This window comes from Paenibacillus jamilae (assembly GCF_050482105.1).
GTDB classification, from domain to species: domain Bacteria; phylum Bacillota; class Bacilli; order Paenibacillales; family Paenibacillaceae; genus Paenibacillus; species Paenibacillus jamilae_B.
The window spans coordinates 1-57,671 of the sequence record NZ_JBCNHI010000023.1 but is presented as its reverse complement, the minus strand read 5'-3'; the positions used below and the strand labels follow the sequence as shown (position 1 = coordinate 57,671).

Genomic DNA, 57,671 nt, shown 5'->3' with positions numbered 1-57,671 from the left:
AGTGGGAGCTTTAGGTAGGAAAAAAAGAACGATCAGGAAGGTAATTGCGTACACAATACCCAGCGCCTGAAATACCATATTCCATCCGATTTGTTCGCTGATGATAATACTAAATACCTGTCCGGCAATACCTGCCACTAGAAAACCAGTGCTGATAAAGCCGATAGCTGTTACCCGTTTTTCAGTCGGAAACATATCTACGGCATATGCAAGAGCAACGGGGGAAAAGGTGGCTGCCGCCAAACCCTGAAGCAAGCGCAGCACGACTAATACAGAATATTGATTGGTTAAGCCGAGGGATAACGACAGAATCGTCAATGCAAGGAGTCCGGCAACGATAACCTGCTTGCGCCCAAAGCGATCAGACAATCCCCCATAAATAAGACAGCCCGCCGCAAATCCTAAGGAAAAGATACTTCCCGGCAGAGCTGCTTCAGCTAGTGTTTTTCCAAATACTTTAGCAAAGAGAGGGACCAAAGGAACCGTCACATACAGGCTGGACATGACGACAACCGCCGACCAGCATAGGATTACAGTCATCCATGCATAAGGGAGAGCAACATTTTCCTTCTGTATAACGCTATCATGTGTTCGTAATTTATTCATCAATGGAACACTCCTTCATCATCAATTAAGTAGTTTGAAATGCAAACAATTAAATATATTAGATAACCTAATTATATGTTTAAAAAAAATTTATCTGCCCACCCCCAGTTTATCTTCCATATGATGATGGATTTTTTCTATAATTCGCAAAAAAACGATCTGCTCCTCGGGCTCCAAAATACTCGCTAGGGAAGCACAGGAAGTCCAAAATACAGGAAGTACTTGCTGTACTAGATGGGAACCAGCCTCTGTAATGCGTACATGGATTTTGCGTCGATCTGAAGAATTATGTTCTCTGATAATCCAGCCTCGTTGCTCTGTCCAATCGAGGAGAGATGTAACAGATGCACGACGAATTCCCAGACGGTCAGCAATCATAGAGGGACTCATCTGGACCTGGGATTGGTGCAGTGTCAACAGCAACAGTAGATCTAGCTTGCTCTCTGTCAGGCCGTAAGCAGCTAGATCCAAATCTATTGCGTCGAGCGTATTATCACCCGTCCATAGCAAGAAGAGACCGATACGGGCAAGTTGTCGATCCGTTTCTGCAAGGGCAGTTTGATCCATTAATTCCAGATAAGGTTCTTGTCCCAGACGAGGAAGAGACTGCTGGATGGAGTCCCGCTTACTTTGTTTTGACGACATAAGCTCACTCTTTTCATATAATTAGGTTATCTAACTATATATCAATATAACGTATTGTCATGAATAAGACAATATCTAGTAAGAAATACTGCTACATTCAATACAGAAGCAGGGTTAAAAATCAGCTGAATGAACCAAACTGTAAATAGGTTACCAAAATGCTCCAAAAGATAAGTGAAGGAGGCGTTCCTATGTTCCGCAAGCAGGAAAGAACGCTCATTATTGTATGTATAGTAATTGCGGCCATTATGTTATATGCCGTAATTAAAAGCATAGCTCGCTTGACTCCCTAGTTGGTAATCAAGAGTGATTTCGAAGTTTCCCTATTAAAATGTGGAATGAAGGAGTGAAACCCATTTGTCTTCACTGGACCCTGTATTGCTAAGCCGGATGCTGACCGGAATAACCCTATTTGTACATATCGTATTTGCATCCATCGGCGTTGGCGTACCCTTAATGATTGCACTAGCAGAATGGCGCGGGCTGCGAACTGGTGATCCGCATTATACACTACTGGCCCGGCGGTGGGCACGAGGGTTTGTCATCACTGTTGCCGTGGGTGTCGTGACAGGCACCTCCATTGGTCTGCAACTCAGCTTGCTTTGGCCTACTTTTATGCGGGTGGCTGGACAAGCGATTGCACTGCCCTTGTTTTTAGAGACGTTTGCTTTTTTCATCGAAGCAATATTCCTGGGCATCTATTTGTATACCTGGGATCGGTTTAAAAGTAAATATTTTCACTTGATGCTGCTCATCCCGGTAGCAATTGCCTCGTCTGCATCAGCGGTTTTTATTACGACTGTGAACTCGTTCATGAACCAACCTCAGGGCTTTACACTCAAAAATGGAGTCATGACCAATATTCATCCCATCGAGGCTATGCTAAACCCGGCCACGCCGACCAAAGTGTCTCATGTACTGGCTTCCTCGTATACATTGAGCGCTGGGGTGTTGATGGGGCTGGCAGCTTACAGCATGCTGCGGGGGCGTAACCACCCTTATTTCAAAAAGGCGCTGAAGCTGACGGCCTCCTGTACCATTGTGTTTGCCATCAGTACAGTGTTGATTGGAGACGCATCTGGTAAGTTTTTGGCTAAATATCAGCCGGAGAAGCTGGCTGCCGCCGAATGGCATTTTGATACGATGACGCATGCCCCCTTTGTATATGGCGGCTTTATGGATAAGAACGGTGACATCAAATATGCCTTAAAAGTGCCTTATGCACTTAGTATTCTGGCTGGTAATTTGCCCAGTACGGAGGTTAAGGGATTAAATGACTATCCGGTGGATGAGCGTCCGCCGCTGTCTATCCATTATATGTTTGACCTCAAGATCACCACAGGAGTGCTGATTCTCGTCATCCCACTGCTATATCTGATCCGCAAGCGTTTGCCAGGTCGCAAACCCTATCCCAAATGGCTGCTGTTAGCGCTCATTCTGGTCGGACCGATGGCGATGGTAGCTATTGAGCTGGGTTGGATGTTTGCGGAGGTTGGCAGACAGCCATGGATTTTACGCGGATATATGAAGGTGTCCGAAGCAGCAACCACTTCTACAAGTGTTGGGTGGATGCTGGTGTTGTTTGTTATTTTGTATCTGGTGTTGTGTTTCTCGGCCATCAAGGTACTCAGCAAACTATTCCGTAATAAGGATGCTGTGGAAGAGATAAGGCAGCTGGGCCTGGAAGGGGCTGAAGGCAAGTGAGCTATGAAATTGTAGGTATCGCCATTTTGTGGACCTTCCTGTTCGGGTATTTGCTTGTGGCATCCATTGATTTTGGCGCAGGCTTTTTCAGCTTTTACAGTGTGTTGACAGGTCACCAGAACAAAATCCACAATATCATTCAACGGTATCTGTCTCCGGTATGGGAGGTAACGAACGTATTTCTCATCTTTTTTGTGGTGGGATTAAACGGTTTTTTCCCGGATGCGGCTTATTATTATGGGACAGCGTTACTCATTCCCGGTAGTATTGCGATTGTGCTGCTTGCGATCCGGGGAGTCTATTATGCCTACAATACGTATGGGCATTCGGGTAAAAATAATATTGTCTACATGGCGTTGTACGGTGCGACCGGGTTGCTGATTCCCGCAGCACTGTCGACGGTCCTAGCTATTTCAGAAGGCGGTATTATTGTGGAGAACAGCACGGGTGTTCATCTGCAATGGGGCCAGCTACTAAGCAACCCTTACACATGGGCGGTTATTATTCTGGCGCTGGTGAGTGTATTGTATATATCGGCGATGTTTTTGTCCTTTTATGCCAAAAGGGCAGGGGACAAGGTCGCTTTTGAAATCGTACGGGGTTACGCGTTGCTCTGGAGTGCTCCTACGATTTTGGCGAGTTTGTTCGCATTTTTTCAGATTAACAAACAAAATCCGGACCATTTTTCCAATATGCTGAACATGGCCTGGATGTTTGTCGCATCCTTCATTTGCTTTGTGGGAGCGGTATATCTGGTCTGGCAGCGGCGGCATTTGGGTATCTCCTTCATCCTGGTGATGCTGCAATTTGCATTTGCCTGGTATGGCTATGGCCGCTCACATCTTCCGTATGTTCTGTATCCCTACATTAATGTATATAACAGCTTTACGAACTCTACGATGGCGTATGCATTGATTACGGCGTTTGTTGCGGGTCTGCTGGTGCTGATCCCTTCGCTGATCCTAATATTGAGATTGTTCCTGTTCGATGCGAAGTATGTACGAGGACAAGCGGGAAAGAAAGGGTGAATTAGAGTGGTTGCTTTCGAGCACTTTACGATCATGTATGAGTCGCCGATCATTATCGTGGTGGCGATTGTGTTTTTGTTTATTTATTCGGCACGCTTTAAAAATCCACAGGACTGACAATGACATGCAGGACAGGCCTTCCTGATTGCTTCGGGAGGTCTGTTTTTGCTGTATTATCGCAGAATTTCCTTTACAGATGTGATTGAATTATACTTTACATAGTTCAGGATGTTGGATCATTTCATGTTCACATTCGAGTGACAATATATAGTTAAATTGAACCGTTGTGCTTTTGGATAACGGGTCTGTCTGGGAGGGGGTTGCATCATGCCTAAAGTGCGTTTTAACAATATGGATCATGTAAATACCGATAAAACCATCAAGCAATTGAGACAATGGCGGCAGGAGCGACGCAGCAAAATAAAGGATTATACGTTCGTTGTGCCAAACCATTCCCCGGAGCTGGAGTTTCTGCATCATAATCGGGAAATGGCGACGGCGACCTGGGTGGGCCATTCCACCTTTTTCATTCAGTACCTAGGGCTGAATATGGTCACCGATCCGGTGTGGGCAGAGCGCATGGCTTTCGACAAAAGGTTGGCTCCGCCCGGCATTCGCATTCAGGATGTGCCACCGCTGGATATCATTCTGCTGTCACATTCGCATTATGATCATTTACATTTGGCATCGTTGCGGAAGTTATATCGTGCAGATACATTGATGCTCGTACCTAAGGGGTTAAAGTCGAAAATGGTCCGCAAAGGCTTTCGTAACTGCCATGAGCTGCAATGGTGGGAGCATTTTACGGTAGGAGGGGTACGGATTACATTTGTTCCGGCACAGCACTGGACACGGCGTACGCTGTTTGATACTAATACTTCCCATTGGGGTGGATACATTCTGCAATGTGAACAGGAGGTGACTGGCTCTGCCACGTCTGTTGCAGGCTCAGATGCTCACGCGGAATCCGATTTAGCGGAGGCACCTACGTTGTATTTTGTGGGAGATACCGGATATTTCCGTGGATTTAAGGAGATTGGCGAGCGCTTTGCCATTGATCTGACCTTTATGCCGATTGGCGCATATGAACCGGAATGGTTCATGACCTCACAGCATGTGACACCAGAGGAGGCATTGCAGGGCTTTGTGGATTGCGGAGCAGATCAGATGATCCCAATGCATTATGGGGCCTTTAAACTGGCGGATGATACGCCAAGAGAAGCGCTGGATCGTCTCGAAGCGGAGCGTAATCGTTTGGGGATCGCGGAGGAACGCATCCATGTACTGGGACACGGAGAGACGCTGAAAATTGGGCGCCGTGTTTCAACTAGAATCTGAGGGGTTCAATAACATGTATAAAAGAAGCGACTCGGCGGACAATGAATTTGCCTGCCGAGCCGCTTTTTATTTTTAGGCTATCGTTCTGAATTAAACGGCTTCGTTCTCACTCGCCAAAGAGGAATCATGGTTCGAGATGGGATGACGCACGATTTTAACTTCATAAAACGTGATTTTATTTTCGATAATATATTCGGGAGTTTGACGGTGGTTGTGGGATTCGCGGAACGCTTCACTTTTCGTCCAGCCTTGGAAGTTCTCTTTTTCCTTCCAGCGTGTGCTAATGGTTACTTCCTCATAATCTTTCGTGTTTTCTGTCAGCAGCACTTCCAGACCGAGGAAGCCTTCCATTTTTTCAACTTGTCCTTCTTTGTTAAATCTTTCGATGAGCAGGTGGGCATTGCCCGGTGTAATTTTAGATGTATTTGTCACGATAACCATATTAAATTCCTCCTAAATGATGTGGTATGGTCGGTATAATCACCGGATAGCCATCCTCAAATTTGATGGTAGCGTTCATTTCATAAATGTCGCGAAGAAAAGCAGACGTCAAAATCTGACGGGGTTCGCCGGCAACGGCGATTCGTCCCTTTTTTAGCGCAATCATATGATGACAATAGGCCGCAGCTTGCTGCAAATCATGCAGTACCATAACAATCGTCAAGCCGGACTCGTGATTGATACGCCGCAGCATATCCATAACTTCAAATTGGTGGGCGATATCCAGAAAAGTGGTCGGTTCATCGAGCAAAAGAATACCTGTTTGTTGGGCCAAGGCCATTGCAATTCGTGCTTTTTGTTGTTCACCTCCCGATAGAGTATGGAACATCCGATCTGCATAGGGTTTGATGCCTGTGATTTCCAGGACATGGTCGACAATTTGCTGGTCTTGTCTGGTAGGGCGTGTCCTTAAGCTCTTGGCATGAGGAGATCTTCCATAAGCGACCAGCTCACGAACCGTCAATAGCGGCAGCATATCCTTCATTTGTGGCAGCATGGTAATCGTCTGGGCAAAATCACGCCGTTTGTATTCCTCCACAGGCTTGCCCAGTACGGAAACCTTGCCTTGATCCTGCTTGAGCAGCCGGGTCAAAATCCGCAAAAGCGTAGACTTGCCTGAGCCGTTGGGACCGACAATGGCGGTAAGCTGTCCGGCGGGCAAGGTAATGTTCACATCGTCCAGCTGGAAATATCCGCGTTGTAAGGAGAGATGCTCACCTTGAATGGCTGTCATCCGAAATTCCCCCGTTTCTTGAGCAGGATTAAGAAAAACGGTGCTCCAATGACGGCCAGCAAAATACCGACAGGCAGCTCAATCGGATCAAACCAGGAGCGTGCCACTGTATCCGCCAGGACAACCAGCGTCCCACCGCCCACGATGGAAAGGGGCAAGAGGAAACGGTAATCTTCCCCAATCAGCAGCCTTATGACATGGGGGACGACCAGTCCTACAAACCCGATCAGCCCGGCAACACTGACCGCCGTGCCAGCGAGCAGGGCAGAGAGCAAGATAATGAGCATTCGTTGAAGCTCTACCCGCTGGCCCAGCAGCTGTGCTGAATCGTCGCCCAGCAGCAGCAAATTTGCAGGCTTAATCGCAAACAAAGAGGCGATTAAGCCAATGATAGCGTAAGGGGCCATGAACTCCAGATGATGCCAGCTTCGTCCGTTTAACCCGCCGGATAGCCATGGAAGTACAGCCTGTACGCGGTCACTGTACATAACCATCACACCGTTGGTGAGGGCGCCTAGCAACGCATTGATCGCGACGCCAGCCAGTACAATTTTGACAGGGGAAGCCCCCCGGTCCCAAGCCAGCAGGTAAATGATGCTCGCGCTCAGAAAGGCTCCCAAAAAGGAGGTTACCGGAAGAAGGTAACTAAGCTGTGGGAGCATCACCATCGTAATGACGGCAGCAAGTCCACCTCCAGCCGATACACCAATAATGCCTGGGTCAGCCAATGGATTTTTCATAACGCCTTGAAGAAGCGCTCCAGAAGCTGCCAGACAAGCTCCTACCAGTAAACCTATCAATACTCTGGGGAGTCGGAGATCCATTAGGATCGTGCGATATGTGGATTCAACATGATGTAGCAAAATCTGATTGATTTCTTGAAGTGGAATCGACACCGAACCATAGGCCAGACCATACACAGAAACAGCCACTAGCAAGACTGGAAGGGCAATGCAGGCGATAGTGCGTCTTCTGGCACGCTGTAATTTGTTCATCGCCATCGCTTATTTCGCCGGATACAGCTTTTGGTGCATCAGATCCAGCGCTTTAGTGACCCGTGTCCCTGGATTCGTCCCGAACAAATCTGAAGGCAAAACCTCAACCTGATTGTTTTGGACTGCCCGGATTCCGTTCCAAGCTGCATTTTCCTGCATTTCTTTTATAAATGCTGCTTTAACCTCTTCTGTATTACCATGAGTCATGATGAAGATATAATCAAGGTCAGCCTGTATGATGCGTTCTGTGTTCAGCTGCGCATATTGCGGGAAATTTTGCAGGCCCGGAAAATCAGCGGCGATGTTGGAGCCACCTGCGACTTCCAAAATGTTTCCGCCTAGAGAATTCGGGAGTGCTGCCATATACGTGGCTGGAGCTCCGTAGACCAGCAACACCTTCGGTTTAGAGGCAGAAGCGGTTTCCTTTTGCAGCTTGGCTACTTGTTGGTCAATTTGGTGGTCCAGCTTTACGGCTTCGGCCTGCTTTTGCAGTAATTGTCCGAACAGCGTAATTTGTGACTGGATATCCTGAACTGAGTTGGCACCAGTCAGCAACAGCTGTGAACCGACTCCTTCAATGGCTGGAATATCTTTTTCGTTCATAGGATAATTGCCTAGCACGACGTCCGGTTTGAGCATCGTAATTTTCTCCAGATCCACTTCATGAGTGGAGCCTATTTGCTGAACGTTTTCAGCAGCAGGTACGACGGCAGGCCCATTGGAGTTAGGTCTGCCTACGGCAGTTCCGCCTAATGCGTAAATAATATCCAGATCGCCATTGCTGAGCGCAACGATACGTTGAGGGACATTTTGAAAGGCCAACGTCCGTTTTGAAAAATCAGTAACTTGAATCGTCGCGCCGCTTGTTGTGCTTGAAGTGGCAGATACGGAGGCACTGGCTGGTTTGTGATCTGCGGTCGAGGTACCATTACTACATCCGGTAACTGCCAATAAAAGCGCTGCGGACGACCACAACACATAAGATTTCATGTTATTCCTCCTGCAATTTTCGAGTTAAACAATAATGATAATCATTTTCATTTATGTATAAGAGAATGATAATGAATATCAGTGAAGATTGTCAATTGAAAAAAGAAAATTTTTAAATAAATTTTGAACTAAAAACAGAAGAGAGTCATTTTAATTATAGAAGAAGGAACTACAAATTTTTCTTAAAAAATAGCATATATCAAGGGATTACGTACACGCAATTACATATTGACATTTTCGAAAAGTGTAAGATATATTGGTGATGGGTTTACTTGATTTTGCGAAATTATGGAATAGAGAGGTGGGGAGACAAGCTCGAAAAGAGCTATTTTTTTTAAGTTATCAATTGAGAATGATAATCAATTAGTTATATTCTCGTGGGGAGGGACTGCTGTCAAAATGAAGAAGGGGTATTCTGCAATTATTGCTGTGTTTCTGCTGGTGAGTGTGCTGAGCTTTTGGCCAACTTCGTCATCTGTAGGAGCCGCTGCGGCTTCTCCGAAATTGGCGGATGGTACATACACGCTCAAATACAATATTCTCAAGGCAGAAAATGATTCGGTGTCCATGGCTAATGATTATTTTGAAAAACCAGCTAAGTTGTATGTAAATAAAGGTCAAATGACCATGCAAATTAAGCTGAATCATAGCGAATGGACAACCGGGTTTAAAGTGGATTACAAAGGCAAAATCATCGATACCAAGGTCATCCAAAAGGATGCCAAAACTGATACTCGCACCGTGCAATTTCCAATTGCGAGTGTCAACAGCCCGTTGATCTCTAAAATCCATGTTACTGTCCCTGCTTACAATTACGATCATGACTATACGATCCGCTTCGCTTTTGATTCCAAAAGCATCAAAAAAGTTGCAGCCATCCAGTCAGCGAAATCAGCCAAATCTTCCAAAAAGTAAATTGAAGCTATCTTTATCGTTCATAAAATCAACATAAATTCAAGCATAAACAATTGAGGAGTGTGTGTAGATATGAATATGGTAATGAATCGCTTTGAGCAATTTTCTTTCAAGAAGGCGTTCGTAGCTTTGATCATGGCAGCACTTGTTTTTGCACTGATGGCTCCACTCTCTGCTAAAGCAGCAGCAGCCGACGGCACTTATAACGTAGATTATACCGTTCTGAAGGATCAAACCAATGAAACTTCTCGACTGGACAGCTATCTGACGAAGCCTGCTCAGGTTACAGTAGCTAATGGCAAAAACGTCGTTCGTCTGACTGTGAAAAGCAGCAATCTGATTACAGCGTTCAAGGTAGAGCAAAACGGCGTACTGCAAGATGCGACGGTGGTAAGCACAAATACGGCGAACAACACTCGTGTAGTGGAATTCGAAGTGACTGATCTGAATGCAAAAGTAAATGCTTACGCTGAAATTACCATCCCAGTGATTGGCTACACAGGCAAGTACGATGTACAACTGCAATTCGACGAAATCTAATCCAAAATAAAATGTAAAAGGAGATTAAAAACATGAACATGATTATGAATCGTATGGAGAAATTGTCTCTGAGAAAAGTAATGCTCACTGTATTGATGGCTGCGCTTGTTTTTGTGGTACTAGCCCCGTTCTCTGCTAATCAAGCGAGCGCGGCTTTGCCTAATGGAACGTATCAATTGCCTTATACCGTTTATAAAGATGGAACCACTGAGCCTTCTTACATGGATACCAATGGTTATGTAAAAAAACCAGCCACACTGATTGTTACGAATGGTCAATACAAAGTGCGGGTAGCTATTACCAAAAGTGCTTGGGTTACTGAATTCAAAACGCAACAAAACGGCCAGTATGTGAATGCGACTGTGGTCAGCACTTCCGGAGATACAAGAATTGTTGAATTCCCAGTAACTAGCTCCTCTCAAAAATTGAATGTAAAACTGCATGTAAGCGTACCTAAAGAATACACTGGCGGTATTCCTTACGATCACGACTATGTTGTTCAATTCCAATTCGACGACAGCGATATCTAAGGGTTTCTTTTTAAGATAATGATTTTGAATTGAATGCTCATTTGGAGCTTAGTTCCAGAGCTCCAAATGAGTATATTTTAAGTAGGGGGATACATCACCTTGAAGAGCCGATTTAATAAATATATTACGACATTCGCTGCTATTCTAATGTTGTTTTCTTTATTTTCACCATATGCAGGAGCAACACCCGAGGATGAATCCACTTCGTTGAATTTGCCTGATTCTAACACTACAGTGACTAGTGCTACGTATGCTACTTATGAGTATCCAGTAGAACTACCCGGCCCATATGTTGAGCCGACCAATGCTATAACTACTTCTGAAGCGACTTATGCAGATGGAGAATACCTGATTGATTACAAGCCTTTACGAAAGACAGTCAGCGGGAGCACGAGGGATTCGAGCTTCAAAACAAACTATACCTATCCTGGAGACCTGGTTATTAAGGATGGAAAATACCATTTTTCATTTAAATTTGCAGAGGCTCAAGGGCTTTCGAAATTTTTAGTAGAACAAAACGGGGAAACGGTTCCCGCCAAAATAGAAGTAGATTCCGGAAAAGCTTCGGGAACGGTAAGCTTCGATGTTTATGATTTTCATCAAAATGTAAATACGGAGTTTGGATTTAACAGCAGTTCTCCATGGTATGTAGATACCGATCCGGACCGTTCAGTGAAGGAATGGATTGAGTTTGATCCTTCCAGTTTGAGACTTAAAAACTCAACCGAGAATCCAACGGTTCCCCCTGTAACACCGCCGGTAACGCCTCCTAGCGCAGGAGAAAAACTAGCTGATCTGGACTTTACCCTCTTGAAGGATGGAACAGAGGAAAAGTCCATGATGGATGGGTATACGGAGAAGCCAGGCTCATTAATTGAGCGTGGAGGTAAACAATATGCTCAGTTTACGTTAAAGAATAGTAAGCAAATTGATGGCTTCAAGGTAGAGCAAAATGGAGTGTTAACTGACACCTCTATTGTAAGTGAAGACCAGAATGCGAATACACGAGTTATCGAGTTTGAAGTAAAAGAACTGCCAGCCAAGCTGAATGCATGGGTGAGCATCAACTGGCCTGAGCTGGGTTACGTGCATACTTATAATGTAGATCTCCAGCTGGCTTCTGTATCTGCACCAACAAATTTAGCGGATGGAACGTATGCTATTAACTTTAATACCTTGCATGCAACCAAAGATCAGCCATCAACCATGGCACAATATCTGTTGTCTCCAGCGACTTTAACGGTAGCAAAAGGACAAAAGGAAGTTTCCTTCACTATTAAAGACAGCACTACCGTAACAGAGTTCAAGACAGAGCAAAACGGGACATTAACGGATGCAGATATTGTAAGCGAGGACAAGACAGCCAATATGCGTGTCGTGAAATTCAAAGTAGCCGATTTGGACGCGATTTTGAATGCACAGGTCCATGTAAGCACGACCTACCCAGGTGGGGTTTATGAAATGGATCATAAACTTCGTCTTCAGTTCGATAAAAATAGTATTACAGAAAATGGAAGTTCTCCAGAAACAACATCCAATCTGGCCTTCACTCTTTTGAAGGATGGAACGAATGAAGTTTCTATGATGGATGGGTATACAGAGAAACCAGGCACTTTGATTGAACGTAGTGGCAAGAAGTATGTTCGTTTTACCCTGAAAAACAGTAAACAAATTGACGGTTTTAAGGTAGAACAAAACGGAGTATTAACTAATGTTGCTACAGTAAGTGAAGACAAAACTGCGAATACACGAGTTATTGAATTCGAGGTTAAAGAAATACCTGCTAAGTTAAGCGCATGGGTAAGTATCAACTGGCCTGAGCTGGGCTACGTGCATACTTATAATGTAGATCTTCAATTGGCTTCTGCACCTACACCACCGACCTTGGCAGATGGAACGTATGCTATCAACTTTAATACCTTGCATGCAACCAAAGATCAGCCATCAACCATGGCGCAATATCTGTTGTCTCCAGCGACTTTAACGGTAGCAAAAGGACAAAAGGAAGTTTCCTTCACTATTAAAGACAGCACTACCGTAACAGAGTTCAAAACGGAACAAAACGGGACATTAACAGATGCAGATATTGTAAGCGAGGACAAGACAGCCAATACACGTGTTGTGAAATTCAAAGTAGCCGATTTGGACGCAATTTTGAATGCACAGGTCCATGTAAGCACGACCTACCCAGGTGGGGTTTATGAGATGGATCATAAACTCCGTCTTCAATTTGACAAAAACAGCATTACGAATGCTCCAACCCCGGTTGATCCTGGGACGCCAGGCACACCAGGCACGCCCGGAAAAAATTTAGCAGATGGAACGTATTCAATCAATTTCGATGCGCTGCACGCAACCAAAGATCAAAAATCGTCCATGGCGCAATATTTATTGTCTCCAGCCACGCTAACGGTATCGAAAGGAAAGTATGAAGCCTCCTTTACCATCAAAGACAGCACTACCGTAACAGAGTTCAAGACAGAACAAAACGGAACGTTGACAGATGCAGATATCGTAAGTGAGGACAAGAATGCTAATACACGTGTCGTGAAATTCAAGGTAGCGGATCTGGACGCTATTCTGAATGCACAGGTACATGTGAGCACGACCTATCCAGGTGGAGTTTATGAGATGGATCATAAGCTTCGTCTTCAATTCGATCGCAGTAGCGTTACGGCTAAAGGTCCGGATAACGGAACAACGACTCCAGTTGAAAATGGCAGATACAGCATTGATTTCTCCGTACTCAAAAATGGAAGCAATGAAATATCTGTGATGGATGGATATATGCAAAAGCCAGCCACACTGTTAAAACAGTCTGGTAAAAATATCATTCAGATTAAAATGGACAAGAGCAGCTGGATTAAAACGTTTAAAGTAAATGGTTCTGAAGCTCAGGTGGTTGAACAGTCCACCTCTGCTGACACAAGAATAGTACAATTTGAAGTGCCTAATCTTTCGGATAAAGTTACAGTGAACACGCATGTCATCGTACCTGGATTGGATTTGGGTGGCATCCCTTATGACCACGTATATGATGTGCAGTTCCAATTCGAGCCTGCTACCATTCGCAGCTTTGTTGAGCCTACCTCTTCTGGGGCGACTGATCCTATCGTAAAATTGGATTTTGACAAGCTTGCCAATGGTAAATATGCATTGAAATTCAGCATTGTGCTGCCAGATGGTATCACAGGATCTGAATCTCCGGCTCAACGCTTCATCACCAATGAACCAGCGCAATTGGTCGTGGAAGGCGACAAACGGTTTGTAGGTCTGAAGCTGCAAAACAGCAATGAAGTTAAGGCGCTGCGCATTTGGGATAACGCAAGTGGAGGTTATCAGGATGCAGAAGTGACCCGGGAAGATGCAGCAAGCAATACGAAGGACGTTCGTTTCAGTGTAAGTGACTTTAAGAACAACGTAAAAGGTCAACTGGTTGTCTACGAAGCTCCTAAAGTGGCAAGTAGCGCTCCGATGGTTTTCAAGGCGGAAGATCGAGTAGAAAAGGTATATGATGTTGAATTTAAATTCGATACCAGTAATGTATCTTATTACAACGAAACCAAAGCAGACAAAGTAGAGTCGGTGAAAAATAGCTTAGCCGATGGAGAGTACACTGCGAATTTCCGTGTGCTTGCAAACGGAACGAACAAAGATTCTTTGGTGGCTCCATTTGTACAGAGTCTGGCGAAGTTGGTTGTGAAAAATGGTAAAATTCTGGCCCATGTAACCGTAACGGACAATCAGGCTTTGAAATTATTCCAAACGGACTTTGAAGGCCGTTATGCTAATCCGACGATTGTGGGTCCCAACACAAAAGGTGATACACACACAATTGCCTTTGAAGTACCTGATCTGGATAAAAAGCTGAGTGTGTACACACAGGTATATCTGCCTGAAAAATACATCTTTAATGAGAAATTCGGCGGACAGATTCAATTTGACCGTGCATCGCTCAAAGGTGAGGGAGTTAATGCAGCAACAATTGCAACCGCTACTGAACCGACAGCAGCGTCTACAGACAAAGCAGCAGAGACGACCACACCGGTAGCTGAAGCAAAACCAGCAGTTGAGCAACCAGTTCAAACGGCTTCCGAGAAGCAATACACGATCAATTACAACGTATTTAAAGACAAAACGAATGAAGCGTCTGTTATGGATGGTTATCTCGATAAGCCCGCCACATTGATTGAAAAGGGAAACCAGCGCTATATCCAAATTACTTTGAAAAACAGCTCTTGGATGCCGACTCTACAAGTGGAGCAAAATGGTACCCTAAAAGATGTGGAAGTGATCTCGACATCCGGTGATACACGTGTCATTCAATTTGAGGCAGGGGACTTGTCCCAGAAAATCAGTGCTTACACACACGTCATTGTGCCCGGTTTGGTCCTTGGCGGAGTACCGTATGATCACTGGTATACGGTTCAGTTCCAATTTGATGAAGCAAGCCTTAAGGTGAAATAACCTCAGATGATGACATCAATGAAGCCCGAATAACAGCAAAGTTTGTATGCGAGCAAGTCTTGGTGCCCCGGCATCAAGACTTGTCAGCATTTACATACCCGAAAAAGTGGGACTCACGCTGTTGCTCTATATTTTGAATTGAGGTGATTGGATTTTCATGAAACAGCATGCAGCTTTGGCTCCAAGGAAAGCGTTTGGTTTCTATATGTTAATCGGCATCATAATCTTGTTACTGGCTGGATGCTCCGGGGGAGCACAGGCTGGACAGGAACATAGCGATGGTTCGACTTCAACGGTAGCGTCAGATGCAAGCGGAAAGGCGTCTGATGATAAAACAGCAACTCCACGTATTGTAGCGACTACAGTAGCCATTTCTGAAATTACGGATGCGCTGGGCTTGGATTTGGCTGGCAAGCCGACAAGCACCAAAGCATTGCCTGATCGTTACAAGGATGTCCCTGATGTGGGGAATCCGATGAGTCCTGATATGGAAAAGGTAATGTCCTTGAAACCTACAGATGTACTGTCGGTGACCACACTCAAATATGATCTGGAGCCCAAATTTAAGGACCTGAACATTAATGCTGAGTTTTTGAATTTTGAGAGCCTTGCGAATATGCAAAAGGAAATTCAAAAGCTGGGAGAACGATTCGATAAAGCTGAAAAGGCGAAAGAGATTAATGGGGCTTTGGATGCCAAAATTGCTGAGATTCAGCAAAAGATCAAAGGCAAGAAGTCTCCTAAAGTACTGATTCTACTAGGTGTTCCAGGAAGCTATCTAGTAGCTACCGAACACTCCTATATTGGGGATCTGGTTAAAATTGCAGGTGGAACCAATGTAGTTCAAGGCGAGAAGGTGGAGTTCATAGCTCACAATACCGAAGCCTTGCAACAATCCAATCCCGACATCATTTTGCGCGCTGCACACGGGATGCCGGATGAGGTCGTAAAAATGTTCGATGAAGAGTTCAAAACTAACGATATCTGGAAGCATTTCAACGCTGTGAAAAATGGGCATGTTTATGATCTGCCTGAACCGTTGTTTGGCACCACAGGAAATTTAGCGGCAAACTCTGCGCTGGATGAGCTGATGAAAATGCTGTATCCTTCGAATTAAAGGAAGCTGATGACATGTCCAAAAAATTATGGAGCCTTATTGTTGTAATTGTCCTACTCGTCGCTGTCATGCTGTATTCAGCGATGACAGGCAGCCTCAAGGTGAATTTGAGTCAGTTGGTGTCTGGATTGTGGACAGGTACAGATGATCAGGTGAATGTGGTCAAAGACCTCAGGCTGCCGAGAATTATCGTAGCCGTGATGGCGGGTGCAGCACTTGCAGTTGCGGGCGTTTTGCTGCAAGCCGTCATGAAAAACCCGCTGGCAGATTCCGGGGTGATCGGCATTTCTTCGGGAGCGGCCTTGATCTCGCTGATTGCGGTGACCATCTTTCCGACGCTATACTTTTGGATGCCATTCTTTTCATTTATCGGTGGTGCATTGGCCTGTCTAATGGTATACGGATTTTCATGGAAATCCGGCTTGCATCCCATTCGTCTTATTTTGATTGGGGTGGCAGTAAATGCTATCTTTTCCGGCCTAGGTCAGTCGTTTAACTATCGGGGCAGTTATGCGGTCACCAGCATTAATCAGGTCACCACCTCAACTTTGTCTATGAAAAAGTGGGTAGATGTCGAGGTGATTGTAACCTATGGCGGGATTGGTCTAATTTTGGCCATGCTTGTGTTCTCCAGGTGTAATTTCTTGTCCCTTCAAGATAAAACGGCTAAAAATCTGGGTTTTAACGTGACGCGCGCACGACTTCTAATTTCTGTGATAGCGGTGCTACTTGCAGCAACGGCTACAGCTATCGCAGGGGTGATTGCTTTTATCGGCCTGCTCGTTCCGCATTGTGCCCGCTACCTGGTTGGTTCGGATCATAAGTGGCTGATTCCGTTCTCTGCCTTATGCGGCGGCTTGCTGCTGTTGCTTGCGGATACACTGGGGCGAACGGTGCTTGCTCCCAATGAAATTCCGGCCTCTATTATTATGGCAGTCATTGGCGGACCATTCCTGATATTCCTGATCAGAAAGGCGGATCGCACCTATGGACATTAAAGATATAACCTTCTCCTATGATCGGAAAACAGATCGTCTACATGCGATCAACGCTGTTATTGAACGGGGACGAATTACTACGATTATTGGCCCTAATGGATGCGGCAAATCAACACTGCTCAGTGTGATGTCTAATAATGCTGTTCCTCGCATGGGCCAGGTGGTTCTGGATGGCAAGGAGATAGTCCACTACAAGCCCAAGGAGCTGGCCCGTCAATTGGCGGTAGTTCATCAGCAGAACGAGGCGCCCTCCGACCTGACAGTAGAAAAGCTCGTCAGCTTCGGAAGACTGCCTCATAAGAGCATGTTCACAACCAACCGGGATGAGGACGAAGAAGCAGTCGAATGGGCGATAGCCTGCACCAATCTGGAGGAACGCAGAACACGTACACTGGATCAGCTTTCAGGCGGAGAACGACAACGTGTGTGGATTGCGATGGCCTTGGCCCAGCGGACACCGATTTTATTTTTGGATGAGCCGACTACCTATCTGGATATGTATTACCAGCTTGAGATTTTGGAACTGATCCGGCAGCTTAATCAGGAACACGGACTGACCATCGTAATGGTGCTGCATGATATTAATCAGGCCATTCGGTATAGTGATGTGATGATCGCTATGAAGGAAGGACGTGTTATAGCGAACGGTCCGCCTATAGAGGTGGTCACGCCCAAACTGATTCAGGCAGTCTATGGTGTGAATGTCGTAGTCAGACAGGACGAAGAGGCGGGCATGTACCTTATTCCGATAGGCGTCGGAGCTTCCGGACATGTACAAGTACAGAGAGAGAATAAGGTGCCTGTCCTTGAGCTATCTCATTAGAATTTAAAACATAAAAATGGTTCTGGTCCAGGTGTTTGTCAGGTGACTATCATGGAGACAGAAGCATTTTTTATTTTTATTTATAAGCTATTGGGTGAGATATAGGGGCAGTTCTGCTTAGACTACGGTTCGAATCCGATCTTTTGTGTGTTATACTATTGCCGTCGGTAATTTTGTGTTTAGCACTTTACTAATGATAAGGATGGTATGCTTATATGATCAGTACAAGCGGCGTAACGCTTCGTTATGGTAAACGCCCACTTTTTGAAGACGTAAATATCAAATTTACTCCTGGGAACTGCTACGGCCTGATTGGGGCGAATGGCGCGGGTAAATCCACCTTCTTGAAAATTCTTTCGGGTGAAATCGAAGCCAATTCAGGCGAGGTTCACATGACACCGGGTGAACGGATGGCTGTCCTCAAGCAGAACCATTATGAATACGATGAATTCCCAGTTCTGGAAACCGTTATTATGGGTCATACACGTCTGTATGAAATCATGAAGGAAAAGGATGCGCTGTATGCCAAAGCGGAGTTTTCCGAAGCAGACGGTTTGCGTGCTGGTGAACTGGAAGGTGAATTTGCAGAGCTGAACGGTTGGGATGCTGAGCCGGATGCGGCTGCATTGCTGATCGGTCTCGGTATTCCACGTGATCTGCATGACAAAAAAATGGCTGAAATGAGCGGTAACGACAAAGTGCGCGTTCTGTTGGCACAAGCGTTGTTTGGTCGTCCGAACAATTTGCTGCTCGATGAGCCTACCAACCATTTGGATCTCGAATCCATTCAGTGGCTGGAGAATTTCTTGATGGACTATGAAGGCACCGTCATCGTTGTATCCCATGATCGTCACTTCCTGAACAAGGTATGTACGCATATTGCGGATATCGATTTTGGTAAAATCCAAATGTATGTCGGTAACTATGACTTCTGGTACGAGTCCAGCCAGCTTGCGCTTACACTGGCTCGCGATGCGAACAAGAAGAAGGAAGAAAAAATCAAGGAACTGCAAGCCTTTATTCAACGCTTTTCTGCGAATGCTTCCAAGTCCAAACAGGCGACCTCGCGTAAAAAGCAACTGGACAAAATTACGCTGGACGACATCCGTCCATCGAACCGTAAATATCCGTTCATTAACTTCAAGCCTGAGCGTGAAGCGGGCAAACAATTGCTGACTGTAGATAGCCTCAGCAAAACCGTGGAAGGCGAGCAAGTACTGAACGAGTTCAGTCTGGTCGTGAACAAAGGCGATAAAATTGCGTTTGTAGGTCCGAACGGTCTGCCTAAAACGACGCTCTTCCAGATTTTGATGAACGAACTGGAAGCGGATAATGGTGAATTTTCCTGGGGGATTACAACGAGCCAGGCGTATTTCCCGAAAGATAACTCCACTTATTTTGAAGGAGTGGATCTGAATCTGGTAGACTGGTTGCGTCAATATTCCAAGGATCAGGATGAAACGTTCCTGCGCGGCTTCTTGGGACGTATGCTTTTCTCAGGCGAAGAAGCGCTTAAGAAAGCAAGTGTGCTATCCGGGGGAGAAAAGGTTCGCTGTATGCTGGCGAAAATGATGCTGAACGGTGCTAACGTACTGCTTCTGGAAGAACCGACCAACCACTTGGACTTGGAGTCCATCACAGCGCTGAACAATGGTCTGATCGACTTTGACGGAACTATTTTGTTCACTTCTCATGACCATCAGTTCATTCAAACCATCGCAAACCGTATCGTGGAAATTACACCAAACGGCGTAATCGATCGTACGATGAGCTATGATGAATACCTGGAAAATGAAGAAATCGCTAAATTGCGTGAACGCATGTATCCGGTAGAAATCGGCTAAATCCGAACCGCAAATTTCAGCAAATAGATAAACGAAAGAGGAGCTCCATCAGGCCATTGGTATGGCCGGGAGGCTCCTCTTTTTTTCGTTTTGTGCCACGACCCTTAGCTTACTCGGTTCCGATAGTGAGGTAAGATAGATCCCGCCTGATCTCGGTACCCTATATAGCCTGTGGGCTTGCTTATGATCCGCCTGTACGACGGCGTTGGTTGTTCGGCTTCTTCGTATTTTGGCTTTTCAGTGTTTTGGTGGAACCGCCTTGAAAGCCGCCCTGCTGTGAAGCACCGGACTGCTGTTTTTTTTGTGCCAGCTTTTCGCGAATGGCATCTGCGAGATTAATTTTACGTGGTTCCTTAGCATCGCTCATGTATAAATTCCTCCTGTTGCCGCCAGATTCATGTCAATCATGCTGGATTGAAGAAAAACGCGGCTGTGTCCTCATTTTATACGTTTTTAAAAGAAGGGACAAGGGCAACAATGATAACACACCACAGGGGTGGGGTAGGGGAGAAAGATTTGTTTTTGCATGAAGGAAAAAAAGTTTTGTGTAACCTACAGGAATGGGGCCTGGCAATACTTTTTCATGGTTCCTACAGCGATGTATAGCGGAAAGACTGTTTCTCTAGACCCACACAAAGTTCGTCTGTTATCCTGAAAATAACAGTTAACCACAGAAAAAGTTGTTATTTATTTAGGGCAGCTGTGCTGCTGGTTGGAAGGGGAGTGTAAAGGCAGCTAAGCTGCTATTTTTATTTTTAAGCAGATCTTTATGCTGCGAACATTATATTTGAAGGAGTGTCCTTTGCTGTGGTAAATGTCTATGATGAAATACGAAAAGGTGAGCGAGGGGCGTGGGTGAGCATTGCTGCTTATCTTTTACTGTCCGTCTTTAAGCTGATTAGCGGATATTTATTTGCCTCTAGCGCGTTGCTGGCCGATGGATTCAACAACGTCACCGATATTGTGGTGTCGGTTGCTGTATTAATTGGTTTGAGAATTTCGCAAAAACCGCCAGATTCCGACCATGCCTATGGACATTTTCGAGCCGAAACGATCGCGGCGCTGCTGGCGTCCTTTATTATGGCTGCTGTTGGTTTGCAGGTGCTGATTGACGGAGTCGTAAGCATTTTTAAGGGAGGCAAGCAAACACCGGATATTACCTCGGCGGGGGTGGCTGTAATTTGTGCAGTAATTATGTTCGGGGTGTACCTGTACAATAACAGGCTGGCTCGGCAAATCAACAACAAGGCGTTGCTGGCTGCGGCCAAGGATAATTTATCAGATGCACTCGTCAGTGTTGGAGCAGCAGTGGGCATTATCGGCGCACAGTTCGGGCTGCCGTGGTTAGATACTGTAGCGGCGATTGTGGTAGGATTCATCATTTGTAAAACAGCGTGGGAGATTTTTAGGGATTCCACACATAGCCTGACTGATGGATTTGATGAGCAAGAACTGTCCGACTTACGGAGTACGATTGCTCTTATACCTGGAGTAGAGGGAATTCGTGACGTTAAGGCACGGGTACACGGTAACCATGCGTTGGTGGATGTGGTCATTGAGGTGAATCCGCAGCTCAGTCTGATCGAAGGGCATCGGATTAGCGACCGGATCGAGGAACGTCTACAAGAGGTTCATAATACAATGCATGTTCATGTCCATGTAGAACCTAAATTATAGATTAATTATTAAATAATTAGTATAAAAAGTGACTTTAGACCTATATAAAAAAAGGTGTACACGCTATCTTTTGTGACGTTTGGATTATATCTCTCTTCCTGCTGCTTTTACTATAATGAAGGCATGTCCGGCTATATTCGTCGGAATTGAGCTCTTCAAATTCGTAAAAACAGCCAGGAGGTGCAACATTGAGAAGACGCGTGATGGGAATGCTCATGACGTCAGCCGCGCTGTTGACAGCAATTCATGTGGCGCCAGGTCAGGTTGACGCAGCGGCATCGACAGGACAGAAGGCGGTTATTCAGGCGGCTGTAAAGCTTAGATCTGATCCTTCAACTACGGGCGATGTAGTCAGCTTTATGAAGCAGGGAGAGGCCGTAACGGTATTGGAGAAAACGAACAGCTATTGGTATAAGATCAAGACTTCTGATGGAGTAACCGGCTATACAAGCAGCTCTGACAAGTACATAAAAGTTGGCGCTACCAGCGTCGCTGCTGCTGCCACCCCGTCCGTCAGCCGTAAAACGGAAGCTGCTGAGCCAGCTAAAAATGTTTCAACTAAAGAGGCTTCGGCTTCAGTGAATAGTTCTGCCGGTCAAACGAAAGCTACGATTCAAACGTCCGTTCGTTTGCGGGCGGAGGCATCCACTTCTTCCGATGTTCTGGGCTATATGAATACAGGGGATGTCGTTACGATTACCGATCCTAGTAACGCTTATTGGTTCAAGGTCACTACTGCTGATGGTACAGTAGGTTATGTCAGCTCATCTCCACAATATATTCGTATTGGTGAGGGCGTTGTTGTGCAGCAGCCTGTGGCTTCTTCGGCTGCACCTGCTTCAGATCCTACTGCTTTACCTGCGGTTGCGTCTCCTGTATCGACGGTTAGCTTGCTTTCCGGCGATGCAGCGGCTTCAATCGAACAGGTTATTGACACAGGCATGACTTATCTTGGGACACCTTATGAATATGGTTCTGATCGCAACAGTACGGCTACTTTTGATTGCTCGGCATTTACTCGCCAAATCTTCCGTCAGGCTGTAGGTATCCAGCTTCCGGCAGATTCTCGTTCACAGGGGGAGTGGATCAAGCAAAACAGTCAGCCGAAAACGGATATGACTACACTGAAGCGTGGCGATCTGCTCTTTTTTACAAATTATAATGCATCTTCCGGGGCGTACACGTCCTTGGACAATTCCTCCCAAACGATTACTCATGTCGCTGTATACTTGGGAGACAACAAGCTTCTCCATACGTTTTCTGTAGCAGCTGGCGGTGTTAAAGTTACGGATTTCAGCAAGCCTTGGCAGGACCGTTTCCTGTTTGGGGGCAGCGTGATCCAATAAAAACGTCGTTCACTGTTAAAAGTTGCATCAAAAAAGGATGTTCCACAGCCCTTTAACCAGGGTGGGAACATCCTTTTTTGATAAGCATATGATACATATCACTTTTGCGTGTAGCTATCATCGAGTGCTACGAAGCTCGTTTTCGTCCGGTAAAGAGAGAAATAACGAATAAGACCAAAAATAGCACAAATAACATTTTGGCTATTGTAGCTGCTACGGAGACGACGATACCAAAAAAACCTAAAATCCCGGCGATCACAGCAAAAACTAAGAATAAAGCCGACCATTTCAGCATGTTCTGTATCCTCCTTTGATTGTATATAATGTGGCATACTCGCGCCCCGATAGAGCGTGGTAGCAGATGACGGTGACTTCTACAGATTAAGTGTGGCTGTGCCATCATTATACGTTGTTTTAAACGGTGCGAGGGCCCGTGAATCATAACCTTTGGAGCACAAGAAGATACCAGTCTGGACGTTGTTTCGTGTCCGAATGTAGAGGGTAACTATGCAGTAATCATAAACATCATCGTGAAAGACGAAAGAGAGGTTACGCTATGTTAACACAGGTCAGCATTTTTATTATTGCTATCGCATTTGCCGTTCTCGTTATTTACCTTATTAAGACATTGAAAGCAGCTCAAGGTTCTCTAGATAAGGTAACTCAAACCTTGCAGGAAGTACAAAAGACAGTCGATGAACTAAGTTATGAAGTAAAACAAACGGTTCGACATGCAAATGACATCACCGCAGACGTTGATCATAAATTGAAGCAAGTGGAACCTGTGATGGAGTCGGTTAAAAACCTGGGGGAGGTACTCAGCGAAGTGACACTGGCCGCCAAGCAGGCTTCAACAGCGTTAATGACACGCCTGCAGAAGCCACGTAGCACTGCGAGCAGCACCTCCAGAACGGAGAAGGCGATCAGGTCAACGGCATCGAACAGACCTTTGACTGCAACAGAGCGGACGGTTCAGAGCTACAACGCCACTTATGGGGAACCTGCGGGCAAGCCGGCTAAAAACTGGCTGGGCTATGTAGATATCGCTGCTGGGGTGTGGCAGAAAATGCGTCAGTAGTATAGCGCTGAACCGTAAACTATAGGAAATTCATTGAAAGGGTGAGAATTATGATGAAGACACTATTACTAACCGCTGGTTTGCTCACTCCCTTTTCCGGACAGGATACGGTTCAGCAAACCGTTTCCCCGCAGACAGCGGGGCATATGGTAAGGGCTGTTCAAACGATAACAGCTCCACATGCTGTACCAGCTGATTTTCAAACCTTAAATGGCATATCTCTGGATGATACACGTGCAGATGTATTGAAAAAACTGGGTAAGCCACTTCGAGTCAAGAAGGACATGCTGCTGCTTTCTACAGAATACGAATATCCAGATGTCACCGTAGGTATGCGTGAAGACGTTGTTTCTTATGTGCATGTAGATCCGGCTGCTGGTAGAATCAAGGTGAACGATAAGTGGCTGCCGCTGCAACGGAAAACGCTGGATCAGGCGCTGGGAGGCTCACAATTTACGGCAGAAGACGGAGAAGTGTATGTGCGTGGACAGCGTGCGATCAAAGTGTTTACAGATAAGACGTCTGACAAGCCAAAGTATGTTGAGTTTTTTGATGAAACAGAGTGGTGATTGATTTTTTCGAGCCGTGACATCATATGGAAGTTTCAAATGGATGCATGAAGTGTAATAGTCAGAGAAGTCAATCCTTAAAGGAGCGTGAGAAACATGAATCAGACCAATCATAAATCTTATGCCAAGGTGGTAGAGAACGGTGTACAAGCTGTTGAAGCTGTGAATGAGTTGCGTAACACGGGCTATCGTTATGAGGATGTGTTCGTGCTCGCTCATGATCAGGATCGGACGGATCGTATCGCCGATACGGTAGCAGCCAAGGAAATCGGGATTAAGGAAGAAGGCGTCTTCGACTCCTTAGCGAATTTGTTCCGTTCCCGGGGCGATGAGCTTCGTGCCAAAATTACTTCCTTGGGTTTTACAGATACGGAAGCAGATTTTTATGAGAAAGAATTGGATCAGGGTAAAGTGCTGGTGATTGCGAGAAAAGCGTGATATTGCCAGTTCATCATATGAATCAAAACAGGCTTGGATTTGAAAAAGAGGATGTTGGCCGCACACAAGTGTTTCGCGGGTCCTCCAAAAACATAGATAAGGAATGGGGCTCCAGCCTCATTCCTTATCTATGTTTTTGGAATGCCTGCTTACGGAAACGCTATTTCTAATCAACCAGGGTGTTGCCCCCTAAGCAGGTATAGTATAATACATGGGTTACAGATAAGGAGAGAGCAATGAGAATTCTAATTGTTGACGATAATCCAACGAATGTCATTATTATTCGTGAAATACTGAAAAAAGAAAATTATCGCGATGTGATCTCTGCCAGCTCGGCCGCAGAAATGCTGGAGCATTTGGGAATCGGGGACCGTACCATTAGTCTCAGGCCCCGTCCTTCGGATATTGATTTGGTGCTGCTGGATATGATGATGCCTGAGATGGACGGCATTGAGGCTTGTAGTATTGTGCAGGAATATGAGCATCTAAAAGATATTCCGATTATTATGGTCACCGCTGTAGGGGATTCTAAAAAATTGGCCGAAGCTCTGGATGTGGGGGCCGTCGATTATGTTACAAAGCCGATCAACAAGGTTGAGCTAATGGCTCGAATTCGATCTGCCTTGCGTCTCAAGCAGGAAAAGGACTGGCATAAGGATCGGGATCAGCGTATTCAGGATGAATTGAAGCTGGCTGCGATGGTGCAGCAGGCGGTGCTTAGTCCTGCCATTCAGGACCCAATGCTACAAGCGAATGCACTGTACCAGCCTTCCTTTGAACTGGCGGGAGATTTATATTCATGGTATCCGCTGGGAGAAGGGAGATATGCCATCATTTTGCTCGATATGATGGGCCATGGCATTTCTTCTTCTCTGTTTTGCATGTTCATCGCGTCTGTACTCAAGGATACGGTGACCACGTATGTGGAGCCGGAGAAGGTCATACAAGAGCTGAATCGTCGTTTTAATCAACTGGACCTGGGTAAGCAGCTGGTACAGTATTATTTTACGGCGATTTATATGGTGATTGATACTCGTTCACGGCGAATTGACTATGTAAATGCAGGGCATCCTCCCGGCTTGCTGTTCAATCAGGACGGTAGCATAACCAAATTAGACCGTGCGTGTAGCCCGGTCGGATTGTTTGATAAAATTGATGCAGAGATGCACACGATTTATTACGAAGGAACTGGGCATATCGCTTTGTATACAGATGGCTTGCTGGAGACGGTAGAAGGTGAATATGAGGAACAATTGGAGTATCTGACTGCCTGTCTGCGCAAGTATGAGGAATGGAATGAAGAAGCGATGCTGGATGCGTTTTTTCATAACGAGGGGCCGCAGGATCGCGATGATGATAAGTGCCTGATCTGGATTTCATTGAAAGAGGGAGAGAGCTTGCATGAAAATCAGAAATAAACTGCTGATTGGCTTTGGATCGCTTATGGCGATCCTCCTTGTGCTGACGCTAATCAGCTATGACCGGATGGGGAGCCTGAATGAACAGCTAAATCAGGTGTACCAAGAACGATATGTGAAGGTCCGGAAAACAACGGCTATACGCGGACAGGTGAACGATATGGCCAAAGTGATGGCCAATCTGATCTTGAATCCCGGTTCCTCTGTCAGCGAGGCCAAACGCGAGCTCGATGATATTTCCGCTACTGGAACGAAAGTGCTGGCTAGTCTGCAGACAGATTCCGGCACCAGTGAAGAGCAACAGCAGATTGATCGGGTGGCTGCTGCATGGAAAGACTTCATAAACTACGAAGAGAGACTCGTTTCCTTATTGGGGCAAGACCGTATTGAGGAGGCTAATGCTTTCCGTAATAGTACAGGTCTGCCTGCTCAAGAGGAGGCGATGGACAGTATTAATACCCTTGCCGTTTTTCAGGACCGGGAGATTGATAACGATATGAAGCAAGCCAATCGGGCGTATGAGGAATCTGTACAGATTACCACAATCCTGATGGCTGCTGGTCTGATCATGGGCTTACTGGTTATTTTGTGGGTGCTCCCGAGCATTGCCAAAGGTCTAAATACCGTTAACCTCATGATGAGTGGGTTTGGCAAAGGGAAGTACAGGGCTATCAGCCGGATGAGTGTGGCCTCCAAAGATGAAATTGGAGAGGTTGCTCGTGTATTTCAACAAATGGCTGGAGACCTGGATGAAAAAAGGAAATTCGAGCATTCCGTCCTTCAAACGCAGAAGGACCAAACTTGGCTTAATGCCAATACTGCGCGGGTGACTGAGCTGTTTCGCGGTGTGAATTCACTGGAGCAGGTGGCTCAAATGTTCATTAGTGAATTTACGCCTATTCTGGGAGGCAGCTACGGAGCCATTTATCTGCAAGGGAAAGACGTAGATGACCACCGATTTAGGTTGTATGGCTCCTACGCCAAGGTGACTGGCGAAGGCTCGATCAGAGACGTTATCCAAGTGGGCGAAGGTTTGCTTGGGCAGTGTGTCCTGGATCGTAAGCCGATCTTGATTACAGAGGCGCCTGAAGGGTACTTGTCCATTGGCTCCGCTCTAGGAGAAAGTAAGCCGGTGGGAATTATGATTTTTCCTATTATGTTCGAGGATGAATGCATTGGTGCTATAGAAATAGCGTCACTGGATCGCTTCACTGAGCTGGAAACGAAGCTGTTTGCACAGTTAGTGGAGAGCTTGGGGATCATTTTGAACAATATCAAGGGACGGATGCGGGTTGAGCAGCTGTTGCGCGAATCGCAGGCACTTACCGAGGAATTGCAATGTCAGTCTGAAGAGCTACAAACTCAGCAAGAAGAACTCAAGCGTTCCAATGAGAATTTGGAGGAGCAAACAGAGGAACTTAAGCGTTCCGAGGAATTATTACAGCGTCAACAGGAAGAATTGGAGCACTTTAATACCGAACTGATTGCCAAAACGAGAGCACTGGAAGAACAGGTTCGAGAAGTGGAAGAAAAGAACGATGAAATCGAACGTGCGCGTGCCCAGTTGGAACAGCAGGCGATGCAGCTGGGGATCACAAGCAAATACAAATCCGAGTTTTTGGCCAATATGTCGCATGAATTGCGTACTCCGCTAAATAGCTTGCTCATTCTTTCTCAGCTGCTGTCTGAGAACAAGGAAGGCAATCTTAAGCCGAAACAGGTGGAATATGCACAAACCATTTATATGTCAGGCGCGGATTTGTTAAAAATGATTGATGAAATTCTGGATTTATCCAAAGTCGATGCTGGAAAAATGGATATTAACCATGAAACGATTCATTTGAAGGAGCTGGAGCTATTTGTAGAGCAGAATTTTGCTCCGGTTGCAGCCAAACGTGAGCTTGATTTGCATACCGAAATCGAAGAGAATTTGCCAGATGCTATTATTAGTGACGGTTATCGTCTCAAACAAATTTTACGTAATTTGCTGTCCAATGCATTCAAGTTCACCACGGAAGGTTCTATTCGATTCAAAGTATCTCGGGCAAACGGAGAGCAGCTCCCGGGAATGCTAAACCCACGAAAATCCTATCTGGCTCTATCTGTGCGTGATACGGGCATCGGGATTGCTTCAGATAAAACAGATCTGATCTTTGAAGCCTTCCAGCAGGTAGACGGTACGACTAGCCGAAAATATGGAGGAACAGGGCTGGGGCTGTCAATTAGTCGTGAGCTTTCCAAATTGTTGGGCGGGGCTATTACGGTGGAATCCGAGCAGGGACAGGGCAGCTGCTTCACACTGTATTTGCCGGAGCAAACGCCTACCGCTAAGGATATGGATTCTCATTCGAGCGAGGCGCTTAACAATGCAGATGTGCATTCGGATTTTGAGGATGCCGCTGCTTCGGCTGAAGCAGATATGCCAATGATTATGCCTGCTGAACGCTTACCGCTGTATCAGATGCCTGTGAAGAGTCGAGCGGAGGATATTATACATCCGGGTGATGATCGAAATGAGATTACCCCGCAGGATAAAGTGCTGCTGATTATAGAGGATGATATTAATTTTGCTAATATTTTGTACGACATGGCCCGCAGTCGGGGCTTTAAGGCACTGATCGCTCTCAAAGGAGACGATGGGCTGAACATGGCTCATTCTTATTTGCCGGACGCTATTATATTAGATATTCAGTTACCTGTGATGGATGGCTGGTCCATTTTGGGCGAGCTAAAAGGAAATTCATCGACACGACATATCCCGGTACATGTTATTTCGGTCATAGATGATGTCAAGCAGGGCTTGATGATGGGCGCGATTGCCTATCTCAAAAAGCCTTCCTCGAAGGAGAGCCTGGATAAGGCATTTTCACATATAAAATCGTATACGGACCAAATGGTAAAACGCCTCCTTGTGGTGGAGGATGATGATAATCAGCGCAAGTCCATTATTGAGCTCATCGACCATGATGATGTGGCCATTACGGCGGTATCGACAGGTAAAGAAGCACTGAAGGAGCTGGCTACCCAGCGTTATGACTGCATGGTACTGGACCTAATGCTGAGCGACATGACAGGCTTTGAGTTGCTGGATCGCATTCGGGAAAATGAGCAGCTCACCGATCTGCCGATCATTATTTATACAGGCAAAGATCTGGATAGTAAGGAAGAAACACAACTTCGAAAATATGCAGAGTCGATTATTATTAAGGATGTCAAATCACCTGAACGACTTTTGGATGAGACTACATTGTTCCTGCATCGGGTGGAGGCAAATCTTCCTGAGGACAAACGTAAAATTTTGCAGAAACTTTATAACAAGGAAGAGCTGTTTGAAGGCAAAAAAATATTGTTGGTAGACGATGATATTCGTAACGTCTTTGCACTGTCCAGTGTGCTGGAAAGCTATCGTATGGAAGTTACCTTTGCGGAAAATGGAAGGGAAGCATTGGAACTGCTTGAACAGACGCCGGATTTTGATCTGGTGCTGATGGATATGATGATGCCGGAAATGGATGGATATGAGGCGATGCGACGTATCCGGTTAATGCCACAGTTCGAGAAGTTGCCTATTATTGCTCTGACAGCCAAGGCGATGAAGGATGATCGTTCCAAGTGTATTGAGGCAGGCGCTTCCGATTATGTAAAAAAACCGATTCAAACCGAACAACTTTTATCATTAATGCGGGTGTGGTTGTATTCGTAATCCAAAAAAATGGGTAATATAAAACGACACATGATTGAGAGCGGTACAGGCAAAACCTATTTAGGAATTGGAGAGAGATTATGACATCGAAGGATATGGCGGATAATGCTGCTAATGAAGTGAAATCGAATGACAATGAGCGGGAAATGATTGAGATTGAGCTGTTGCTGGAAGGTATACATCGGCTGTACGGCTACGATTTTCGCAACTACGCTCTGCCATCGATCAAGCGGCGTATTTATTATCATGCGCAGTCCGAAAATGTAGGCACAATATCAGGACTTCAGGAGAAGGTGCTGCATGATCGCAGCGCCTTCGATAGACTGGTACAGAGTCTTTCTATTCCGGTGACCGAGATGTTTCGCGACCCGGATCTGTTTCTAAATTTTAGGCGAAAAATTATTCCTATTTTACGAACGTATCCGTATATCCGAATATGGCATGCAGGTTGCTCCACAGGTGAGGAAGTATACTCTATGGCAATCTTGCTGCATGAGGAAGGCTTATATGACAAGGCCCGTATTTATGCGACGGATATGAATAACCTGTCTTTACAGCAAGCGAAGGAAGGCGTTTATGGGATTGACCGAATGAAGCTGTATACCAAAAATTATTTGGAATCGGGGGGCACGCAATCGTTCTCTGAATATTATACAGCCAAGTATGATTCGGTAATGTTTCATCCCTTTTTACGAAAAAATATTATTTTTGCTGAGCACAATTTAGCGACAGACCGGTCCTTTAACGAGTTCAATGTTATTTTTTGCCGGAATGTTATGATTTATTTTAACGATGAACTTCGCAACCACGTACATGGGTTGTTTTATGATAGCTTGAGTCATTTTGGTGTGTTGGTGCTTGGGGCCAAGGAATCCATACATTTTACCGATTATAGTGATTCCTACGAGCCGCTGGACCGGGTAGAGAAAATATACCGGAAGATTAAATAGAGATGCTTAGGAGGATTCCATGGGGCTTCATGAACCGATTCATATATTGCTGGTAGATGATAGACCTGAGAACCTGCTCGCTCTTGAGGCAGTGCTGGAGAGTGAACAATATAATCTGGTAAAGGCCACATCTGGGGAAGAAGCGTTGCGATGTCTATTAAAAGATGAATTTGCGCTCGTTGTCCTTGATGTGCAAATGCCGGGTATGGATGGAATTGAGACTGCAAAGCTAATCAAGGCCAGAGAGAAGACAAAGGATATTCCGATTATCTTTATTTCAGCTAACAGCAAGGAAGCGGAGCATTTGTTTGCGGGATATTCAGCGGGCGGTATTGATTATATGGTGAAGCCGTTCATTCCTCAAATTCTCAAGTCCAAAATTGAAGGCTTTGTACAGATGTATCTGACAAACAAGCGCTTGAAAACTCAGTCCATGCTGCTTCACCAGAAGACGCAGGAGCTGGAAAAGATGAACAGCGAACTGATTGCTGCCAAGGAGGCGGCAGAGATTGCCGCCAATGCCAAAACTGAATTTTTGGCAATGATGAGCCATGAAATTCGCACGCCTATGAACGGTGTTATTGGCATGATTGATCTACTGATGGAGACAGAGCTGCAAAATGATCAACAGGAATATGCCGATATCATCCGCCGCAGTGCAGACGCGCTGGTCGCGGTCATTAATGATATTCTGGACTTTACCAAGCTGGAGTCAGGCAAGATGGAGGTTGAGGAATATCCATTTGATTTGGTTTCCTGTATCAAGGAAGTTTTCAGCCTGTTTACGGTAGAGGTGAACCGCAAAAATTTGGAGCTGGTTTATTTTCTCGATGAACAGATGCCTCCCGTGTTATATGGAGATATGGGAAGGTTGCGCCAAGTACTGATTAACTTGGTTTCCAATGCTGTCAAATTTACAGACCAAGGCGGGGTATATGTCTTTGCATCTGTAAAAGAGCGTAGCGACAATGGGCTCACGGTTGAGTTTTCTGTAAAGGATACAGGGATTGGTATTGATCCTGCCAAGGTTGGAAAGCTATTTCACCCTTTTTCCCAGCTGGATTCTTCAATGACACGCAAATATGGCGGAACGGGTCTGGGACTCGCTATTTGCAAAACCTTGGTGAATATGATGGGCGGAGATATCCGCGTGGATACGAGTGCAGAACAGGGTGTGACATTTCATTTTACAATGAAGCTTGGCTTTGCTAAGGAAAATGAACTGGAGGGGGAGTCCAGTCACGATTGGGAAATTCCATCTCAGGAGCCCCCCACCCATAAACCTGTACTAGTCGTGGATGACCATCCCATCAATCAGAAGCTGATGGTGAATATACTGGATAAGCTTGGTTTGGCTTCAGACGTGGCCGCAGATGGACAGCAGGCGCTTGATATGGTCATTGCAAATCAAGATTACGACTATATCTTTATGGACTTGCAGATGCCTGTAATGGACGGTCTGGAGTGTACAGGTAGAGTACGTGAACAATTGGCGGGAAGATCTCAACCTGCCATTATCGCTATGACGGCTAACGTCATGGAGGGAATTCAGCCCCGATGTATTGAAGCTGGGATGAATGATTATATTAGCAAGCCCGTTAAAATCAGCAGTGTAAAACAAGTGTTGCTTCGGCATTCTCCGGACCATTTTCCAATGCAGCCAGGTAAAGATCGAATCAATGAAGCTTAGCTGGTGTTATTTAACAGGTGGATAAAAAGATATAACGTGATTCAAACGGTCGTATATTGGGTTAGTATGTAGGGAAATCTTTTTTTGGGAGAGTAGGCCTATGAATACAAATAAAAATGAGAAGTTCAATGCGATCACAGAAACAGCAGATGGTGTAAATACCGTGTATCTGAGTGGAGAATTGGATCTTTCGGTAGCACCTGATTTCCGTCTGGTCATGGAGCCTTTAGTGGGGGAATCCAGCCAGGATTTGATTGTGAACTTGAGAGACCTTAAATACATTGACAGCACAGGCATTGGTATTTTGTTATCCATTTTAAAAGCAAGGCATGGGATGGAGTCCCGGTTTACAGTTCAAGAGGTACCGCCTCAGATTCAGAAGCTGTTTGATATGACCGGTATTGCCAAATTCTTTGCCCCCCAGGAGAATTCCCAATAGGAAAGGAAAGAAAAAGAAATGAATGCTCAAATTCAAAAAGTAGTTCTTAATTTGCCGGCCACAGCTGACTTTGTTGATATTGTAAGGTTAAATTTATACGGTATTGCTGCGAAAATGGGATTCTCTTATGAGGATATTGAAGACATGAAAGTGGCGGTATCGGAAGCCTGTAATAACTCTGTTCTTTATGCATACGGTCATGAGGGAGGAGTCGTGGAAGTAACATTCGAATTTGACGAAGCTTCGTTGTCCATTCGTGTCAAAGATGAAGGGGAGAGCTTTGAACGTGTGGAAGACCCGACCCGTATCGCATCCCTGCATGACAAGGAGTTGAATGATGCGCAGATCGGTGGATTAGGCTTTTATCTCATGCAGGCGCTTATGGACGATGTTCATATCTTGAATGAGACAGGAAAAGGCACCGAAGTGGTGTTGGTAAAGCGCCTGACCAGAAGTGAGGAAACAGTATGAATGAAAAGGTAACTCCCCCGGAGTCGATGGACGAAGCCGTTGGTCTAATCTGGGAGTACCAGCAAACCAAAGATAACGAAATTGCTACCGTGCTGATCCGCAAGTATGAGCCTATGGTCAAGATGGCTGCCGGGAAGATATCCCGTAACCGTCCGGACTTATACGAGGATTTATATCAGACCGGTCAGATGGCTTTGATACGTCTGCTCCAGCAATACGATATCAGCTTGGGTATCCCATTTGAGCCGTACGCTATGAAAAGTATGCTGGGACATATGAAAAATTATTTGCGCGATAAATCTTGGTACATACAGGTTCCACGCCGTATCAAGGAAAAGGGTGCGCTTGTTCAACATGCCATTGATGAGCTGACTGTCAAATTAGAACGCTCACCCAATGTAAATGAGATCGCGGAGTATCTGGATCTTACCGTTGAGGAAACGATCGAGGTGCTTGCTGGTCGCGAGTGCTACCACTATGTTTCACTGGACTCGCCATTATCCCAGGAAGAGAGTGCAGCTACGTTAGGTGAGCTCATTAGCTCGGATGCTAACGATTTTGACACGGTGGAAAAACGGATGGATCTTCAGCAGGCTTTAAGCCAACTGAAAGAGCAGGAACAGAAAGTGCTTCTTCTGGCGTTTCAGGATGGTCAATCTCAACGTGCGATTGCGCAGACGTTGGGTGTATCGCAGATGAGTGTTTCCCGTATTCAGAAGCGGGCAACAGAGAAGTTGAAGCAGATTATGTCTAATTCCTCTATTTCATGAGAAGATCGCTGAATTTATGGTTTACAATATTTCACGTCCCATCGTAAGGACACGTTATTCCAATTAGGGAAGCGTGTCCTTTTTTATAAAGCGGAAAAAACAAAGAAAGGATGGAATCCATGACAGCATTTGAACAGATTTCTGCCTTTCGTGGAGGATGGGAATGGTGGGACATCTGTGCTGCGGACTGGCAGGATTCGGTCATACAGCACTTGAAGGAGAAGATTCCAGAGGCCGCAGAGTGGCTGGATAAGGTAGAGGACATTCCATCCAGTTTTATTTCTGTGCGCTTTCCAGATGGCAATCAGCCATTGATGTGCGGATCATTGATCTACTCCGTTCAGGAGGAGATCGACAGTCAGCGCAATTGCAACAAGTTTTATTTTCTAGTCCTAAACCAGAAGTTAGTGACCTTAAATCTGGACCAAAATACCCGTGAAATTATGCATACTGCAGAACGACAAACGATGCTGGAGCAGTGTAAGGATGCAGCTGATGGCATGTTCGTATTGGCGAGAGCCGTGCTTCATTATTTTCATACGGGTATGGATAAGTTTGAGATCAACCTGAGAAGACTGGAAGAGGACATGGAGAAAAGGAATGCACGCACGCTGATGGATTCTATATTGAATGCGCGTTTTGAATTGTTGTATTGGAGCAATATGTTTATTCCTTTTTCAGAGCTGGTCACGGCTTCCCGCGAAGCTTATCTGGATAAGCTGGAGGAAAATCGATTTTTTAAACAGTTATTGTACCGTGTCACTCGGATGGAGGGACTATTCCGTCATTATGAAAAGGAAATCGACACACTGATCTCTATTGATGACGCCATTTCTGCATTTAGGGGCAATGAGATTACGAAGACGCTCACGATTGTGACCGCTGTATTTACGCCTGCCACTGTGGTGGGAGCTATTTGGGGTATGAACTTTGAAAATCTGCCTTGGATTAAAACAGGCTGGGGCTTCACCTTCGTGATAATCGCTACTCTGCTAAGTATGGCGGGGATGTACGGCTGGCTGATGATGAAGGGGTGGACAGGAGATTTATTAAAAACGAACAAGCGCAACAAATTGTAGCGGTTGCTTATAACATTTACAATGTATAGCTAAAAAACGATCCTTCGTCACCGGTATAGGCTTCTAAAATACCTACGGTTACGAAAGATCGTTTTTTATAGGGATAGGGGAGGCAATTACTTAGTACCTTGACTCATTTTGATATATCCTAATAATTCGGCGATGAAATCCCCGATGACCGGAAGATTTAACTGTACCAGGAAGCTGAGCAACCAAGCCAGTAAGGCGAGTATAACGACTGTACCCAGCGTAAGGCCAAGACCACGTGAAATCCCAGCCGTCAGATTGCTGATAATTCTTCTTTTCGTGCTGGAGTAGTTCTCTATAATATCTTTGAATTCTGCCTTTTCCAATGTATCTGCGATTTGATCCAAGCGTTTGTTAAGCCGCTTAACCTCATGACGCAGCTCAAAAGGATGTTCATTCACATCAAAATCTTTTTCATGATCATGCTTTTTAACATGAGTAGCAGAGGCCTGCTTGGATGAAACTTCATCTGGTTGATCGTGTGCCTGTAGAGGATGAAAGGTTCTTTTGTTGTTCCGGGCAAGATCATCTCCATAGGAGCTTGGTTTGTTCATTGTCATCCCAGCCTTTCTATCATTTAAAAACAGCCAGCTTCTTGCATGCTGGCTGTTCAGTGTTTGAAGCTCATTTTGGTTGTATTGGTAATGTGCTCCTATTAGGAATTTGCATTTAATTGTTTCTTAGTGTCCTTGGCTGCTTGAGCCGTTGCATCCATAACTTCTTTATCTGCTTTGGCCGCTTCATTAGCAACATCCGCAGAGGCATTAGTTACGCTGGATACGATGTTATCTTTGCTCTCGGCTACCGTTTTGGCTACATCTGCTGTTTTAGTGGAAACGGTTTTGGCCAAATCCGTCGCTTTGCTGCTGACCACGGATGCGACATCCTTAGTTTTATCGGAGACTACCGTCATTTTTTCGGACAAATCGCTACGCAAATCGCGGCCTGGTTTTGGAGCGAACAGCAGGGCTGCTGCAGCACCAATCAAACCTCCAATGAATAAACCCTTTGCAAAACCTGAAGTGCTTGCCATATTTTGATTGTCGATGTTACTCATGATAGATCACTCCTTTTATAGAATAAAAATATATATAAATTTTAGGTAGCCCTTCTTAATAGCCTGGACACAAGTCCGAGCAAGAACACGAACAATGCGGTTCCAAGTATGGCTGGAATGACTGCAAAATCTCCGATGACTGGACCCCAATCCCCTAGGATCATAGCGCCGAGCCAAGCACCTACAAATCCAGCAATCATAGAGCCCGCTATGCCGCCTGGCATTTCATGACCAGCCAGTGCATCGCCAATCAATCCGATAATAATAGCCATTACAATACTTAGGACAATTCCCCACACCAGAATCGCCTCCTTTATCCTGAGTTCACACAACGATAATGTTTTTGATGAATACTGAGCTTTGTTATTTCTTCGCCTTGCTTACTTCGTATATAAACGTCGTGACCCTGAGTGAAACAAAAAACCACCATGGAGTGCTTATGGACAAGGGGGGAGATGAAGGAGAGGCACTACAGGCGTGCTCGCCAATAGACCACGGGAACGGTAAATACCAGCCAGATCATACCTGCAATATAGCCGCCTGCAATGTCGGTAGGAAAATGAACTCCTAAATATACACGGCTGAGGCCAATCAAGAAAATGAGCAGTGCACCAAGCACACATGGAAGGAAGAATGTACGCTTATTCATTTTTCGTTCGATAGCCCAAATGGCAAATATCATCCCGTAAAATCCCATAGAAACCATAGCATGACCACTGGGGAAACTGTAACCTCCTGCTTCAACCAAATGTTGAAGTGAGGGGCGTTCACGTTGTAAAAGCTCTTTTATGACCGTATTTAGCACCCACATCGCCGTAAAGCTGCTTAGGATGGCAAAGGAATACGCTTTTGAACGGAAATAGACCCAGCACAAGGTTGCGATACCGAGGGCAATGAGTAAAGATACGCGGAATGAGCCCAACGATGTAATGAATATAGCGACGGGCAGCAGTCGGTAATGAGCAGCAGCTGTGTTTGGAAAAACAATATTCTGAATGCGCTCATCCCAATATAGAAAAGGAGCTGTGCCAATCCATCTTACAGAATAGGCAATAAGCAGCAAGACAGCGATCATGATAATAGATGCAGACAGACTGTGGCGCAAATAGCTTGGCAAGAACCGGAATCGTTGAGGCTCATGGGATAGCATATGTAGTAAACCGCCTCCTTATGGCTGTAATAGATTCATTTTGTGTACTATTAACTTAACGAATAATGGACTTCAGAGCAAAACCAGACAGAGACAATAGGCTGATTGACGCATATAACGGCGGGGTAAAGGGATCGTATTACAGCGTTTGTCAATGCCAGGGCCGAAAGTGGATATAGGAAGCACGAAGCAGGCTGCTTTACGGAACTGGAATCCATGGAGGTGTTAAGGATGATAAAAATAGTAACATCAGCAGAGAGACATACCTCAAATAAAGGATGGATTCATAGTGAATTTAGCTTTTCATTTGCAGATTATGAAGATCCGAGCAATGCCCATTTTGGATGTATGCTAGCCCATAATGATAATGAGCTTAAACCACAGCAAGGGTTCAAAAGACATCCGCATCATGATTTGGAAATTGTCACCTATGTAATTGAAGGTCTGCTGCATCATAGTGACAGCTTGGGACATGAGCAGGATTTGAAAAGCGGCTCGGTCCAGGTTATGAGTGCGGGCACTGGAATTGAACACGAGGAGCGAAATACTGGGGATGAAAAACCGGTCCGTTTTTTGCAAATGTGGTTCCTACCCGAGCGCCCGGACCTTCAGCCATCTTATCAGGTACAAAGATTCAAGCACAGTGAACGCCTCAATCGACTTCAACCCGTTGTGTCTGGTTCAAAGGTGGAGGGAGCCCTATCGATTGCACAGGATATAAATCTGTATCTGAGCAGATTGGAAAAGGGACAGCAGCTTGAATATCCGCAGCAAGAGGAGCGTCGCACTCACATTTATATCATTAGCGGTCATGTCGAAGTGACGTGTCAGGATGGGGAATTTCAGTTAAGCCCTGGTGATGCCGCGCGAATTCAAAAAAGCTGTACATTAAAGATACTAGCTACAGGGAATGAGGAAATATCTGAACTGGTAGTAGTAGATTTGCCTTGAGCCATCCATGGGTAAAGGAAGAAGTGTATGAACATACGTATATATATCAAAGAAATAAAGCTCGTATCCCTTGTGCGTCTATTCAAACGACCAGGAGATACGAGCTTTATTTATAGTGAAAAAGCTTAATGTAGCTGTAGCCAAGCTGTCTGTCCTACAAGCAGATTTAGGAGGACTTGCGCAATCTGCCCAGTTCGGAGACAATGGCTTCAACCTCTGAAATGCTGAGGTTAGGTTTGCTCATTACCATATCATAGACATCACGGATGTCCTCGTATTGCTCTAGCGAGAAAGCGGAAGCCTGCATAGCAGCACCACTCGCCATACGGAGCTTGGTTTTAATGCCCTCAATCATATACTCAATGTTGGCATGAGACGGTACAGACAAATCCATCGTTAATGTTCCATCCTTTCATAACAGGGGAAGTTGCCTGTATTGTATCATGTTTTTGTTGTAGAATGTACTGATAGCCAGATTACCGGTATACAACTGAATGAAGGAGGATGGACAAAGTTGTCTTTGTATAACCGAGCTTCCACATCCGGGCGCTCACCCTTGGAATCTAATGTAGAGAAAACAGATCGCGACGGACTTGCACCGTTTTTCCGGGACATTCGACAGCAGCATGCTATAGATAAGCTGACTTTTGTTTGTATCGGTACTGACCGCTCATCGGGTGACTCACTCGGACCACTGGTAGGCACCATGCTCAAGGAGCAAGGCTTTTCGCATGTGATTGGCACAATGACGGAGCCTTGTGACGCGGATCATCTGGTTCCATACCTGGAGCGTATTCCCAAGGATCATCATGTGATCGCCATAGATGCTTGTCTTGGACAGCACGGCTCTACGGGAATGTTCCTTGTTACCCATGGACCGCTAACTCCTGCACGATCGGTCGGGCTATCTCTGCCATCCATCGGGCATTATAGCGTTGCAGCGATTGTGAATGAGCGCAGCCCCAAACCCTACTGGACGCTCCAGATGACGTCGCTTCACCTGGTCATGACGATGGCAGCATATATTGCAGATGCAGCGGCTTGTGAATTTGGCCTAAAAACAGCTTCGCAAGATTTTCCAGCCGGCTACCGTTTCAGATATTGATGGTCTGCTTAATAATATACATCAGCATGTTCTTCTTACTACAATATTCAGAACTAATAGATTATATACAGAGAAGGAAGGGTTCCACATGGAAAAGGTATTATGCGAAGGAACGACGATCTGTTATGCCGAACAGGGAAAAGGAGATCCGATCATTCTGGTGCACGGATTTTGCGGAAGCTCTTCCTATTGGGATGAGGTTGTTCCCTTGCTGTCCCCAAGCTATCGTTGTATTGTTCCAGACTTGCGTGGACACGGACGCAGTGATGCTCCACTTGGAGCCTATACGATCGATCTGATGGCAGACGATGTGCTTAAACTTCAAGAACAATTGGACATTCCTCAGGCTGCATGGTTTGGTCACTCTCTAGGAGGCTACTTAGCCCTTTCCGCGGCACAAAGACATGCCGAGCGTCTTACAGCCTTTGGGCTGATTCATTCCACGGCTTATGCAGATACGGACGAAGGTAAAGAAAAGCGGAGCAAGGCTGTATCGACCATTCAAACGGAGGGGATTACAACCTTTGTAGATGGACTCGTACCAGGGTTGTTTGCTCCTGAACATGTGGAGTCAATGCCGAGCCAACTACTCAAAGTTAAAGAAATTGGCTACAAAACACCTCCGCAAGGAGCCGTAGGAGCATCGCTGGCTATGCGCGAGCGCCCGGACCGTCGGGATGTGCTGTCAGCTTCTGCGTTGCCAGCTCTTTTGGTAGCAGGGGAGCAGGATCAGGCAGTTCCTCCAGCACGAACGTTCACAACAGATCGGGCCGGAGTCACTCAGGTTACCCTACCGGAGTCTGGACACATGAGCTTGTTTGAAGCACCAGAGTTATTAGCGAAAGCCATCTTGTCATTTTTGGAGCAAAACTTGAAGTAATAGAGGTGGGTAAGTTCAAAAACCGGAACCTTCTGATGCTGTAACAGAGGGAATCCGGTTTTTTGCCGACTTGTTGCTTCATATCGGTTGATGTGTAGAATGTCTAAGTCATATTATTTTTGTCCAAGGCAAACGCCGTCGGCAAACCGTCAATGCTTTCTAAATTTTTCTCGTATGCATACTTTTTAAGTGCTTCTTCGCCCATCTGAACCGCCACGTCCTTCAGCTTTTCCCGTTCGCTCGTGAAAGTCATGAAGGGAACTGCAAACCCACATGAATGTTGCACCATATGAACATCAACAACAATGATTTGTCTTGCTCCAGGCAGTGGATTGAAGAGAGGGTACAGCTCATGCCAACGCTCTGTATTGGGCAGCACGACTGTGCCTGTACCAAAGAGCCTTAATACACAGGGCTCTCCTTCAAATGCACAGAACATGATGGTTACCCGACCATTTTCTATAATGTGTGCACTTGTCTCATTGCCACTTCCCGCCAAGTCAAGATAGGCTACTTTATGATCAGACAATATACGAAAAGAATCATATCCCTTGGGGGAAATATTCACATGCCCCGTCTTGGAGACAGGTGCCGATCCTACAAAAAAAATATGCTGTCGCTGTATGAACTCTTTATATTTCGGTAGTATCGAACTAAATTGATTTCCCATACTTCAACATCCTCTCCGTAAAATATCAAAACGTATTTTGTTTCGATCGAAAATAAATATTATATTTTATTGTATAAATAAAGATTATATAATGATTATTTTTGTTTCTTATGAAACGAAAATAACACGATAATAACAGAAAATCAAGTTCTGATTCCCAAATACTTGTATTTCTTAGTCACATGATCTGGCACATAACACTTTACTAACGGAATATTACGTGTCATATGTGATTTTTTGAAGTGCTGGAACGTTGATGCTATAAATGATTTGTAATTGTACTAAATGGGAATACGCCATAATGGGGCATTTGGCTTTTAGACAAGGATGTCTTACAATCAGGAGGGACAGGGTTCCTGGTTCTCTAGCATCGGGATGAAAGGAAGGGAACGGCTTGCTTAGAAAAGATTATTTGCTTAGCATGATGGAAGAATTGACATCCGCAGTAGCATCAGTGCTTGGTCTGAGGCGTGAAAATAAACACGTCGAAGCGCTAAAACAACTCGATGACTTACTCGACAAGCAGTTTCGCCTTCGTTCAGATTTGCTCAGACGATTGCCGCCGGAACAAATTATTGAGCTTTTCCGAATGGGTCCTGGGATGGAAGCGGATGAGCTTCAGCAAGTGGCTCGCATTCTGGAAGAAGAAGCTGTTATATACATGGAAACCAGCAAAATAGATGAGGGCATACGAATTTTAATGAAATCTCTCCATTTATATTTGTACAGCGACCTAAATGGCGCGAATCGTGATTTACAGGTCCTGCCTGAACGAATAGCGTGTATCGTACAATTGGTTCATGAATATGAGCTTCCTCCTGAAACCAGCAAGCTGTTGGCTGCTCATTATGAGCAGGAAAACAGGTTGGACCAAGCCGCTGATGTCTGGTTTGGATTGGCATGGGAGCAGCCAGAGCTGGGATCGGAAGCAGAGGCATTTTACAGTCAGTTACTGGATAAGACCGATGCAGAGCTGGAACTGGGTGGAATTTCACGCCAGGAAATCATCGAGGGTTTGTCCGAGATCACCCAATTACATGAAAGAAAGTGAGATGTACCTTTTGGATTCACTGCGCGAACTTGTATACCAATTGACCACGGGGGGCTCCCTCATCACAGCAACGCTGAGTCAGCTGCGCAAACGTGAGGATGCTTCTTTTACTAAAGTGCAAATCAAACCTGTGGAATTGAAAAACAAACTGCATTACCAGTTTGCCTTTCATTACACCAACAAAGTCATTCATGAAAATCTGACCCCTGACGAAGCTAGTGAGCGCATGACTGCCTTGTTTGAGGACACGTTTCGCCAAGGACTTCTATGTGCCAAGGATGCAGACTATCAGGTGCTAATCAGTAAAAAATATAAAGTATCCATTCTGACAAAGTCACCGAGCAAAAGTAAAGCCGATCTGTCTCATAATCGCAAAAAGCAATATGTGCTTGAGGAAGGAGAGCATATTCCTTTCCTGATCGAGCTGGGGATTATGAATGAAGATGGAAAGGTACTGGCCCGTAAATACGATAAATTCCGTCAAATCAACCGTTTTCTCGAAATGGTGCAGGATGTATTGCCTAGCCTTCCGGTAGGCCGCCCATTGACGATTGTGGATTTTGGCTGCGGCAAGTCGTATTTGACCTTTGCCTTATATCACTATTTGGCAGTACAGCAAAAACGACCTTTGCAGATTGTCGGTTTGGATTTGAAGGCAGATGTTATTGAAACCTGTAATGTTCTGGCGCAAAAGCTGCATTATCGACAGTTGGAGTTCCTGGTCGGAGATATCGCAGACTATAACGAACTGGAGCAGGTGGATATGGTCGTTACCTTGCATGCATGTGATACCGCAACAGATGCAGCGCTGGAAAAGGCTGTCCGCTGGGGAGCGTCCGTCATTTTATCAGTTCCGTGCTGTCAGCATGAGCTGTTTGGCCAACTGAAAAATCCGGTAATGGAGCCCTTGCTCTCCCATGGCATTTTAAAGGAGCGCTTTTCTGCACTCGCAACGGATGGAATCCGGGCCAAGCTATTGGATATGATGGGGTACCGGACACAGCTCTTGGAATTTATCGACATGGAGCATACACCTAAAAATATTCTGATTCGTGCCGTTAAAGGCCAAGCGGGAGAACGGTCTGCTCTGTGGCGCGAGTACACAGCTTTTCGGGATTTTATACATGCTGATCCTTATTTGGAACGTGCTTGTGCGGATTTGCTTCCCGAAGGAGCGGGGCAGAAGCAGACACACAGCTAGGAATATAGTAAAAGTGGAGCCACTGCGGAGTGGCTCCACTTTTTTTGGAACAGTTCAAGGTTGCTGTACGCAAACATCTACCCGCCATAGGCACTTCTAAAAGCGGTGCACAAGACATCGCGATCCACTTTCCATAATACTGCGAGCTCCTCGCTGACATCTTCGTCCCACCAGTCACACAGTAGCTTGCGATTGCTACGGTTTTCCGCAATCCAGATGAGGTGTCCGATGACCTTGCGGCAGTAAAGCTCCTCGCCCTGCTTGACCAGAACAGGGGCAATGTGAACAGGCAGACGTTTGCAGGTTCGGTACAGCTCTTTGCTGCATGCGCGGCGGATACCACGAGCTGTAGGTAAACGGGATTGTGGATTGTCATGTTTGGGGAATTTGCCGGGAGGCATATTATACCCCCTCCTCTCTCTCACAACTTATGCGGGTATAGGAGCCGGGGTCACTGACCTCCCTGATTGAGTGAAGTGGCGACTTGTTCTGCCGCTGTGATACACTAATGAAAATAGAGAAACAGGCAGGGAGTGGGCAGAGAAATGGACCATATATCTAGTATCATTAATTATTTGTTTGAGATCATTCGTAGTCTTGGGTATTTTGGTATTATGCTAGGCTTGATGGTGGAGGTCATACCAAGTGAAATTGTTCTCGCTTACGGCGGGTTTTTAGTATCATCAGGTCATATTAATTTTTTTGGCGCAGTCGTTTTTGGAACGATTGGCGGGGTGCTAGCCCAGCTGTTTATTTACTGGATCGGGCGCTATGGCGGTAGACCAGTATTGGACAAGTATGGTAAATACTTACTCATCAAAAAAAGTCATGTTGACCACGCTGAAGCCTGGTTTAATAGATACGGCACAGGGGTCATTTTTACAGCTCGCTTTATCCCTGTTGTTCGCCATGCGATCTCAATCCCTGCCGGGTTGGCTCGAATGAACGTATGGCGCTTTATTATTTTGACGACGCTGGCGATTATACCTTGGTCTGTTTTGTTTATATATTTAGGTATGCTGCTGGGAGACAAGTGGGAGCAAATTGACGAAGTAGCGGCACCTTACATCAAGCCCATTTTGCTGGTTGCACTTGCACTCTTGATCATTTATTTTGTAATCAAATGGATTGTAGCCAAAAACAAAAAAGGAAGTGTATAACATGAGTCGTACTAACGTATCGCAATATTTCGGCAAGGGCCTGAGCCCCGAGCAGTTTATGGTAGGCATGGAAAAGAACCAAGAAGCCTTCCGCTCTGGATACGATCAGTTTGTGTGGAGCAGCGAAGAGGACCGGGAGTTTTTTGAAAGCTTGAACCATCGTGATGATCTGCGTGTGCTTATTTTGGCTGCTGACTGGTGTGGGGATGTCGTACGCAATGTGCCAGTTGTGTTCCGCGCGCTGGAAAATAGCGGCATTCCAACAGAAGTATTGATTCTGGAAAATCACCAGGCGCTGATGGACGACTTCCTGACGATGGGTGGACGCGCTGTGCCGATTGTGATTTTTGCGGATACTGGGGGCCACGTACTGGGTCACTGGGGACCACGTCCTGCACATGTCCAACAAATTATGATCGAATTCAAACGTGAAAATCCAGATCGGGAAGCCGATGATTATCAAGAAAAAATCGCAGTTGCTCGCAAAGAAATGGCTGCAAAATATGGGGAGGGAACCGAGGTTCATCCTGTGATTGTTCAGGAATTACGCGAGCTGATCTCGGGATTTTAACTTATGACCTTATCCATTCGCAGCTTTAATCTCGGTCCACTTCAAACGAATGCTTATTTGCTTCAAGGGGAAGATCCGCAGCGCGCCGTTATTATTGATCCAGGAATGAATCCGGGACCTTTGCTGAGAGCGATTGAATCCCTGACCATTGAAGCTATTCTGCTGACCCACGCCCATTTTGACCATATTGGAGGGGTAGAGGAGATCCGCAATGCCAAAGGATGCCCGGTGTATCTGCACGCCTTGGAGCAAGACTGGCTCACATCTCCTAAGCTGAACGGCTCCCTGATGTGGCCAGAGGCGTCTCCACCGATCTCGACAGAACCTGCTGAATATGATTTGGCAGAAGGCCAGCAATTAAAGCTAATCGGGAACACGTTTAAGGTGCTCCATACACCGGGGCATTCACCCGGAAGTGTTAGCTTCTTGTGTGGCAAAGACCTTTTCTCCGGGGATGTGCTATTCCGTCAGGGCGTCGGACGCACAGATCTGACTGGTGGTCGGGAACGCGATTTGTACGATTCCATTCAAAATAAGTTGTTTCCGCTCGGAGATGACGTTACAGTTTATCCCGGTCATGGACCCAAAACAACTATTGGTTATGAGAAAGTCCACAATCCGTATATTCGGTAAATCTGATGAACATATATTGAGGCAAAATCATAGAAGTGACAGGTTTTGCCTCATTTCGACAACAAAATATAATTTATGTATAGACAAAGGTTTTTATTTTTGTTAACATACATTTATTAAAGTTACATACTAAACTCGCGAAGCACGCAAGCTGTGGATGAATCCCGGTTTGCGTTCTTTTTTTTACCCATTAAGAGGATAAAGAGGCATGAGGCCGTCAGATCACAAGGGGGAGCAAGAATGAAAAGAAAACATATATATGGGGTACATCGTGAGAACGAAGGCAGTTTTCGTCTTGCCGAAATAATAGATATTGAAGATGCTGTAGTAGATTCCGAACCGAAGATCATTACTTGGAAAAAGATAAAACGGCGGGGCGGAATCCTTACGCAAGACTGGCATATACGGCTCAATGAGCATAGAAATGGACGCGGAGACGGTCGATTATGAAGATACATAGATGATATAGACAAGCTTCCTTTTTTTTAGTAGACTTAGCAGATAAGTTCAGACAAACGGGGGGCTAACGATGCATCATTTAGGAGCTAGAATTATGATCGTCGCGGATGCTTTTGAGCAGAATCTTCCTGTGGGCGAACATGGCTATATCATTGCTTACGACCGTAATGCGGACAATGCTTTTGACTATGTCATTCGCGTACCGAAGGTGAATCGCAATTTTTTCGTACCATCCGGTGATATCGAGCTCGAAGAAAGTATTCTTAAGCTGGAAGCCGAGCGGATTGAACGTGAAGCGCTGATAGATTACGCCCTTGCTACTCATAATGAGAAGCTGTTCAGACATGTGATGAACGGTGGTCATGATTCAGTAGAGACTGAGGAAGAAGAAACCGCGGCAGAATTGTTGTCACAGGCTGATTTTATCAAACAAGTTAATTTACGTGCTTGGATATAGGAGTCGGCAATTGCCGACTCTTTTTAACAATAAATGATGGCACGATTTCAGCTGCTATAGTTTTCTCGAAAGAGCACCGAGAGGTGCTTTTTTTATATTCTTTTAGTAACATTTACCTCATTAATGTACAGTTTGCTTCTGTACCGCGTCAAAGATTGAATTGTATAGGGTTCTATCCTATAATTAAAAACGTTATTTCAAAGTTCGGTGTAATATTTTTGATACCAGAATTTCGCAAAATCCGATTTCAGACGCTTATTGGATTGTTGCATATACATGAGGAGGGTTTCGAATGAACATTTCCAAGGAAGATGTCCGTCACGTAGCCAGGCTATCCCGGTTAAATCTGACCGAGACAGAGGAAGAAACCATGACAGGACAATTAAATGCCATTCTCCATTATGCGGAGAAGCTGAATGAGTTGGATACGGAGCAGGTAAAACCGACCACTCATGTGCTTCACGTCAGCAATGTCATGCGGGACGACGAAGTTCGCGAAAGTTTGACACACGAGCAAGTGATGCGTAATGCACCTGAAGAAGAAGACGGACAGTTTAAAGTTCCTGCTGTTCTGGAATAGATTTTACATTTGAAAGGAGGATGCAAATTGAGCTTGTTTAATAACACATTGCCGGAAATACATAACAAGCTGCATCAAAAGGAAATTTCAGTGAGTGATCTGGTGGGACACGCTCTGGAGACAATTGATGCGCGGGAAGAGAAGATCAGAGCCTATATTACTGTCGACGAGGAACAGGCTCGGGCATCTGCACGTCAGCTGGATGATCAGCTGATTTCGGGAGAGGAACGAGGGTTGTTGTTTGGCCTGCCGGTCGGTATTAAGGATAATATCGTGACAGAAGGGCTACGCACTACATGTGGAAGTCAGTTTTTGAAAAATTTTGATCCTGTTTACGATGCCACAGTTGTCGGTAAGTTGCGCGCAGCGCAAACGGTGACACTTGGTAAAATGAACATGGACGAATTCGCCATGGGCGGTTCGAACGAGAACTCCAGCTTTTTCCCTGCACGTAACCCTTGGGATTTAGAACGTGTTCCCGGCGGTTCCAGTGGCGGCTCGGCTGCAGCTGTTGCGGCGGGTGAAGCTTATTTCACGCTCGGTTCCGATACAGGGGGCTCCATTCGCCAGCCCGCTTCTTATTGCGGCGTAGTTGGTCTAAAACCCACCTACGGTCTGGTATCCCGTTTTGGCCTGGTGGCCTTTGCCTCATCTTTAGACCAAATCGGACCGATTACCAAAAATGTTCAAGATTCGGCCTATGTCCTGCAAGCCATTGCTGGCTATGACTCGAAGGACTCCACTTCTGCGAAGGTAGACATTCCTGATTATTTGAATGCTTTAACCGGAGATGTGAAAGGACTTCGTATCGCTGTGCCTAAAGAGTATCTTGGTGAAGGCGTAGATCCGCAGGTCAAGGAAAAGGTGCTTGATGCATTGAAAACACTGGAAGGATTGGGCGCTGTATGGGAAGAGGTATCTCTTCCACACACGGAATATGCGGTTGCGACATACTACCTGCTGGCTTCATCCGAAGCATCGTCCAATCTGGCCCGCTTTGACGGCGTGCGCTATGGTGTACGCGCTGATAATCCGGATAACCTGCTTGATCTGTACCATCAGTCTCGTACGCAAGGGTTTGGTCCTGAGGTGAAGCGTCGGATTATGCTCGGTACCTATGCACTCAGCTCCGGGTACTACGATGCTTATTATTTGAAAGCTCAAAAAGTGCGCACACTGATCAAACAGGATTTTGATCGTGTATTTGAACAATATGATGTAATTATCGGGCCTACTGCACCGACTACCGCGTTCAAAATCGGCTCCCAAGTGGACGACCCATTGACTATGTATTTGAACGATATTTTGACGATTCCAGTAAGTTTGGCTGGCGTGCCGGCTATTAGTATTCCTTGTGGTCTTGCAGATGGAATGCCAGTCGGACTACAAATTATCGGAAAAGCCTTTGATGAGTCTTCTGTACTGCGTGTAGCGCATGCATTCGAACAAAATACTGAATTTCACAAGCAGCGTCCGCAGCTGTAATTTGCCAAAAAGGAGGGAACCTATTCATGTCTACAACTACATCGAAGTATGAGACGGTCATCGGACTTGAAGTCCACGTGGAGTTGCATACGAAGTCTAAAATATTTTGCGGATGCTCGACATCCTTTGGAGCGCCGCCAAACTCTCATACATGTCCGGTCTGTCTAGGACATCCGGGGGTATTGCCGGTATTGAACCGTCAAGCCGTTGATTATGCGATGAAAGCGGCAATGGCGCTCAATTGCACCATCGCTGATGTGAGCAAGTTTGACCGTAAGAACTATTTCTACCCTGATTCACCGAAGGCTTACCAAATTTCGCAATATGACCAACCGATCGGTGAGCATGGCTGGATTGATATTGAAGTGAACGGTGAAACCAAGCGTATCGGCATTACGCGGTTGCATCTGGAAGAGGATGCGGGGAAATTAACCCATGTTGATGGTGGCTATGCGTCTTTGGTTGATTTTAACCGGGTCGGCACACCGTTGGTTGAAATCGTTTCGGAGCCGGACATATCTTCGCCGGAAGAAGCCAAGGCTTATCTGGAAAAAATACGTGCCATTATGCAGTATTGTGATGTATCCGATGTGAAGATGGAGGAAGGATCACTTCGCTGCGATGCGAATATCAGTCTTCGTCCGCATGGGCAAAAAGAGCTGGGAACCAAAGCAGAACTGAAAAACATGAACTCCTTCCGTGGCGTACAGCGCGGACTGGAATATGAGCAGTTCCGACAAGAGCAGACGCTTGAAGAAGGCGGAACGATCGTACAGGAAACGCGTCGCTGGGATGATGCACAAGGTAAAACCCTGTCCATGCGTGGTAAGGAGCAGGCGCACGACTATCGTTATTTCCCAGACCCAGATCTCGTTACACTGCATATTGATGAGGAGTGGAAAGAGCGTATCCGTGCCTCGATTCCTGAATTACCCGATCAGCGGAAAGCACGTTACACTTCGGAATACGGATTACCTGAGTATGATGCACAGGTAATTACATCCTCCAAGCCATTGGCTGATTTGTTTGAGGATAGTCTTCAGTACACCAAGGATGCCAAAGCAGTCTCCAACTGGATTATGGGAGATTTACTCGGCTATTTGAATAGTACCGGTGTAGAACTGTCTCAGGTTAAATTGACAGGTCGGGGCTTGGGTGAAATGATCGGGCTGCTGGAGAAGGGAACGATCAACAGTAAAATTGCCAAAACAGTCTTTAAGGAAATGCTGGAAAGTGATAAACTGCCACAGCAAATTGTTGAAGAAAAAGGGCTTGTGCAAATCAGTGATGAAGGTGCAATTCTGACAATTGTCGAACAAGTTGTAGTAGCCAACCCGCAATCGGTCGAGGATTACAAAGCTGGCAAGCAAAAGGCCATCGGCTTCTTGGTCGGTCAAGTGATGAAGGAGAGCAAGGGCAAAGCTAACCCTGGCCTCGCTAATAAGTTGCTGACAGAAGTGTTGAACCGATAATGGCATAGTTATGAGAGGGGCTTGTCTTTTAGGGACAAGCCCCTTTTTCATAGGTGCAAAGAAACGCGTATGGGCATCAAACAAGCATTAGGAGCTTGTTGACATATGATGAGGTTCCTTAGGAGGGCAAACAGTATGGTTACCCTATGTTCATTGGAAGATGATGATATTGTCAGTCAGATATGGCGTCTTCAGCACGTCGCCTATAGACTGGAAGCTGAGCTGATCGGGTTTAATGAGATTCCTCCGCTGATGGATACATTGGAGACGCTGAGAGGCTGCGGAGAGTCTTTTTATGGATGGCTGGAGGATGGTGAGCTATTAGGGGCGCTGGCTGTGCAGTCTGAGTCGTCCGGTTCGCTTACCCTTACACGTATGATGGTTCATCCAGATCATTTTCGCCAAGGAATTGCAGACTCCTTAATGAGGCATGTTTTAAATGAATATCAGTATGTCCCCCTATTTATCGTCACTACAGGGACTTCAAACACTCCTGCGGTGGCACTTTATCGAAAACATGGTTTTCGCCCTGTTTCCGCGGCAGAGGTGGCCCCAGGCGTGGAATTAACCACCTACCATTTGCATAACGTGGAATAATACTCACAAACCGTGTGCCCGGACAGGGAAGCACGACACAACCGGGAGGAGAGACTCGAATGAATAATCCGTGGATTATAGATGATTCACATATCATTTTACGGCTATTACTTTCCATGCTTCTCGGTGGATTTATTGGCTTTGAGCGTGAACGTTCCAATCACGCTGCTGGTTTGCGGACTCACATTATGGTCAGTCTTGGTTCAACGCTGATTATGCTACTCTCCATTTACGGCTTTGCTGATTTTATTAAAGAAGCTAATGTGCGTATAGATCCAGCTCGTTTGGCTACGGCGGTGATTACTGGCGTAGGTTTTTTGGGAGCAGGTACGATTATGTTTACGGGTAAATCCATTACTGGACTCACGACGGCGGCTTCCATTTGGGTTGTAGCTGCTATTGGCCTTGGAGTGGGAGCAGGCTTCTATTTCCCTTCTATAGCGGCAACTGCGCTCGTATTTTTAAACTTATGGGTATTCAACAAATTAGAACTTCGGTATATGCGTGGGCGCAAGCCTCATCTTATTACGTTGTATGGATTGTCCTCTCACGGATTGCTGGAGCAAATTTCGGCTTATCTTGAGCATGAAAAAGTAGAAATACGTAAAATCATGATTAAAGAACATGAAAATGTTCCATTTCATGAACTGCACCCAGATCGGCAAAGCATGGAGGTTTCCTTGGAGGTGCTGGCCCGACATCACTTTAATCCAGTACGTATTGCAGCTGATTTACGACAATGGGAAGATATAGCTGCAGTCTCCGTTGAATGATCATATACCTTTTATTTACAGTTACTCTCAAATCTGATTGGGGTACTATGTTACCATCAAAGTTTTTTCAGCGGAGCTACGTATGGAATTCAAAGGGGAGGATGGCATGAACTCGGAACAACCGTTACCGTCGAGAGAGTCCGGACAGGCTGAACAGCCACATGGACAGAAACAGCGGGGGCGTCTGCAATACGCTAAATTTCGCAAGGTAATTGCCATTATCATGGCAGCACTGATACCTGGAATGGGACATCTTTTTTTAGGACTATTTATTAGGGGGCTTACATTTATTGTATTGCTTCTGCTAGATATTTTTGCAATGCTGTATGTTTCCTCCGATGGATTGAGGATTAACATCCCATTACTTATCTTGCTTGGCTTGTTTATACCCGTTTTATATTTTTATAATGTATATGATACCTTACAGTCAGCGGATTACATGGTTCGTTATCGGCGCAAGCCAGATCAACATGCACGAATGGATGCTAGAGGTCAGCAAAGCAGTCCTTTTTATGCATGGGAAAGAGGTTTTGCTTTTGCCGTGCTACTGGTGGCAGGTGGTGGACTTATGATTTTATTCCGCATGAAACCTCGCTGGCTAGGCATTTTCTTCGAAGATTACGGGTTCTTGACGCTGGCCATTATATTAACGATGATCGGTTTATTCCTTTTTCTAAGGGAAGCTTTTCTGTCCTTTAGACGTAAAAAGTTGAAAGAAAGAGGGTGAAGCAGGCGTGCACCGCAAAATAAGAGTCGGCCGCTACACCGCTTCGCTTCTGTTGATGGCTGTAGGCATTTTATTGATTGTAGATGTGCTTCAGAACACCGAATACATGCTTCAGCTCCTTGTGTGGTGGCCTGTAATCTTTGTGCTTTGGGGAATGGAGTATCTGATTTTTTTTGGCGTGCACTATCGCAAAGAGGGCAAGTCTGACAACGGACGACGTTTCAGACCTGACTTAAAGGGAATACTGTCCGCCTTGATTGTGGCAGCTTCTGTTTTTATCGTGACCCAGCAAAATCACTATATGTACTTGTGGAACCGGGTTAGTCTCAATCTGACATCGGGCTCTATGGATTTTAGCCAAGCTAAAGAGAATCGGTATGATATGGGTGGTATGCTGATACCTGTAACTATGCAAACGTCCGATTTAGTAGTTGATTCAGTAAATGGAGATATAACACTGATCAGGCGGCCTGTGTCCAATATAGAGGTACGCGGGACTCTATGGGTGGATCAAGCGCCTGCTGCCGAGGCAGACAAGATTGCTCAAGCTTCTTCACTGACTTCTACCGACGGCAAGACCATTCAGATTCGCCCGGAGGTAAAGTCATACGGAGCATCAAGTAAACGACAGCCTCGTATGAACCTGTTGATCACTGTGCCGGAGGATCGGAGATTCAATATGCAGATTAGAACCTCCAACGGGAATATTACCTTAAATGGAATTGACGCTATCGACAGCATCCGGCTTGAGAGCGGTAATGGAAACCTTACAGTTAATGATGCAATCGGTAATGTCAAAGGAGGCACCCTGAACGGTCAGATTAAATTGCACCGGATTAGCGGGGATGTGGATGTACGCACAAATCGTGGAGATATGCAGGCAGGGGATATTGAAGGAGCTGTATCCCTCCATACTATGGTAGGCGACATTCAGGTTGCTCGCTCTGAAGGGGATATCACCGTCGATACTCAAAATGGTGATATGAATGTGCTGAATTCTACAGCCAAGCTGAATGCAAATTCGCTTAATGGAGCAATCAAAGTGCATAGCGAGCATGTAGGTGGAGATTGGAAAATATACAGTGCTGTCGGTGATATCGTATTGGACCTTCCATCGAATGGAGATTTTCAGTTAGAGGGTTCAAGCAGTTATGGTAATCTTCAGTCCGATTTTCCATTTAAGATAGACAGTAAAAGCATCTCAGGTCAAAACGGTACAGGCAAGTATGTGATTAACGTAGAGGGTAACAGCAATTTAACCATTAAAAAGTTACTGATGCCGTCGTTACCCGAATTGGATGATTCCGAGGGGGCGACTGCGCCTGATACTTCTGGAGTCTCTCCGGATGCACCTGGGGTTCCTGTGACAGATACTTCTATAGGAACATCCGGTGACAATACGGCGCGTTGACAAGAAACTTGAGTAGACCGTACAATGTGAGTAGCTTTAGAAGTAATTTTAGAAGTAATTTGTAAATAGATGCGTGGTAATTGATAGGATTGCAAGTAAGGGATAAGGCGGTGGACATATATGGCAGCACGCGTCCAGCATGCTTTGGAACTTCTGAAGAAGACAGGTGTACGCATAACACCCCAGCGCCATGCCATATTAAACTATTTGATGGAATCTATGGGGCATCCGACTGCAGATGAAATATATCGTGCGCTTGAGTCCAAGTTTCCAAGTATGAGTGTGGCTACGGTTTATAATAACTTAAAGATGTTTATAGAAGCGGGTATGGTACATGAGTTGACCTATGGAGATAACGCCAGTCGTTATGATGCCAATATTTCGGAGCACTATCACATCATTTGTGAAAAATGCGGAAAGATTGAAGATTTCAGTTATCCGTATTTGGCAGATGTGGAACGCCATGCCGCGTTGGAAACAGGCTTCGAGGTGCATGGACATCGTATGGAGTTACACGGAGTATGCAAAGCTTGTAGTAACAAACAATCGTAATCAAACAAGGAATAAAAGTTTTTTGTGCGGTATGTATATATTGTAATGGATTGGAAACGTGAGGAATTCCCCATAAGTGGGGATTTACCGCGTTTTTTTGTTTGAATCACATTATTTTTGTCTTAAGTAATCTGTTGATATTACAAAATACAAAAATCTAAAGTTCTAACAATGGAGGTTCAATCTTGGTCAGAAATCATTCCAGACGCCGCCGTAAACGTTCGCGATTCAAAGGAGCGGCAAGCCTGCTATTATTTGCAGCGATTATATGCGCAATTACTGTCGTATGGTACGGTAATCCTCTTCATGAGAAACCCGATTGGCAGGGGAGTATCCGACCTATTTTTATGAAGGGCAAGTTGACTGGGTATGAAGCTCAAAGCTCCGGCAAGCACATGCTAATGCCACTTAAATTGCTTCAAGAGCAGATTGATCCTACACTTCGTTATGAGGATGATAGCCAAAGCATCATCATGGCAACGAGACAAAGCTTGCTCCATATGAATGTCTCAAAGACACAAGGGGAACTAAATGGTAAAACAATCTCGCTTACCTCTGCTCCTCAGATCATTAGCGGAGAGGTGTATATCCCCATAGAGGCGGTACGTGAAGTATATGGTGTATCCATACACGAAGACCCTGTAACTGGTGCTGTTATCCTGATGAAAGCTGGAGAGAAGGTCAGGCTAGGTAGTGTAGAAAAGAAAGATGGGCGACAGGATGCTAGAATCGCTTTGCGTAAAGAAGCCTCTAGCCTATCTTTTATTTTGACTGATGTATCTCAGCAGACGAAAGTACGGATCTGGTCCCAACGGGGCGATTGGTATTTTGTGCAATTAGACAATGGCTATGCAGGATACATTAAGTCAGACTGTATCTCTGAAGGAGAAGAACTTGTGATACCTTCGGTTAAGGACGAACTGTCCATCTCGGAGAAGCATTGGGAGAGTAGACCCGTGAATCTCGCTTGGGAAGCTGTCTATAATCGTAAGCCTGATCCTTCCAAATTTGATCCTATGCCTGGAGTAAATGTGGTAAGTCCTACATGGTTTAGTATCGTTAATCATGAGGGCACTGTAGAAAGCAAGGCTGATCCTGCATATGTCAGCTGGGCACATCGCAAGGGGATGGAGGTATGGGGTTTATTAAGCAACAGCTTTAACCCTGACATAACAACAGAAGCACTATCTACCTTTGAGCGGCGAAAATCGATTATAGACCAGATGATCTCACTTGCTCAAGAATATGATCTGGACGGTATTAATATCGACTTTGAAAATGTTCATACAAAGGATGGCCCCAATGTCACCCAATTTTTGCGTGAACTTAAACCGATGGCTCGTGCGAATGATTTGATATTGTCTATTGATGTCACACCTAAATCTCAAAGCGAGATGTGGTCTGCTTTTTTGGATCGAAAATCATTGGGCGCTATCACAGATTATCTCATGGTAATGGCGTATGATGAGCACTGGGCGGCTAGTCCAAAAGCTGGTTCCGTTGCCTCATTACCTTGGACAGAAGCGTCAATTAAGCGGATTGTTCAGGAAGACGAAGTGCCGCCTCAAAAAGTGGTTTTAGGTATTCCTTTATATACCCGCGTTTGGTCCGAGACTCCCAAAGAAGGGAAAATTAAGGTCACCTCCAAATCAATTGGTATGGATTCAGCGGCCGATATCTTGGCTAAATTCAAATTGAAGCCTACATTTAGAGCTTCCGAAGGTCAGAATTATGTCGAGTATACCGAAGATGGTGTAGTTAAAAAGATTTGGTTAGAGGATCAGGTATCCCTGAAGGCAAGAGTAGAACTTGCTCAATCACTGAAACTTGGTGGAATTGGTGTGTGGAACCGAAGCTTTGCAGATGAAAACGCTTGGATAACGCTGAAAGAAATAATTAAATAAGATAAAAATTTATACAATTGAAGAAGGAAGTCTCTTATTTATGTAGAAATGATCACATGTATCCAAATATCCAATTTAGCGGCTATAGTCGCCTTGAAGGTATGGAGGGAGAAGTGCAGCTAACCAAATTAAATTTGATGCATGATGAATTGTTGCAGGAAGATTCAATAGGTGTTATTTCGTACAGAAAGCCGGGAGAGTATTTTCACGGTTCGATATTGCACGACTTTGATGAACTCATTCTAATTATTGGAGAAGGCCGGAAGCCAGTTCGTTCTATTCAACACTTATTTATTAATGGGTTAAAATGCCAAGTTTTGCACGCAACGCTCAATTGTCTAAAGGGTTGGATTATCGCTGGTGAACAAGCCAACATTATAGATTATGTGCTAGAAGGTCGTATGGTCTGGGAACGGGACGACAGGGTCCGTCTTCTAAGGCAGGAGATTATCGAATTTAAAGATCCACTGCGGGAACAGAAGCGATTTCATGAGTTCTCCCGCTTTCTGGTTAATTATGTTCAAGGGAAAAAAGCAATGCGAGAAGGGCGAATCATAGACGCTTATCAATGTGTTCTGAAGGCACTGGATCATTGGGCGTCTATTGAACTCATTGAATGTGAGATTTATCCAAAGGGTCGCTTATGGGCTCAGGTGCAGCCGCTGGATCGAACGATTGAGAAGCTGTATAACGAGCTCACATTAAGTACGGAAACCCTGGAGCAACGGGTTGAACTGGTACTGCTTGCTTGTGAATTTTCAGTCATGTCAAAAATGGAAGAGTGTTCATCTCCGTTATTCCGTATATTAGGCAGTAGACGGGAACCTTGGTCTATAGATGAACTTATGAATCATCCTGAGCTAGAAAATCTACAATTAGATCTTACCGTCGTGCTCCGCAAACTGGTTTACCGTTCACTTATTAGAGAATCAGCTGTCGGTGAATTTAGGGATCGCGGACAAAATCGTGAACTGCGCTACTCCCTTCTGTGATGAGGGAAGGTTAATTTATAAGGAAGAAGGGTCGATACACGGTCCTTTCTTCCTTTTTTTCTTGTGTGATTTAGATTTTACAGGAGAGCATAACAAATAAATTATTATTTTAGCTTGACGAGTATGTAAAAATTATGCTAAGTTATAACTCGCCCCATTAAGCAACACGAATAATTTGGAACTGTCTAAAGCAGGATAAAAGGTGTTGCATCAAGCGAGAAAATAAATTTTTAAAAAAGTGCTTGACGGAAAATGAGGTTGTGTGTTACATTATTTAAGTCGCCGCTGAGACGCGGTGGTGAAACAAAGCGAAGAATAATGGATGTTTGATCTTTGAAAACTGAACAACGAGTGAGTAAATGATTTTGTTCGCAAAATCAACATTGAGATATTTTATCTCGTCA

60 protein-coding genes (1 of these 60 running past the window's edge) are annotated in these 57,671 nt (G+C 45.3%); 45 read left to right on the top strand and 15 right to left on the bottom strand.

Annotated elements, in window-relative coordinates; genetic code table 11:
- Together ABEW32_RS23085 and ABEW32_RS23080 are read right to left on the bottom strand one after the other, a co-directional pair.
- Window positions 1–606: the 5' end (the start) of an MFS transporter gene (locus ABEW32_RS23085; RefSeq protein WP_430192173.1), read on the bottom strand. 609 nt of this gene lie to the left of the window's left edge; the window shows 606 of its 1,215 coding nt (coding positions 1–606); it begins with the start codon at window positions 604–606; the stop codon falls past the left edge of the window.
- 90 nt (window positions 607–696) lie between these two features.
- A complete protein-coding gene (locus tag ABEW32_RS23080) occupies window positions 697–1,251 on the bottom strand; it encodes a MarR family winged helix-turn-helix transcriptional regulator (RefSeq protein ID WP_430192171.1) in 555 nt (184 codons plus the stop codon).
- 357 nt (window positions 1,252–1,608) lie between these two features.
- On the opposite strand from ABEW32_RS23080, the gene ABEW32_RS23075 reads away from it, so the two are divergent.
- The 4 genes from ABEW32_RS23075 (at window position 1,609) to ABEW32_RS23060 (ending at window position 5,321) form a co-directional block, all read left to right on the top strand.
- Window positions 1,609–2,955, top strand: a complete 1,347-nt coding sequence (locus tag ABEW32_RS23075) for a cytochrome ubiquinol oxidase subunit I (RefSeq protein WP_430192169.1) — start codon at window positions 1,609–1,611, stop codon at window positions 2,953–2,955.
- On the top strand, window positions 2,952–3,983 hold the full coding sequence (locus ABEW32_RS23070; protein ID WP_430192167.1) for a cytochrome d ubiquinol oxidase subunit II: 1,032 nt from the start codon (window positions 2,952–2,954) through the stop codon (window positions 3,981–3,983). Before ABEW32_RS23075 ends, ABEW32_RS23070 begins: the two co-directional genes overlap by 4 nt.
- 6 nt (window positions 3,984–3,989) lie before the next feature.
- On the top strand, window positions 3,990–4,100 hold the full coding sequence (gene cydS, locus ABEW32_RS23065) for a cytochrome bd oxidase small subunit CydS family protein (RefSeq protein ID WP_014278118.1): 111 nt from the start codon (window positions 3,990–3,992) through the stop codon (window positions 4,098–4,100).
- A 210-nt stretch (window positions 4,101–4,310) separates the two neighbouring features.
- Window positions 4,311–5,321, top strand: a complete 1,011-nt coding sequence (locus ABEW32_RS23060) for an MBL fold metallo-hydrolase (protein ID WP_430192165.1) — start codon at window positions 4,311–4,313, stop codon at window positions 5,319–5,321.
- A gap of 90 nt (window positions 5,322–5,411) precedes the next feature.
- On the opposite strand, the gene isdG is transcribed toward ABEW32_RS23060, so the two are convergent.
- The 4 genes from isdG to ABEW32_RS23040 are packed head-to-tail and all read right to left on the bottom strand — an operon-like array spanning window position 5,412 to window position 8,540.
- The gene (isdG, locus tag ABEW32_RS23055; RefSeq protein WP_430192163.1) at window positions 5,412–5,762 is read right to left on the bottom strand and encodes a heme oxygenase; all 351 of its coding nucleotides are present in this window, start codon (window positions 5,760–5,762) and stop codon (window positions 5,412–5,414) included.
- Between the two features lies 1 nt (window position 5,763).
- Complete coding sequence (locus ABEW32_RS23050; RefSeq protein WP_430192161.1) at window positions 5,764–6,555, bottom strand: ABC transporter ATP-binding protein; 792 nt, start codon at window positions 6,553–6,555, stop codon at window positions 5,764–5,766.
- The gene (locus tag ABEW32_RS23045; RefSeq protein ID WP_430192159.1) at window positions 6,552–7,550 is read right to left on the bottom strand and encodes a FecCD family ABC transporter permease; all 999 of its coding nucleotides are present in this window, start codon (window positions 7,548–7,550) and stop codon (window positions 6,552–6,554) included. Before ABEW32_RS23045 ends, ABEW32_RS23050 begins: the two co-directional genes overlap by 4 nt.
- 9 nt (window positions 7,551–7,559) lie before the next feature.
- A complete protein-coding gene (locus ABEW32_RS23040; protein WP_430192157.1) occupies window positions 7,560–8,540 on the bottom strand; it encodes an ABC transporter substrate-binding protein in 981 nt (326 codons plus the stop codon).
- A gap of 399 nt (window positions 8,541–8,939) precedes the next feature.
- Between ABEW32_RS23040 and isdC the strand changes: the two genes are divergently transcribed.
- The 8 genes from isdC to ABEW32_RS23000 all read left to right on the top strand — a co-directional run bounded on the left by isdC (window position 8,940) and on the right by ABEW32_RS23000 (window position 19,774).
- The gene (gene isdC / locus ABEW32_RS23035; RefSeq protein WP_430192155.1) at window positions 8,940–9,455 is read left to right on the top strand and encodes a heme uptake protein IsdC; all 516 of its coding nucleotides are present in this window, start codon (window positions 8,940–8,942) and stop codon (window positions 9,453–9,455) included.
- 72 nt (window positions 9,456–9,527) lie between these two features.
- Window positions 9,528–9,995, top strand: a complete 468-nt coding sequence (locus tag ABEW32_RS23030) for an NEAT domain-containing protein (RefSeq protein ID WP_430192153.1) — start codon at window positions 9,528–9,530, stop codon at window positions 9,993–9,995.
- A 32-nt stretch (window positions 9,996–10,027) separates the two neighbouring features.
- On the top strand, window positions 10,028–10,525 hold the full coding sequence (locus ABEW32_RS23025; RefSeq protein ID WP_430192151.1) for an NEAT domain-containing protein: 498 nt from the start codon (window positions 10,028–10,030) through the stop codon (window positions 10,523–10,525).
- Between the two features lie 99 nt (window positions 10,526–10,624).
- A complete protein-coding gene (locus tag ABEW32_RS23020) occupies window positions 10,625–14,992 on the top strand; it encodes an NEAT domain-containing protein (RefSeq protein WP_430192149.1) in 4,368 nt (1,455 codons plus the stop codon).
- A 157-nt stretch (window positions 14,993–15,149) separates the two neighbouring features.
- The gene (gene isdE / locus ABEW32_RS23015; protein ID WP_430192147.1) at window positions 15,150–16,109 is read left to right on the top strand and encodes a heme ABC transporter substrate-binding protein IsdE; all 960 of its coding nucleotides are present in this window, start codon (window positions 15,150–15,152) and stop codon (window positions 16,107–16,109) included.
- 14 nt (window positions 16,110–16,123) lie between these two features.
- Window positions 16,124–17,107 carry a FecCD family ABC transporter permease gene (locus ABEW32_RS23010; RefSeq protein WP_430192145.1) on the top strand — a complete coding sequence of 328 codons (984 nt, stop codon included), beginning with the start codon at window positions 16,124–16,126 and terminating at the stop codon, window positions 17,105–17,107.
- Window positions 17,097–17,930 carry an ABC transporter ATP-binding protein gene (locus ABEW32_RS23005; RefSeq protein WP_430192143.1) on the top strand — a complete coding sequence of 278 codons (834 nt, stop codon included), beginning with the start codon at window positions 17,097–17,099 and terminating at the stop codon, window positions 17,928–17,930. The genes ABEW32_RS23010 and ABEW32_RS23005 overlap by 11 nt, the downstream gene beginning before the upstream one ends.
- A 215-nt stretch (window positions 17,931–18,145) precedes the next feature.
- Entirely contained in the window at window positions 18,146–19,774 is a 1,629-nt protein-coding gene (locus ABEW32_RS23000) for an ABC-F family ATP-binding cassette domain-containing protein (protein WP_430192141.1), read from the top strand.
- 181 nt (window positions 19,775–19,955) lie between these two features.
- Here the strand turns inward: ABEW32_RS23000 and ABEW32_RS22995 are convergent, their stop codons facing one another.
- Window positions 19,956–20,141 carry a hypothetical protein gene (locus ABEW32_RS22995; protein ID WP_016820288.1) on the bottom strand — a complete coding sequence of 62 codons (186 nt, stop codon included), beginning with the start codon at window positions 20,139–20,141 and terminating at the stop codon, window positions 19,956–19,958.
- 440 nt (window positions 20,142–20,581) lie between these two features.
- Between ABEW32_RS22995 and ABEW32_RS22990 the strand changes: the two genes are divergently transcribed.
- The gene (locus ABEW32_RS22990) at window positions 20,582–21,451 is read left to right on the top strand and encodes a cation diffusion facilitator family transporter (RefSeq protein WP_430192139.1); all 870 of its coding nucleotides are present in this window, start codon (window positions 20,582–20,584) and stop codon (window positions 21,449–21,451) included.
- Window positions 21,452–21,639: 188 nt separating this feature from the next.
- A complete protein-coding gene (locus ABEW32_RS22985) occupies window positions 21,640–22,797 on the top strand; it encodes a C40 family peptidase (protein ID WP_430192137.1) in 1,158 nt (385 codons plus the stop codon).
- A 127-nt stretch (window positions 22,798–22,924) separates the two neighbouring features.
- On the opposite strand, the gene ABEW32_RS22980 is transcribed toward ABEW32_RS22985, so the two are convergent.
- Window positions 22,925–23,092, bottom strand: coding sequence for a DUF1328 domain-containing protein (locus ABEW32_RS22980; protein ID WP_013373051.1), 168 nt, complete (start codon window positions 23,090–23,092; stop codon window positions 22,925–22,927).
- A 261-nt stretch (window positions 23,093–23,353) separates the two neighbouring features.
- On the opposite strand from ABEW32_RS22980, the gene ABEW32_RS22975 reads away from it, so the two are divergent.
- From ABEW32_RS22975 to ABEW32_RS22925, 11 genes are all read left to right on the top strand, one after another.
- The gene (locus ABEW32_RS22975; RefSeq protein ID WP_430192135.1) at window positions 23,354–23,875 is read left to right on the top strand and encodes a DUF948 domain-containing protein; all 522 of its coding nucleotides are present in this window, start codon (window positions 23,354–23,356) and stop codon (window positions 23,873–23,875) included.
- Between the two features lie 50 nt (window positions 23,876–23,925).
- Window positions 23,926–24,444, top strand: coding sequence for a hypothetical protein (locus ABEW32_RS22970; RefSeq protein ID WP_430192133.1), 519 nt, complete (start codon window positions 23,926–23,928; stop codon window positions 24,442–24,444).
- A gap of 96 nt (window positions 24,445–24,540) precedes the next feature.
- The gene (locus tag ABEW32_RS22965; protein WP_430192131.1) at window positions 24,541–24,882 is read left to right on the top strand and encodes a YflT domain-containing protein; all 342 of its coding nucleotides are present in this window, start codon (window positions 24,541–24,543) and stop codon (window positions 24,880–24,882) included.
- A gap of 236 nt (window positions 24,883–25,118) precedes the next feature.
- Window positions 25,119–26,300, top strand: coding sequence for a PP2C family protein-serine/threonine phosphatase (locus ABEW32_RS22960; RefSeq protein ID WP_430192129.1), 1,182 nt, complete (start codon window positions 25,119–25,121; stop codon window positions 26,298–26,300).
- Window positions 26,284–30,003: a response regulator gene (locus ABEW32_RS22955; RefSeq protein WP_430192127.1), complete on the top strand. Its 3,720-nt coding sequence runs from the start codon at window positions 26,284–26,286 to the stop codon at window positions 30,001–30,003. The genes ABEW32_RS22960 and ABEW32_RS22955 overlap by 17 nt, the downstream gene beginning before the upstream one ends.
- Before the next feature lie 80 nt (window positions 30,004–30,083).
- Window positions 30,084–30,953 (top strand): CheR family methyltransferase, encoded by an 870-nt coding sequence (locus tag ABEW32_RS22950; RefSeq protein ID WP_430192125.1) that lies wholly within the window; start codon window positions 30,084–30,086, stop codon window positions 30,951–30,953.
- 19 nt (window positions 30,954–30,972) lie between these two features.
- The gene (locus ABEW32_RS22945; protein ID WP_430192123.1) at window positions 30,973–32,643 is read left to right on the top strand and encodes a response regulator; all 1,671 of its coding nucleotides are present in this window, start codon (window positions 30,973–30,975) and stop codon (window positions 32,641–32,643) included.
- A 100-nt stretch (window positions 32,644–32,743) separates the two neighbouring features.
- Window positions 32,744–33,082, top strand: a complete 339-nt coding sequence (locus tag ABEW32_RS22940; RefSeq protein WP_013373043.1) for an STAS domain-containing protein — start codon at window positions 32,744–32,746, stop codon at window positions 33,080–33,082.
- Window positions 33,083–33,100: 18 nt separating this feature from the next.
- On the top strand, window positions 33,101–33,553 hold the full coding sequence (gene rsbW, locus ABEW32_RS22935; protein WP_013373042.1) for an anti-sigma B factor RsbW: 453 nt from the start codon (window positions 33,101–33,103) through the stop codon (window positions 33,551–33,553).
- A complete protein-coding gene (locus ABEW32_RS22930) occupies window positions 33,550–34,323 on the top strand; it encodes a sigma-70 family RNA polymerase sigma factor (protein WP_013373041.1) in 774 nt (257 codons plus the stop codon). The genes rsbW and ABEW32_RS22930 overlap by 4 nt, the downstream gene beginning before the upstream one ends.
- Before the next feature lie 119 nt (window positions 34,324–34,442).
- Window positions 34,443–35,402 carry a magnesium transporter CorA family protein gene (locus ABEW32_RS22925; RefSeq protein WP_430192120.1) on the top strand — a complete coding sequence of 320 codons (960 nt, stop codon included), beginning with the start codon at window positions 34,443–34,445 and terminating at the stop codon, window positions 35,400–35,402.
- A gap of 116 nt (window positions 35,403–35,518) precedes the next feature.
- Here ABEW32_RS22925 and ABEW32_RS22920 read toward each other — a convergent pair whose 3' ends face one another.
- The 4 genes from ABEW32_RS22920 to ABEW32_RS22905 form a co-directional block, all read right to left on the bottom strand.
- The gene (locus ABEW32_RS22920; RefSeq protein ID WP_430192118.1) at window positions 35,519–35,989 is read right to left on the bottom strand and encodes a DUF5665 domain-containing protein; all 471 of its coding nucleotides are present in this window, start codon (window positions 35,987–35,989) and stop codon (window positions 35,519–35,521) included.
- A 95-nt stretch (window positions 35,990–36,084) separates the two neighbouring features.
- Window positions 36,085–36,486, bottom strand: a complete 402-nt coding sequence (locus ABEW32_RS22915) for a YtxH domain-containing protein (protein WP_430192116.1) — start codon at window positions 36,484–36,486, stop codon at window positions 36,085–36,087.
- A 41-nt stretch (window positions 36,487–36,527) separates the two neighbouring features.
- On the bottom strand, window positions 36,528–36,785 hold the full coding sequence (locus ABEW32_RS22910) for a GlsB/YeaQ/YmgE family stress response membrane protein (RefSeq protein WP_016820274.1): 258 nt from the start codon (window positions 36,783–36,785) through the stop codon (window positions 36,528–36,530).
- 170 nt (window positions 36,786–36,955) lie between these two features.
- Window positions 36,956–37,636: a phosphatase PAP2 family protein gene (locus ABEW32_RS22905; protein ID WP_430192114.1), complete on the bottom strand. Its 681-nt coding sequence runs from the start codon at window positions 37,634–37,636 to the stop codon at window positions 36,956–36,958.
- Window positions 37,637–37,867: 231 nt separating this feature from the next.
- On the opposite strand from ABEW32_RS22905, the gene ABEW32_RS22900 reads away from it, so the two are divergent.
- The gene (locus ABEW32_RS22900; protein ID WP_430192112.1) at window positions 37,868–38,587 is read left to right on the top strand and encodes a pirin family protein; all 720 of its coding nucleotides are present in this window, start codon (window positions 37,868–37,870) and stop codon (window positions 38,585–38,587) included.
- A 166-nt stretch (window positions 38,588–38,753) separates the two neighbouring features.
- On the opposite strand, the gene ABEW32_RS22895 is transcribed toward ABEW32_RS22900, so the two are convergent.
- Window positions 38,754–38,981: a DUF1128 domain-containing protein gene (locus tag ABEW32_RS22895; RefSeq protein WP_430192110.1), complete on the bottom strand. Its 228-nt coding sequence runs from the start codon at window positions 38,979–38,981 to the stop codon at window positions 38,754–38,756.
- A gap of 120 nt (window positions 38,982–39,101) precedes the next feature.
- Here ABEW32_RS22895 and yyaC point away from each other — a divergent pair, with 120 nt between their 5' ends.
- Together yyaC and ABEW32_RS22885 are read left to right on the top strand one after the other, a co-directional pair.
- Window positions 39,102–39,692 (top strand): spore protease YyaC, encoded by a 591-nt coding sequence (gene yyaC, locus ABEW32_RS22890; protein WP_430192108.1) that lies wholly within the window; start codon window positions 39,102–39,104, stop codon window positions 39,690–39,692.
- Between the two features lie 88 nt (window positions 39,693–39,780).
- Entirely contained in the window at window positions 39,781–40,572 is a 792-nt protein-coding gene (locus ABEW32_RS22885) for an alpha/beta fold hydrolase (RefSeq protein ID WP_430192106.1), read from the top strand.
- Window positions 40,573–40,675: 103 nt separating this feature from the next.
- Here ABEW32_RS22885 and ABEW32_RS22880 read toward each other — a convergent pair whose 3' ends face one another.
- Window positions 40,676–41,242 (bottom strand): pyridoxamine 5'-phosphate oxidase family protein, encoded by a 567-nt coding sequence (locus ABEW32_RS22880; protein WP_430192104.1) that lies wholly within the window; start codon window positions 41,240–41,242, stop codon window positions 40,676–40,678.
- Between the two features lie 394 nt (window positions 41,243–41,636).
- On the opposite strand from ABEW32_RS22880, the gene ABEW32_RS22875 reads away from it, so the two are divergent.
- Both ABEW32_RS22875 and ABEW32_RS22870 read left to right on the top strand, forming a co-directional pair.
- Window positions 41,637–42,293: a DUF6483 family protein gene (locus tag ABEW32_RS22875; RefSeq protein ID WP_430192102.1), complete on the top strand. Its 657-nt coding sequence runs from the start codon at window positions 41,637–41,639 to the stop codon at window positions 42,291–42,293.
- Entirely contained in the window at window positions 42,280–43,494 is a 1,215-nt protein-coding gene (locus ABEW32_RS22870; protein WP_430192100.1) for a class I SAM-dependent methyltransferase, read from the top strand. The genes ABEW32_RS22875 and ABEW32_RS22870 overlap by 14 nt, the downstream gene beginning before the upstream one ends.
- A gap of 77 nt (window positions 43,495–43,571) precedes the next feature.
- Here ABEW32_RS22870 and ABEW32_RS22865 read toward each other — a convergent pair whose 3' ends face one another.
- Complete coding sequence (locus ABEW32_RS22865; RefSeq protein WP_430192098.1) at window positions 43,572–43,895, bottom strand: dehydrogenase; 324 nt, start codon at window positions 43,893–43,895, stop codon at window positions 43,572–43,574.
- 144 nt (window positions 43,896–44,039) lie between these two features.
- Here ABEW32_RS22865 and uptA point away from each other — a divergent pair, with 144 nt between their 5' ends.
- From uptA to ABEW32_RS22790, 15 genes are all read left to right on the top strand, one after another.
- Window positions 44,040–44,654, top strand: coding sequence for an undecaprenyl phosphate transporter UptA (uptA, locus tag ABEW32_RS22860; protein ID WP_430192096.1), 615 nt, complete (start codon window positions 44,040–44,042; stop codon window positions 44,652–44,654).
- Between the two features lies 1 nt (window position 44,655).
- On the top strand, window positions 44,656–45,225 hold the full coding sequence (locus ABEW32_RS22855; RefSeq protein ID WP_430192094.1) for a thioredoxin family protein: 570 nt from the start codon (window positions 44,656–44,658) through the stop codon (window positions 45,223–45,225).
- Between the two features lie 3 nt (window positions 45,226–45,228).
- Window positions 45,229–45,858, top strand: coding sequence for an MBL fold metallo-hydrolase (locus ABEW32_RS22850; protein WP_430192092.1), 630 nt, complete (start codon window positions 45,229–45,231; stop codon window positions 45,856–45,858).
- 240 nt (window positions 45,859–46,098) lie between these two features.
- The gene (locus ABEW32_RS22845) at window positions 46,099–46,308 is read left to right on the top strand and encodes a hypothetical protein (RefSeq protein WP_430192090.1); all 210 of its coding nucleotides are present in this window, start codon (window positions 46,099–46,101) and stop codon (window positions 46,306–46,308) included.
- A 79-nt stretch (window positions 46,309–46,387) separates the two neighbouring features.
- The gene (locus ABEW32_RS22840; RefSeq protein ID WP_016324719.1) at window positions 46,388–46,774 is read left to right on the top strand and encodes a hypothetical protein; all 387 of its coding nucleotides are present in this window, start codon (window positions 46,388–46,390) and stop codon (window positions 46,772–46,774) included.
- Window positions 46,775–47,066: 292 nt separating this feature from the next.
- On the top strand, window positions 47,067–47,354 hold the full coding sequence (gene gatC, locus ABEW32_RS22835; protein ID WP_016820261.1) for an Asp-tRNA(Asn)/Glu-tRNA(Gln) amidotransferase subunit GatC: 288 nt from the start codon (window positions 47,067–47,069) through the stop codon (window positions 47,352–47,354).
- Between the two features lie 27 nt (window positions 47,355–47,381).
- Window positions 47,382–48,839: an Asp-tRNA(Asn)/Glu-tRNA(Gln) amidotransferase subunit GatA gene (gene gatA, locus ABEW32_RS22830; RefSeq protein WP_430192087.1), complete on the top strand. Its 1,458-nt coding sequence runs from the start codon at window positions 47,382–47,384 to the stop codon at window positions 48,837–48,839.
- A gap of 26 nt (window positions 48,840–48,865) precedes the next feature.
- Window positions 48,866–50,311 carry an Asp-tRNA(Asn)/Glu-tRNA(Gln) amidotransferase subunit GatB gene (gatB, locus tag ABEW32_RS22825; RefSeq protein WP_430192085.1) on the top strand — a complete coding sequence of 482 codons (1,446 nt, stop codon included), beginning with the start codon at window positions 48,866–48,868 and terminating at the stop codon, window positions 50,309–50,311.
- A 135-nt stretch (window positions 50,312–50,446) separates the two neighbouring features.
- The gene (locus ABEW32_RS22820) at window positions 50,447–50,908 is read left to right on the top strand and encodes a GNAT family N-acetyltransferase (protein WP_430192083.1); all 462 of its coding nucleotides are present in this window, start codon (window positions 50,447–50,449) and stop codon (window positions 50,906–50,908) included.
- A gap of 59 nt (window positions 50,909–50,967) precedes the next feature.
- The gene (locus tag ABEW32_RS22815) at window positions 50,968–51,681 is read left to right on the top strand and encodes an MgtC/SapB family protein (protein ID WP_430192081.1); all 714 of its coding nucleotides are present in this window, start codon (window positions 50,968–50,970) and stop codon (window positions 51,679–51,681) included.
- 82 nt (window positions 51,682–51,763) lie between these two features.
- Window positions 51,764–52,408 (top strand): hypothetical protein, encoded by a 645-nt coding sequence (locus ABEW32_RS22810; RefSeq protein ID WP_430192079.1) that lies wholly within the window; start codon window positions 51,764–51,766, stop codon window positions 52,406–52,408.
- Window positions 52,409–52,415: 7 nt separating this feature from the next.
- Window positions 52,416–53,819, top strand: coding sequence for a DUF4097 family beta strand repeat-containing protein (locus ABEW32_RS22805; protein ID WP_430192077.1), 1,404 nt, complete (start codon window positions 52,416–52,418; stop codon window positions 53,817–53,819).
- Window positions 53,820–53,939: 120 nt separating this feature from the next.
- Window positions 53,940–54,371 carry a Fur family transcriptional regulator gene (locus tag ABEW32_RS22800; protein ID WP_013373015.1) on the top strand — a complete coding sequence of 144 codons (432 nt, stop codon included), beginning with the start codon at window positions 53,940–53,942 and terminating at the stop codon, window positions 54,369–54,371.
- Between the two features lie 185 nt (window positions 54,372–54,556).
- Window positions 54,557–56,275, top strand: coding sequence for a glycosyl hydrolase family 18 protein (locus ABEW32_RS22795; RefSeq protein ID WP_430192075.1), 1,719 nt, complete (start codon window positions 54,557–54,559; stop codon window positions 56,273–56,275).
- 56 nt (window positions 56,276–56,331) lie between these two features.
- Complete coding sequence (locus ABEW32_RS22790; protein WP_430192073.1) at window positions 56,332–57,267, top strand: nucleotidyltransferase-like protein; 936 nt, start codon at window positions 56,332–56,334, stop codon at window positions 57,265–57,267.
- Window positions 57,268–57,671: the final 404 nt, after the last annotated feature.

Coding starts and splice junctions, on each gene's coding strand:
- ABEW32_RS23080 (WP_430192171.1), bottom strand. CDS start 1,251: ATGTCGTCAAAACAAAGTAAGCGGGACTCCATCCAGCAGTCTCTTCCT.
- ABEW32_RS23060 (WP_430192165.1), top strand. CDS start 4,311: ATGCCTAAAGTGCGTTTTAACAATATGGATCATGTAAATACCGATAAA.
- isdG (WP_430192163.1), bottom strand. CDS start 5,762: ATGGTTATCGTGACAAATACATCTAAAATTACACCGGGCAATGCCCAC.
- ABEW32_RS23050 (WP_430192161.1), bottom strand. CDS start 6,555: ATGACAGCCATTCAAGGTGAGCATCTCTCCTTACAACGCGGATATTTC.
- ABEW32_RS23045 (WP_430192159.1), bottom strand. CDS start 7,550: ATGAACAAATTACAGCGTGCCAGAAGACGCACTATCGCCTGCATTGCC.
- ABEW32_RS23040 (WP_430192157.1), bottom strand. CDS start 8,540: ATGAAATCTTATGTGTTGTGGTCGTCCGCAGCGCTTTTATTGGCAGTT.
- isdC (WP_430192155.1), top strand. CDS start 8,940: ATGAAGAAGGGGTATTCTGCAATTATTGCTGTGTTTCTGCTGGTGAGT.
- ABEW32_RS23030 (WP_430192153.1), top strand. CDS start 9,528: ATGAATATGGTAATGAATCGCTTTGAGCAATTTTCTTTCAAGAAGGCG.
- ABEW32_RS23025 (WP_430192151.1), top strand. CDS start 10,028: ATGAACATGATTATGAATCGTATGGAGAAATTGTCTCTGAGAAAAGTA.
- isdE (WP_430192147.1), top strand. CDS start 15,150: ATGAAACAGCATGCAGCTTTGGCTCCAAGGAAAGCGTTTGGTTTCTAT.
- ABEW32_RS23010 (WP_430192145.1), top strand. CDS start 16,124: ATGTCCAAAAAATTATGGAGCCTTATTGTTGTAATTGTCCTACTCGTC.
- ABEW32_RS23005 (WP_430192143.1), top strand. CDS start 17,097: ATGGACATTAAAGATATAACCTTCTCCTATGATCGGAAAACAGATCGT.
- ABEW32_RS23000 (WP_430192141.1), top strand. CDS start 18,146: ATGATCAGTACAAGCGGCGTAACGCTTCGTTATGGTAAACGCCCACTT.
- ABEW32_RS22995 (WP_016820288.1), bottom strand. CDS start 20,141: ATGAGCGATGCTAAGGAACCACGTAAAATTAATCTCGCAGATGCCATT.
- ABEW32_RS22980 (WP_013373051.1), bottom strand. CDS start 23,092: ATGCTGAAATGGTCGGCTTTATTCTTAGTTTTTGCTGTGATCGCCGGG.
- ABEW32_RS22975 (WP_430192135.1), top strand. CDS start 23,354: ATGTTAACACAGGTCAGCATTTTTATTATTGCTATCGCATTTGCCGTT.
- ABEW32_RS22970 (WP_430192133.1), top strand. CDS start 23,926: ATGATGAAGACACTATTACTAACCGCTGGTTTGCTCACTCCCTTTTCC.
- ABEW32_RS22965 (WP_430192131.1), top strand. CDS start 24,541: ATGAATCAGACCAATCATAAATCTTATGCCAAGGTGGTAGAGAACGGT.
- ABEW32_RS22960 (WP_430192129.1), top strand. CDS start 25,119: ATGAGAATTCTAATTGTTGACGATAATCCAACGAATGTCATTATTATT.
- ABEW32_RS22955 (WP_430192127.1), top strand. CDS start 26,284: ATGAAAATCAGAAATAAACTGCTGATTGGCTTTGGATCGCTTATGGCG.
- ABEW32_RS22950 (WP_430192125.1), top strand. CDS start 30,084: ATGACATCGAAGGATATGGCGGATAATGCTGCTAATGAAGTGAAATCG.
- ABEW32_RS22945 (WP_430192123.1), top strand. CDS start 30,973: ATGGGGCTTCATGAACCGATTCATATATTGCTGGTAGATGATAGACCT.
- ABEW32_RS22940 (WP_013373043.1), top strand. CDS start 32,744: ATGAATACAAATAAAAATGAGAAGTTCAATGCGATCACAGAAACAGCA.
- rsbW (WP_013373042.1), top strand. CDS start 33,101: ATGAATGCTCAAATTCAAAAAGTAGTTCTTAATTTGCCGGCCACAGCT.
- ABEW32_RS22930 (WP_013373041.1), top strand. CDS start 33,550: ATGAATGAAAAGGTAACTCCCCCGGAGTCGATGGACGAAGCCGTTGGT.
- ABEW32_RS22925 (WP_430192120.1), top strand. CDS start 34,443: ATGACAGCATTTGAACAGATTTCTGCCTTTCGTGGAGGATGGGAATGG.
- ABEW32_RS22920 (WP_430192118.1), bottom strand. CDS start 35,989: ATGACAATGAACAAACCAAGCTCCTATGGAGATGATCTTGCCCGGAAC.
- ABEW32_RS22915 (WP_430192116.1), bottom strand. CDS start 36,486: ATGAGTAACATCGACAATCAAAATATGGCAAGCACTTCAGGTTTTGCA.
- ABEW32_RS22905 (WP_430192114.1), bottom strand. CDS start 37,636: ATGCTATCCCATGAGCCTCAACGATTCCGGTTCTTGCCAAGCTATTTG.
- ABEW32_RS22900 (WP_430192112.1), top strand. CDS start 37,868: ATGATAAAAATAGTAACATCAGCAGAGAGACATACCTCAAATAAAGGA.
- ABEW32_RS22895 (WP_430192110.1), bottom strand. CDS start 38,981: ATGGATTTGTCTGTACCGTCTCATGCCAACATTGAGTATATGATTGAG.
- ABEW32_RS22885 (WP_430192106.1), top strand. CDS start 39,781: ATGGAAAAGGTATTATGCGAAGGAACGACGATCTGTTATGCCGAACAG.
- ABEW32_RS22880 (WP_430192104.1), bottom strand. CDS start 41,242: ATGGGAAATCAATTTAGTTCGATACTACCGAAATATAAAGAGTTCATA.
- ABEW32_RS22870 (WP_430192100.1), top strand. CDS start 42,280: ATGAAAGAAAGTGAGATGTACCTTTTGGATTCACTGCGCGAACTTGTA.
- ABEW32_RS22865 (WP_430192098.1), bottom strand. CDS start 43,895: ATGCCTCCCGGCAAATTCCCCAAACATGACAATCCACAATCCCGTTTA.
- uptA (WP_430192096.1), top strand. CDS start 44,040: ATGGACCATATATCTAGTATCATTAATTATTTGTTTGAGATCATTCGT.
- ABEW32_RS22855 (WP_430192094.1), top strand. CDS start 44,656: ATGAGTCGTACTAACGTATCGCAATATTTCGGCAAGGGCCTGAGCCCC.
- ABEW32_RS22850 (WP_430192092.1), top strand. CDS start 45,229: ATGACCTTATCCATTCGCAGCTTTAATCTCGGTCCACTTCAAACGAAT.
- ABEW32_RS22845 (WP_430192090.1), top strand. CDS start 46,099: ATGAAAAGAAAACATATATATGGGGTACATCGTGAGAACGAAGGCAGT.
- ABEW32_RS22840 (WP_016324719.1), top strand. CDS start 46,388: ATGCATCATTTAGGAGCTAGAATTATGATCGTCGCGGATGCTTTTGAG.
- gatC (WP_016820261.1), top strand. CDS start 47,067: ATGAACATTTCCAAGGAAGATGTCCGTCACGTAGCCAGGCTATCCCGG.
- gatB (WP_430192085.1), top strand. CDS start 48,866: ATGTCTACAACTACATCGAAGTATGAGACGGTCATCGGACTTGAAGTC.
- ABEW32_RS22820 (WP_430192083.1), top strand. CDS start 50,447: ATGGTTACCCTATGTTCATTGGAAGATGATGATATTGTCAGTCAGATA.
- ABEW32_RS22815 (WP_430192081.1), top strand. CDS start 50,968: ATGAATAATCCGTGGATTATAGATGATTCACATATCATTTTACGGCTA.
- ABEW32_RS22810 (WP_430192079.1), top strand. CDS start 51,764: ATGGAATTCAAAGGGGAGGATGGCATGAACTCGGAACAACCGTTACCG.
- ABEW32_RS22800 (WP_013373015.1), top strand. CDS start 53,940: ATGGCAGCACGCGTCCAGCATGCTTTGGAACTTCTGAAGAAGACAGGT.
- ABEW32_RS22790 (WP_430192073.1), top strand. CDS start 56,332: ATGTATCCAAATATCCAATTTAGCGGCTATAGTCGCCTTGAAGGTATG.